This window comes from Ligilactobacillus sp. Marseille-Q7487 (genome assembly GCF_949152225.1).
Classification (GTDB): Bacteria; Bacillota; Bacilli; order Lactobacillales; family Lactobacillaceae; genus Ligilactobacillus.
On sequence record NZ_CASCJC010000001.1, the window covers coordinates 1,287,672 to 1,345,342 of the forward strand.

Consider the following 57,671-nt stretch of genomic DNA (forward strand, 5'->3'; position numbering starts at 1 on the left):
CAACATCATAACTTGCTTGTAATTGTTCGATTTTATATGGTTCAAAATAAAATTTGTCCGCCACCTTAATAACCTCATTTTCATCATTATTAGTTTTATTTTAACATATCTTAAAGCTAACAAAAAAACACGGTTTACCCGTGCTTTTTTATACCTTACTTTGTTCGCAAATAATTTCTGCTGTTTGCTTTAAAACACGCTTAAAAATAGCTAAATCTTTAGCAGATACTGCATCTTCAAGCTGTTCTTGCAATCCATCCCAAAAATCAACATCTGATTCAATCAAACGTCTATACTTATCCGTCACATAAAGATGCGTTACACGTCGATCAATATCATCTATTCTCTTTTCAATTAACCCCAAATTAATCAATTTCTTAATATGGTAGTTAGTGTTAGGTGTAGATTGATCTAATAACTTGGAAATTGTTCCAATTGTAGGTTCTTTTAACTGATAAACAGCTTCAAGATAATAAATATCGATTGCACCTAATTTTTCGAAATCTTCTATCGAATTCCTATGTCCGTGCAAACGCAATACCTGTGTTAAATCTGTCATTAATCTTTGTAAGGAACTCATAATAATCCACCTCAATCCGTTATCCGGCTAACAAATAATCTATCCGAAATAACCTCTCTATTTTTAAATGTTATATATATTTTACACCGTTTAATCGTTAAGGTAAATTTTTCTTTGCATTTTTAAGCTGATTTTTTGAATATTTTAAAAAATAAATTTTAATTCCTTCAAATTTCTAATATAGCTATTTGAAAAAATAATACATAAAAATTCTTAAATCGCCTTTTAGATATTATGAATAAATTCGATAAGTTCTTCTGGTTCCATTTGATAATTCGATGAACCCCATTCAAAAAATAATGTTAATAACGCACCAGCAGTCATATGAATTGCTAACTTGGGATACTTGGAACGTCGAAATGTTTGGTCAATCCACTTAGCATCTTTTAACATTCCTTGGCGCTCACATTCTAGCAACTGTTCACTCCACATCTTCAATAAAATCCAATAAGATGAATTGTTTTCATTATTGATTGAGATGTTACGAAAAACATCTTTATTTTGTGCAATTAATCTAACAGTTGAACCTAATACATCTTTTTCATCAATTTTTTCAAACCAAAAACTGTCTAAGGCATGATGTAACAAGTCATATTTATCTTGAAAATGGCGATAAAACGTACTGCGATGAATCTGAGCTTTACGACAAATCTGATCGACTGTAATTTTTTCAATTGCGTTATGTTTCAGCAGATCCAATAATCCATATGCCAAATCTAATTTGCGCTTTTCTTGTTGATCCATACTTTTCTTCCCTTCGGCTAGTTTCTTCATTATTAAATGATATCATGAACAATCAAATTGCGGAAAATTTTTTCAAAAAAAAAATCCCATCGTCTTTTTTAATAAACGATGGAATTCTAAATTAACGAACAACTAAAACCGAAATTGGTGCATATTTGGCCATATAGGCAGCTTGTGAACCAAAAAATTTCTTAATACCTTGCTTAGACAAAGCACCAATAATCAACAAATCTGGTTTTACCTTTGGAATCACATTTTTTACAATTTCTTCGCCAGCATTTCCTTCAGCCACAACAACTTCTACATCTTTAATACCTGCATCTAGGGCGACTTTACGATATTTTTCTAGATGTTCTTCCAAATCTTTGCGCTTACCATGAACATAACTTGCGCTTAAAGCTTGATATACATTCATTTCATGTGACTCAAGTACAGAAACAATACTCAATGTAGCTTTTAAGTCTAAAGCACGTCTCATCGCTACTCGAAAAGCTAATTGTGCATCTTCTGAATCATCGACTCCGACCAAAATCTTTTTAATATTTTTAATTTTTTCAGTTTCCATAAATATCCCCCTTACTTTTTGCATTTTATATTATACCTTAATTTTTAATCAGTGGGCATCTTTTCTTGGCAATGGCAAGCAACTACACAGTTACATTCTAATGTAGTCGGAGCATTTGCCTCTTTTTGCTTTAAAACCTCTTTTAACAATGCTATATCTTGCTTACTTAAAGGTATATCAGCTAACACTTGTGCTAAATTTTGACCACGACAGCGTTGGCAAATCTTTTCTAAGCTCATATTTAGCAATTCACTTACTGCTTTTTGTTCAGTAACTAAAGGATAATAAAGATAAGCGCGTCCATTTTTTTTAGCAGCAATAACTTTTTTAGTAACTAAACGCCCTAATAACGTCTTAGTCGTAGCCATTTTCCAGCCAAATTTTTGTTCTAATTGCTGATGTAACTGACTACTAGTTGCTTGCTGCAAACTCCACAACAAACGCATTACTTCCCATTCAGATGCACTAATCTCATTTCTTTTGGTCACTATCTCACCACCCTCAAAGTGTTATCGATTTAAGTATAGCACGAAACGCCTTTCATTGATTGATCTTTGTTAAATTTTCAAAAAAAGTTGTTTCTCCAAGTCTTCATTGTGGATATTTAATGGCGACAAGACTATAATAGTCATTGTAAGCGATATTACTTTGGAGGTGCTTTTATGATGAAAAATAAAGCAATTATGATTGGTGCTGGTCTTGCCAATATGGCTGGTGCTGTCTATCTAATTCAAGAAGGCCACTGGAGAGGAGAAAATATTACTTTTTATGCTCTTGATGATCATGGCGCTAATGATGGATCTTTAGCAAGTGTTGCTGCCGATGAATATTGGAACAAAAATCATCCGATGGCTAATACTAAGGGTTTCATTGCACGCGGTGGACGGATGCTAAATTATCGCACATATGTTGACTTAATGGATTTGTTAGAAAGAATTCCTTCAGTTACAGAACCTAATATGACAGCAGCTCAAGATACACGTGATTTCGATACTAAACATCGCACCTATGATGTCGCTCGATTACTAAAAGGTGGTGTCGGTATTGTAGATGGCCATAAATTAGGCTTAAACAATGCTGATCGCATGCTTTTAAGTAAATTAGTTTTAATGCCTGATAGCGAAGAAACTAAATTAGATAATATTACAATTGAAGAATACTTCAAGGATTCACCACATATCTTTACTACTAACTTCTGGTATATGTGGGAAACAACTTTTGCTTTTAGAACTCGTTCTTCTGCTCAAGAATTACGACGTTATATGCACCAAATGATTTATGAATTCACTCAAATTGAACATTTGGTTGGTGTTAATAGAACACGTTATAATCAATATGAAAGCATTATGTTACCATTGATTAATTACCTTAAAGAACAAGGCTGTAACTTTATCATGCCTCGCCGTGTCACTGAATTCATCTTTAAAGATACGCCAATGCGTGATGAAATTACAGTAACTGGCTTAAAAATGATCAATACAGATACTAACCAAGAAGAAATTGTCGAAGTCGATGAACAAACAGCGGTCTTCTTTACTAATGGTTCGATTACTGATTCGGCAACTTTAGGTGATTTCAACACTCCTGCTGCCGAAAACATGGATTACGGTGCTGCGGCTAGTCTATGGAAACAAGCTTGTGAACATTTCTATAATTTAGGAACACCTGATAAATTCTTTGCTGATCGTGATGCTTCAGAGTGGGTTAGCTTTACTTTGACACTTAAGAATCATCTTTTATTAAATGAAATAACACGTATTACTAAACAATTACCAGGAAATGCCTTAAACTCATTTATCTCAACTAAACCAGTTACTGAAGATGGTAAACCTGATGTTAATATGTCAATTGTGGTTCATCATCAACCACACTTTACTGAACAAAAACCTAATGAAGCTGTTATCTGGGGATATTTCTTATATCCAAGACGTGTGGGTGAATTTGTCGAAAAGCCTTATATTGAAATGACTGGTAAAGAAATGTTACAAGAGCTTCTTGGTCAACTTTCAAAAGTCGATCCAGGTCCGATTAACATCATGGAAAAAGAAGCTGAAATCATGGATAGCGTCATCAACTGTATCCCAGTTTATATGCCTTATGCTTCAGCGTTATTTAACAACCGTGCTAAGAGCGATCGTCCTGAAGTGATTCCACAACATTCAACTAACTTGGCCTTTACCGGTGAATTTGTTGAACAGCCTTATCAAATGGTCTTTACTGAACAAAGTGCCGTGCGTTCTGGTGAAGTGGCTGCCTTTCATTTTGCCGGTATTCCAGAAGATAAGTTAGTCAAAAACCCACGCTTTGATAAAGATCCACGGGTCTTATTAAAAGCAACTAAACGAATGTTTGAATAACATCATTCCCCACTATTTGATTAGTGGGGTTTTTTTAGTGCTTAAACTTCCCTTAAATCTAATATGATAGTTGTCAAATATGACTTTTTTAGCATATAATGAACAAAGTTATTATTAATATTGAAAGGAATTTTTCTCTTGATTATTGAACTTTTTAAAGCATTCTTGTTTGGGATTGTTGAAGGAATCACCGAATGGTTGCCTATCAGCAGTACTGGACACATGATTTTATTAGACGAATTTGTAAAACTCAAAGTTTCTGCTGAGTTTTACAGTATGTTCCAAGTTGTTATTCAATTAGGGGCTATCATGGCCGTGGTTGTCATTTATTGGCACCAAATCTGGCCGTTTAAAAAAGCCAAGACAACAACTTTTAATGCTCCAACCGGCATTTGGCGCTATGTTGATAAAGACATCATGATAATGTGGGTTAAAATCTTGATTGCCTGTATTCCAGCCGGTGTCATCGGAATGGCCTTTAACGATTATTTTGAAGAACATTTCTACAACGGAATCTGTGTATCTTTAGCTTTAATCGTCTTTGGGGTAGCCTTCATCTGGATTGAAAACACCAACAAGCATCGTCAACCACGTTACACTTCTTTGGCAAGTTTGACTTATCCTGTTATCGTTATGATTGGCTTTTTCCAATTAATCGCTGCTATCTTCCCAGGGACCTCTCGTTCCGGGGCAACGATTGTTGGAGCGTTACTCTTAGGTGTTTCACGTACAGTCGCTGCTGAGTTTACATTCTTCTTAGCAATTCCGGTTATGTTTGGGGCTTCATTTTTCAAACTACTCAAGTTTGGTTTTAACTTCTCAAGCCTTGAATTATGGATTTTAGTCGTTGGCTTAGTGACTGCTTTTGTTTCATCAATCATTGTTATTAAATTCTTGATGCAATATATCAAAAAACACGACTTTAAAGTCTTTGGTTGGTATCGTATTATCTTAGGAATTTTAGTGATTGCTTATTTTACGATTTTCCATTAATAAAAAAGTGCTGGCAAAATGCCTAGCACTTTTTTATTTGCTACATTTCTCCGTTCTTAACTTGGGAGAGTAACTAAAATTTTTCTTTTAACTTTTAATTTTAAAATCCGATAGACAGCTTGATTAAGTTGTTTTTGTGTTATCTTTTTTTCCTTTATCGCTTGCTTTAGTGCAGGAATGCCATTTTGATAATCTGCGCTTATCAACACATCATTTCCAGCCATAAAAGCTGCTACATCAGCATTTTGATTTGTCTGTTTGATAAAATCCTTGATTGCGCCCATCCCTAAGTCATCGGTCACAATAACGTTATTGTACTTTAATTTTTTGCGTAAATATGTATGTACCTTTTTAGACAACGAGGCTGGTTTTTGAGCGTCTAAGGCATTTACTACTAGATGTGTAATCATAATGCTATCGACGTTAGCCTTAATTCCTGCTTTAAATGGAATTAAATCTTCTTGTTTTAGTTGCTTTAAACTTTTGGTATTTTGCGCAAAGCCAGTATGTGTATCTTGACAAGATCCGTAACCTGGAAAATGTTTTAAAGTGGTTATTTCATTTTGCTTTTGCGTTTGTTTGACAGCCTTTGCAATATATTTTGCGGTCTGTTGGTAATCTAAGCCAACTGTTCTATCATACATAAAACTTTGTGAATCATCAGTAACGTCTGCTACTGGCGCAAAATTCCAATTGATCCCTAATCCCTTTAAGATTTTTGCTACCGTAACATTTTCTTGCAAAAGTCCTGACAAACCCTGACTTTGATAGATTTCTCTTGGTGAAGGAAATTTTCGATTATTGGTCAAAGCTGGATTATTGCTTAAACGCGAAACACTCCCACCTTCTTGATCGGTAGCAATAAACAACGGTAAGGTAGAGCTAGATTGCATTTGTTGGAGCTTTGCTATAAATTGTTCACGACTATTGTCTATAAAATCATTACCAAATAAAACAATACCACCTAGATGATATTTTTTGATTGCTTGATTCAGCGCATCAGCATCGCCGTTGCTTGGCACCAAATATAACTGTCCTAACTTTTCATCTAGCGTCATCTGATTTAAATAGCGTTTAAGTTGTTTATTACTGATTGTAGCTGCACCAACACTAAAAGAATTTAAAAGATTTACTACTAAGATGATTAATAAGATAACACTAAATTTACGGATTTTAATTTTCATATTTTTCTCCCCATGTTCTAAAAAAACTGCTTATCTGTAATTTTGGCTCTAGAGCTCTTTTGCGCATCTATTGGCTAATTATGTTAATATATTAACAGACAAATATTTCAACTGTAAATATGGGGTAAAACATATGATTCCTGATTTAGGTAAAATTATTCGTACCAAACGTCAACAACTCGATATGACAATCGAACAATTAGCTGAAGCTTCCAATTCCTCTGTTAGTTTTATTTCAAAACTTGAATTAGGACGCTTAGACAATTTAAAACTAAAAAAACTTGAAGAAATTCTTAATGCCTTAAACCTATCGTTTGCAGATATTTTTAGCTATCCTCCAATTACCGATAGCGAAACAATTCAGCTCATATCTTTACTTAGTAATTTACCAGAAGAAAAACGGCGGATTCTTTCAAAAGCTATCCTACAGATCGTTTTATTAAATGATTAAATATTTAAAAATATTTTGGTTAATTCTTGACCTAATCCCTCCTTTTTCGTTACAATCGAAGAAAATAATGAAAATGAGGTAAAAAATGGATACAGCAACTATGACCAATTTAATCAATGACTATGGTTATTTAGCCATTGCATTATTGATCGCATTGGAAAATATTTTTCCGCCAATTCCATCTGAGGTAATTTTAACCTTTACTGGTTTTTTAACAATTTCAACTGATTTAAATTTATTTGGAGCAATCATCGCAGCCACTGTCGGAGCCGTAGTTGGTGCTGCTGTTTTGTATGCCCTTGGACACTTTTTAGCCGTTGAAAAAATTGAGGCTATTTTAAATGGAAAACTTGGTAAAATCTTACATCTAAAACCTGAAGATGTCGATAAAGCTGCTAATTTCTTCAATCGTCATGGTGGTACTGCCGTTTTCTTTGGCCGTTTTGTTCCTGTTGTGCGTAGTTTAATCTCCATTCCAGCTGGTATGACACATTTTTCTTTTACACGTTTCTTAGTTTTTTCAACCTTTGGAACATTAATTTGGAACACCGTTTTGATTTATGTTGGACATTACGCCGGCAATGCTTGGCCACAAATTGTCGCTACTATTGATGAATACTCTCATTTAGTTTTACTAGCAGTAGTTATCTTGTGTGTTGTGGGTTTCATTTGGCACAAACGTAAAAAAGCTTAAACCACTAATTTTATCATAATAGCTTGATAGCATGACGCAAAAAATTCTCTTTGCTGTTTTTTTAGTGAAGAGGACTTTTTGTTTCGATAGAAATTTTTTTAAAAAAAGAGCAGTTTGCGCTATTTTTATTCTTAATAGTGAAACATTATTGATACAGTTAACTATAGACATATAGAAAGTTCCTTTCAAAATTACTTTAATGATTTTATTTTAACAGATATTTATATATATCTGTTTTTGTTTTTTTACAAAAAAATTAGGACCAATAGCAATTCTGTCAATCCTAAAAATTATAGAACCTATTTATATATGTATTTTTGTAAACAATAAAAAAACCCCTTTGCTAGACATCTGTAGCAAAGAGGATAAAAAGTAAAATTACGGTTGTATAATATTTAGGACTGATAATGTAAAATTTTTTTGCATTACGGTCCTTCTTTTATTTTCTCCATTTTTACGGCAAAATAAAAGAGATGGCCCACAACGCCAATCTAATTAAAGAAAGGACACCATCTCTATGGATAATAATATCAAACTTTTACTTGGAATTACAGACCCTAATTTAACTATTGACCCTAAATATCAATATACTTCGTATATTGAAGAAAAAATTATTAAAAATAGTAAGGCTTTGCTCTGTCATCTATATTTGTCTTACCCTATGTATTGCCCTAATTGTAAAGCATTGATGTTACATAACGGCACTAAAGTAGTTAATAATATTCATCTTTCTTCTGCTGGTAAAAAGCTTGTGCTTTCTATAAGAAAACAGAAGTATCTGTGTCCTGAGTGCAAAAAGACTGCGACAGCTAAATTTAAAGATACTAACTATCATGATCATTTTTCTAATGCTGTTAAAGCCAAACTTGTACGTGATTTAAGTCTATCCAGACCTATGTGTGAAATTGCTGCGGACTCTTTTACATCTTCAAACACAATTATTAGATCTTTAGAGAATGTAGAAAATAATTTTAAAGTCAATTGTAACTGGCTTCCTAGTCACTTATCCTTAGATGACTTCAAATCTGGTAAAAGATTTTCATCTAGTGGTATGAGTATGTGTTTAATCAACGCAGTCAATCATCGGATTATAGATATAATTCCTGAAAGAAATAATAAATTCCTTAGGAATTATTTCATTCAATATAGTTACAAAGCTAGATTATCAGTAATGACTATAACTGTTGACTTATATGCACCTTACCGCAGTTTGATTAAGGAGCTATTCCCTAATGCATTTATTATTGCAGATAAATTTCATGTGGTTACACAGGCATATACAGCTATGAATAAAATTAAAATTAGGGTTATGAAAGAATATGGAGCTGGAACCCATGAGTATCGAGCTTTGAAACGTTTTTGAAAACTACTTCTAAAAAATCAAGATGATGTTGATTATCATCGATATTATCCAAGGATAAATTTTAAATACGCTGAATTAAGCGATTCTGAAGTTTTAGATCGTTTATTTGATATGTCTTCTGAATTGAAAACAGCCTATGAATATTATCAGTTACTTCTACAAATGTACCGTAAAAACAGTTGTCAATTACTAAATTTATTAACTGATACAGTTTCTTGGAATCCTTCCACCAGAAATGAGACAAGCTTTAAAAACTATCAAGAAGCATAAGGCAGAAATAGAAAATAGTTTTGTTTTACCTAGACTTACCAATGGTCCTATTGAAGGCGTCAATAATCACATTAAAGTAATTAAGCGTATAGCCTATGGCTATAATAATTTTAAGCATTTTAGACTCAGGATTCTGCTTTCGCTAAAAAATAATGTAATTTTCTTCTCCACCTAAAACAAAAAAACTATTAGACTTCCATCTAATAGTTTAAATAATAATTAAAATTTTGGCATCAGTCCTTTTTGACAAAGAACCCAAAATTACTAACTTTATAAATATTTTTTCTTATAATTCTAAACTTGTAACCTTCATCTTTAGAGGCTTAACACTATTAAATTTAAGTTTAGTTTCACCTACTCCATACAAGCGTTCACTAAAGACTGGACCTTCTTCAAAGAAAATTTCAACCGAACTTGTATCACATAAAATCTTAAAATTAGTCGTTTTAAGCGTTCTTGTAAACACTCGTGGTGGATAACCGGTTTTAGTCAAAAATAGCTTGCCGTTTTGATAACTTAAGTTTAAATCACTTTCTCCATAACTTAAAGTTAAATCAAAATCACTCGCCTCTGATGCAAAAGTTTCAATTTCCAAACTACGATTAGCATAAGTCATCTGATAATTGGATAAGATTTCTTCTAAAATAACTTCTTGTTCCAGCAAAGCCAATTCTCTAACTGGTCGCATGAAAATTTGATCGTCTTTAATAATTAATTCACGCGGAAAAGTCATACAACCTGCCCACCCATCTACTTGCTCGGGCATATCTTGTTCCCACATTGCCATCCATGCAATTAAAATTCTTCTGCCATCTGGAGCTAACAAAGTTTGTGCTGCATAAAAGTCATGGCCATAATCTAATTCTTGAAAACTATCTGGTTGATAAGTTAATTTTCCATTTTCTTCTCGTCCAATAAAGTAACCACATTGAAAAAGATTATTAAAACGTTCATCTTGTTCTTTAATACCTTGAGGCGAGATTATCAAAATCTTTTGCCCATTAATTTCAAAATAATCAGGGCATTCCCACATATACCCTTCTTTTGAGGCTTCGCTTGCTTGAGCTAAAGTTTGCTTAAAGTTCCAATGATAAATGTCATCTGACTCATAAACTAATACTTGCCCCCGCTTATCTAATGTTTGGCCTCCGATTACACAATAAAATTTATGCCCATCGCTCCAAATTTTGGGATCACGAAAATCTGCGGTATTGTTTAACATCGGCGCTTTAATTACTGGGTTACCTTCATATTTAACAAAATTAATTCCATCTTCACTATATGCTAAGTTTTGTTCTTGAACTACACTTACTACTTCACCTTTTAACTCATGATGAGCTGTATACAATAAAAATAATTTTCCATCATGTTCAATAGCACTTCCTGAAAAACACCCATCTTCAGCTTCAGGGAAAAGGGCGATTGGTAAATTTTCCCAATGAATCAGATCTTTACTTCGGACATGTCCCCAATGCATTGGCCCCCACTTAGAATCATGTGGATAATGTTGAAAAAAGACATGATAATAGCCTTTAAAGTAAATCATTCCATTAGGATCGTTTATCCAACCTTGTTTCCCCATAATATGATATTTCAAACGATAACGTAAATTTTTTAAGATTTTCTCCAATTTTTAAATCCTCCTATTTGACACCAGTTCCAACATTTCCCATACCTTGCACTAGGTACTTTTGAAATACAATATATATGATAATTAATGGTATTGTTGAAATTGTTAATAACGCCATTACTTGGTTCATATAAACAGGCTGGGTATTATTTATATTAGTAATTGCCACTTGTAATGGAAATTTATTAGAGTCGGTTAAAACCATTAAAGGCCATAAATAATCATTCCAACTTCCAATAAAAGTTAATGTACCAACAGTAGCAACGGCTGGTTTAGCCATTGGCAACATAATTTGCCAATAAATTCTAAACATGCTAGCACCTTCAAGTTGGGCTGATTCAATCATATCATCTGGAATCGCTTCAAAGAAATTTTTAAACATATAAATATAAAATGGGCTAGCCAATCCTGGTAAAATTACTGCCAAAATAGTGTTTAAAATTCCTAAATTTTTAGCAATCTGAAATTGTTGAATCAAAATAGTTTCCCCTGGAATAACCAAAGTTGCCAATAATAATCCAAATAAAAATTTCTTACCTTTGAACTTGAAACACGCAAAGCCATAACCTGCTAATGAATTAATTATAACTGAACCGGCTGTAACACAGGAAGCATATAAAATACTATTACCAATATAACGAAAAATATCGAAACGTTGAAATAAATTAGCATAATTATTAAGCCAAGTTTTAAAATCTAGCGATGGTACAAAAGCGTGCCAACTAGTCATATCCTTATAGATACTAGCTTCATTTTTCAATGATGATACGATCATCCATACTAAAGGAAATAAAAAGAATAAAGCTAATAAAGTAATTAAAAAAGTTGACAAAATTAACATTGCATTTTTTTGGATTTTAGGGTTAATCTTAGTCATGACTCAAATCCTCTTTTCCTGAAAGTTTACGTTGAATAACAGTAAAAATAATAATTAACAATCCATAGATAACACTCATTGCACTAGCATATCCTAACTGCCGATCGGTGAAACCTGTCCGATAAATATAATAAACAGGTGTCATTGTTGAATTCATCGGTCCACCTTGCGTCATAACCATTGGTTGTGTAATTAACTTAAATGCACTAATAAATGTTGTTGTTAAAATCATCACAGATGTTGGCTTTAACATTGGCAAAGTAACATTAAGAAATTGTTGCCATTTATTTGCTCCATCAATCGTAGCTGCTTCATACAACTCTGCAGGAATATTTTGTAAACCCGCTAAGAAAATCAACATTTGATAACCTGCACCTTGCCAAGCTGAAAGCCCAATAATTACAAACATAGCTTGCTTTTCACTTGTTAAAAACGGCTGTGGTTTGATGTGTACTAATGATAGCAATCCATTTAACAAACCTTGCTCTGGATTAACAATGTATAACCATAAAACCGAAGTAACAACTAAAGAAACAACCACAGGTGCAAAAAATGCTACTTTAAAAAAAGTATTCCATGGACGTTTTTTATTAACAATTAATGCCAATCCTAAAGCAAGTCCAACTTGAATTGGAATAATAAAGACAACAAACAATAATACATTTTGTAAACCTTTTATAAAGACTGGATCTTTAAAAATCTGAACATAGTTTTGTAATGCTATAAACACACGATCTTGTGGTGCCAAAATATTATAGTTAGTAAATGAATAATAAATTGACATTCCTGCTGGAATAAATAAAAATAACAATAACAAAATGATTGCTGGCATTATAAAGAAATAACCAATAATTTGATTTCTATTTTTTTTCATTGTTTTATGCCACACTCCTTAATAAATTGCACTTTCATCCAAATATCCTTGAATCACTTTAGCTTGTTTTTTAAGTAATTTTTTCAAATTAGGATTTTTGTCATAATACGTAACATCTGTAATAGTTTCAGCAAATGTCCGTGTTACTTGAGGATAATTAACTAAAACAGGACGTGTTTTGCCAGTTTCTTGGTTTTGTTTTAATAACATTTTCATTGGCTCAGATAACTTAGGTTCCATCATCTTGGCTACACTTTTTCTAGCTGGTAAGCCAGTCGTTGCCATGTTACTTTTATACATCGCATCTTTAGACATCAAAAAATTAATTAATGCCCCTGCTGCTTTTTTATTAACAGCACTTGCCGTCATTGCATACTGCCATGCCCCTGTCGGAGACACTAATTTATGTGTCTTATCAGAAACTGGATAAGGCATTACACCATAATCAAGGTGTTTATATTGCGTATCTAGTTCTTGAACTGTCCAAGTTCCTGAAAGCTGCATTGCATATTTTCCCGTTTGAAATCCTTTATCTTTAGGACTAATTGGTGTGTATTCTTTTTTAACTAAATCACGAATAAATTGGAAACCTTCTTGACTAGCTTTTGAATTCAAATATTCCATAGCTTTAGTGCCAGAATCATTAGTAATACTACCGCCTGCTGACCAAAGAAAAGGTGCAAATGCATATAAGGCCCATTCTGAATGATCATTTAAATTCATGTTAAATGCACTTTTATCTCCAAATGTTTGCTTCAACTTTTGGCAAGCTGCTTCAAATTCTGAGTAAGTCCAAGGATTATCTAATGTAGCGATATCAGTAATTCCCGCTTTTTCAAACATCTTTTTATTATAATAGATTCCTACACTTGATTCGGAATATCCCAAAGAATACAACTTTCCTTGATAGGTTCCTTGTTTAATAACTGAATCTAAAATATCATCTTTATTATCGATATATTTTCCGATCGGTTTGATAATTTTTGATTTAGCATATGCAGCTGTATTTGGAGCATCTAGCGTAATTACATCAGGAAGTGTCCCTGAATTTAATGCCGCGTTTATCTTATCTTCATAACCACCACCAGAACCACTACGCGGAATATATTGCACTGTAGCTTTATAGCCTTGTTTGTTAGTCTTATTAAAGTGCTTAATATTCGCTGCTAAAGCTTTTCCTTCTGGGTCATCTTTTGAAAAATGAACCCACATAGTAATATCTTTTGAAGATGCTGATCGTTGGTTATTGCCACATCCAGTCAATATTCCAATTCCAATAATTGCAAATGTCGCCAGTAAAAATTTTTTTAATTTCATACTGAGACCTCCCTTAATATTTTTGAAACGTTTCAATTAAATTAAATTATAAAACGTTTCCAAAAAAACTGCAATAGTTTTTTGGAAACGTTTCAAAAATTATTTTGTTGTCTTACCTGCTCTAAAAGCTACTGGCAAATGGCATACTTGCCGCGATAAACTTGGATCTTTTATTTTGGCTAATATCATTTCAACAGCTTTTTGTGCCATCAATTCGATTGGTTGCGCAATTGTTGAACAATAATTAGGAACACCTTTAGCTAAATTCGTTCCATCATAACCAATAATTTGAACTTGTTTTGGAACCTTAATTCCTATCTCACATAAAATTTCGTAAACTTGCATTGCCAACATATCCGTTACACAAAATATTCCATCAATTTCAGGATGTTGAGTCATCTTATTTAGAAATTTTGTCTTAAAATTATAAAAGACATCCGCATCAAACATTTCATAATAATTGCTTCCAGATTCTAAAATAGTATCACGAAATCCTTCTCTTCTTCGGGAAGTATCATTAGGTACCTTATTTAAATCACCAATATAAAGCAAATTCTTCAAATTTTGTTTTAAAAAAACATTGGCTGCTATCTTTCCACCTACATAATTTTCACTAGAAACATAAGAGGTTTTTTCATCAAAGTAACGGTCAATACTTACAAATGGGACTTTACTAACAATGCGTTCATCAATATTGTTATATGTGATTCCAATAACACCATCGATTTTATTTTGCATAACTTTTTGCAAATATTCTTCTTCTTTTTTAGGATCATGATCAGAATTACATAAAATCATCTTATAATTATTCTGGGCTAAAGTTTGTTCAACATAAAAAGCAAACTCCGAAAAAAACATATGCCAAACAGTAGGAATCAATAAAACAACTGTTTGTGAAGAACGAACTTTCATTCCCTTAGCATATTCATCTGGAACATAATTTAATTCATCAATTGCTTTTTTCACTGCTTGTCGTGTTTTTTCTTTGATGCCGCTTGCATTATTAATGTAACGTGAAACCGTACCCACACTGACACCTGCTTTTTTTGCAACATCTTTCATCGTTGCCATATATAAATCCTTCCTTACTCAATCACATTTTAAGTTAATTTTATTATATTTTGAAATCACAAATCAAGCATAAGCCAATAAAACTCTTGCAAAAAACATTTATACTTTTGTTTATTTTAATTACCTAAAAAACGGATATTATCGTTTTTATCAACATTATTTTTCTAAAAAACAAAAATCCTTTTTACTAGACATCCCTAATAAAAAGGATTTATTAAATCAATAAATATTTTGTTTCACTTGTACTGGATGTGCAATACTTTTAAGTAAATCTTCTCTTGTCATCTTAACAAAATACAATTCACGTCTAGCGCGTGAAACTGCCGTATAGCCTAATCCACGATCATAAGCTTCAATTACATAAACGCGATCCGCCCCACTGCCTTGTGCTTTATGAATTGTCAAGGCATAGGCTAATAATAAATCTTCTTTTGCTCGCTCTAATGGAAGATGATACGTACCAGCCATCGTTTTAACACTCACCAAACCTTGTGGTAATTTTTTATTAGGCAACACTAAACGCGTTATCGTACCAAATTCACTGTTAGTGTAGCCATATTTTTGTTTTTGATCATCGTTACGATAAAAAACAACTTGTGCTCCAACAAAATATCCACCTCGTCCGTAGCCATTTTTTTCGTAAAATTCGACTTTGCATTGAACATCTTTGGTCAAGACCTCATAAAATTTCCGATTGATCGCAGCAACTGTCAAATTTTTATATGCTAAAATCATACAACGCTCGTTGTTTTGATGTTGATATTTGTAATTTAACATCGCACGCACATCACTTGTCTTAAACTCAACACGCGCTAAAGTTTGCAAATCTGCATCCCGACACGCTTGAATCAATGGTTTTAAACGTGGATTTTTGCAGCGCATATTTTCTTTAAAATAAAAACATTGACCATACTTTTGCAATAATGCCATCACGTTACCACAAATCGCCAAGGCTTCTTCATCTTGGGAAACCGGTGCTAATTGACGATCATCTCCAATCAATAAATACCGCACACTTCGACCAGTATAACGCATCAGTTCACTTAACATATCTAGCGTTATCATCGAAACTTCATCGATTAAAATGACTCGAACTGGACTATCTTTGAGCGGATCTTGCCCTTGTTTAATCTCAAACAACAATTTTTGTATCGTATCATTTTGAAAAAATCCACAACTTTGTAAGTTTAAGCGCGCCTTATGAGTTGGCGCTAACGCCAATACCTTGCTGGCATCTAAGATTTTACCTAAAGTATACGTCTTACCGCTTCCTCCGACCCCTAATAAGGCTAAAACATCTGCATTTTGATTCTTAAGCCACCTACAAAATACTTGTTGTTCTGGTGTTGGCTTGAACTTGGCATTACTTTTTAGTGGCAATTTATGTCTACTTTGTTGCTTTAATAGACTTATTAAAAAGCGCTCTTGACTACATTTTTGTTTTAAATGCAGCGTTTTTTGACAATTTTTAGGACATAAATACCCAAAATCATAAAGAGCATTCAGCTGTGCTAGTTTATCTTTTTGTGTCAGTGGTAAACTTTCACCCAGTTTTTTTAAAACCACCAAATCTTCGCAAGCTTGCAAGTGTTCTTTTTCTTTATCTTTTAACAAGTTATTTAACTTCAGCAACTCTGCGATGTTTTGACGTCTAAACTCAGGAACCGTTAATAAGGCAAAAACTTTAGATTCTTGCCAACTATGTTTGAAAAATTTGTCTTCTTCTAAGTAATCATTAAATGCCGTACGCAAATACGGATTTGGCAATTTAGGTAAGTATTTTTGATGAAATTTACGCTCATCTATCAACCAACATGTCACAAACCCTTTAAATCCACTAGGGGTTATCTTAGTGACGGTCAATTCATGCCAATGACCATCATTAAAATTTTTCTTTTGAAACTCACTCATCCCATTAATCAAAAATTTAATTCCTGTGTAACGCAAAGCACTACTTTGCGCAATTGGTGTTTTATTTTTAGCAATTCCTATGCATTTAAAATTTGCTTTAACTTGACTTTTATCCTCTTTTTTAAGCAAAATAGCACTTAGTTTATTTAAACTTTTATCTTCTAATCCATGTTTTTTTGCTTCTAGCAAATATTGCTTGGCTTGAATATAATCTTTTTGTTGTAGTGCAATTTTTGCCAGTAATTTATAGGCTTGCGCACTTTTTTTGGCATTTTTATCTTCCAGATAACGCAACGCACAGTTTTGTGCTTTTTTAGCTTGTTTAGTTTGATAATAAGTTTTCGCCAAAAAATAGCCGACCGCACGATAATATGGATTTTGTTGATAAAGTTCCAACAATAATTCTTGGGCCTTGCGATAATCTTTTTGTTTCATCAATTCAAGCGCTGTTTTGTATTTTTGTACATCTTTCATTTTCGTATCCTCTTGTCGTAATCGTTACATTATATCATCTTTGCGCTATTTTTCAAAAAAATAACCAGATTGGATTGCTTTTTAGTCTATCTTTTTGTTATAATGTAAGCGGATACAAAGAATGATTTGTATCTAAATTTGCTGATGGGAGGCTTTTATGTTAACTAAATTTTTATGGTTTTTACTATTTATCATTAGTTTAATTGGTGGGATAATCGGCATCTTATTGCCAATCATTCCGCAGGTGCCGTTTTTCTTGTTGGCCCTGTTTAGCCTCTCCAAGTTTTCGCCACGCTTTCATCGTTGGCTTTTCCAAACACGTTTGCTTAAAAGATACGTGTTGCCTTTGCTGACTGATTTAAATCATAAGCTCATTGAGCTAAAAAAAGTCAAGCAAACTTGGTATTATACATTGCTAAACAAAATTCTGGCTAGCTTACAGGCGCCAGAAAATCTATAAAACTTTCTTTTCTTGTGTTGGTGAAATCTTTTCCCAACACTTTTTTATTGGTTTAACTAAAAAAGACACCCTAACATTAGGGCATCTTTGTCATTAATCTTCTTGTTGTAAGGCAGCCTTTAAAGCTTGAGCCAAGGCACTTTCTTGTGGCTCGGAATCTTGGTTAATCTTTTTTAACAAGCGCCGTTCTTCGTGTTTAGTCATCTTCTTATTCTTAGCCTTTTTATCTAACATCTTTTCTGTTGTACCATCATATTTACACTTGAAATACATACCGTTTTTACCTTGCATAATCAACATCTTTTTATGACATTGTGGGCAGCGATGGTTGGATTCTTTGGCTTCCAAGCGTCGTTTATAAGTACAATCTTGATTAGAACAAACCAAAATCTTGCCGTCACGCGTGTTTTTCTCGCGTAAAGCTTGACCACATTCGGGACATTTCTTTTGAGTCAATGAAAAGTCTTGATATTTTTGTGAGCTGTTTTTGACTTCGTTGACTAGTTGCTTAGTATCTTGCTTGATTTCTGCTAAAAATTCTTGGCTGCTATATTCTCCTTTAGCAATTGCTTCGAGTTGTTGTTCCCATTTGGCAGTTAGCTGTGGACTAACTAGCGATGGATTAACTAATTTTAATAATTGCTTACCCTTAGGCGTCACATGTAAGTTATTATTTTGCCTTTCCATCAACTCGGCACGGACTAATTTTTCGATAATTTCCGCCCGAGTAGCTGGTGTACCTAAACTGTATTTTTCCATCTGTGTCAACAAACTACCTTCACTCAACGGCTTAGGTGGTTGTGTTAAGGCTTGACTTAGTTCAAAGGTTCCTGTGACACTTTGACCTTTAACCCACGCATTGCTTATCTTAATGGGTTTAGAAGTCTTTTGCCATCCAGCTTCTAAAACACGGGTTTGTTTAAAAACAAATTTAGCTTCACCAAACGCTACCGTTGCATTTTGGACTTCGGCACGATAAACCGGCGCAAACATCGTTAAAAAGCGTTTGGCAATCAGCGTATAGATTCTTTGTTCATCATTAGAAAACTTCGCATATTGTGGTGGCTGTTCAGTTGGAATTAAGGCATAGTGATCGCTAATTTTGGCATCGTTAAAGACCGCTTGATTGACAACTTTAGCTCCTTGTTTCAAGTAAAGTTGCGCATCATCATCAATAGCTTGCATCGCACGGAGACGTTGAGCTAAGCTGGCTTTAATATCTGAACTCAAATATTTACAATCAGTCCGTGGATAAGAAACAACCTTATGAATTTCATATAGACTTTGAACTAGACTCAATGTCTTTTTAGCCGAATAACCATACTTAGCGTTTGCATCACGTTGAAGTTCTGTTAAATCATATAACAATGGAGCTGGCTTTTTTTGTTCTTTTTGAACGACATCTACAACTTGACCAGCTGTATTTTGCAATTTAGTCAATAATTCCTGCGCTTTAGTCTTGTCTTTTAAACCGTGCGGATCTTTTTGAACCAGTGTAGCTTTTTGATTATTAGCATTTAAACTTAATACATAATAAGTTTGAGGCTTGAAGCGCTCGATTTTTTCTTCTTGTTTACGCACCAAAGCAAGCGTAGGTGTTTGAACTCGACCAGCTGACAAATTATCATCGTATTTAACGGTCAAGCTACGTGTCACGTTTAGCCCGACTAACCAATCGGCCTTAGCACGTGCTAACGCTGATTGATACAAATTATCATATTGCTTGGCGGGCTTAAGGTTTTTAAAACCTTCTTTAACCGCTTGATCGGTTTGAGATGAAATCCATAAACGTTTAACTGGTTTATTGAAACGCACATATTCCAAGATCCAACGTGCCACCAGCTCTCCTTCTCTCCCCGCATCAGTTGCTATGACTGCTTCTTTGATATCTTTTCTTTTAGCCAAAGCGCTAATTGCACGTAACTGTGCCTTAGTCTTTGGCAAAGGCTTAATTCCAATGTCTTTTGGCAGCATTGGCAAGGTTTCAAACTGCCACTTTTGCCACTTAGAATCCAAATCTTCAGGCATCTTTAAGCCTAATAAATGCCCTAAAGCCCATGTTACTACGACATCTTTACCTTCATAATAATTATTATTCTTTTTACTAGCACCTAATATTCGACTTAAGTCACGAGCAACACTAGGTTTTTCTGCTAAAATCAACTGCTTCATGTCTTACCTCATTAATTTCTAAAAATATTACTTTGCATATAAAACTGTGCATGTTCATAATTGAATGTCGTAAACGAAATATCAAATACTTCACCTGAGGTTAAATAAAAAACTTCTTTAATTTCAATTCCTGGATCACCAACAGCTACTCCCACTAGATTACAAATATCTTCATTTTTTAATTTGACTACTCGCAAATACTTGTCAGAAAATCCAATATTTAATTGCAAGCCTTCGCGCAAATAGCTAAATAAAGATTCTTTAGCTAAGCCTTCATTTAAAAATGGAACAATTTTTTTACGATAATACGACTCTTCTAAACACAAAATTTTATCTGCAACAGATTGAACCCTAACAACTTTATAAAATTGCTCATCAGCCTGACAAGCACAACTTTTTAAAACTTTATCTGGCGCTTTGACCAAGCTCACTTCAAGCACACGTGAATTCAATTTTTCTTTTTTCAAGTCAGAAGTAAAACCCTGATTTTCTAAAACATTTAAGTATCCTTCTTTTTGTGGGCGGCGCGCAAAAACACCACTCCCTTGAATCTGATAAATAACCCCTCGACTCTCCAAAATATTTAAAGCTTTTACGATTGTACTTTTGCTAACTCCAAATTGCACAATCAAATCCTCAAAACGTGGCAATTTTTGCCCTTGCTTGAGATTATTTTTTAAAATAAATTCTTCGATTTGTTGCGCTGTTTGCATGTATTTTAACACTATATTGCCCCCCTTTATCATACTCATTTACCAGTCTTTTTCATTATAACATATCTAAAAAGCCACTTTTATGAAGTGACTTTTTCGTTAATCTTATAGCTATAATAATTCAACTTGGCTAAATCTAAACTTACCCCACATCCTATAGCACAAGGTAGTTTTAACTGACCATTTATAATATCAAAATTTTCTTGAATGATGTCGTCTTTTAGATAACTTTGCGGTGGCGTTAAATCCCCAGGCAATCCTGGAGTCGTTTGTGTGGAAAAGTGCCAATTAAAGGCACGTCCAACTCCGGTTTCATACATTCCACCAACCCATGTTAATAAATTGTTTTCTTGGCAATATGCATTTAGCCTCAAAGCTTGAGTAATTCCACCAACACGACCAATCTTAAGATTAACAGCACGACAACTCCCTAAAGCTTGAGCAACTTTTAGATCATCTAGCGTTAAAATACTCTCGTCCAAACATATTGGTGTTTGCATTTTTGCTTGAAACTTGGCATGACTCAAAAAATCCGTACGCGTGAAAGGTTGTTCAATCAAACTTAGACCTATGTCATCATAATTTAACAATTTATCTTGTTGTGAACTAAAAGAGCCATTCGCATCAGCTAATAATACTACGTCACTAAATTTTTCTCTAACAGCCAAAAGCCATTGCTTAGGATATTGTGGGCTTAATTTAAATTTAAAACGCCGATAGCCTTGTTGATAAAATTCATATACGTGTTTAAGCAATTCTTCTTTGTTCGCAAACATGCCTAAACTTACACCCAATTCTAATTTATCTCTTTGTTTAGTAAACAAACAATTTAAAGCTACCTTTTGTCTTTTAGCACGCAAGTCCCACAAGCATTGGTCAAGTGTCGCCTTGGCAAAAAAATGTCCCTGTACCCAGTCAAAGTTAAAATCTTGTTTTTCTAAAACTTGATTTAAAAGATATTTTTGTAAAACATAACGTTCTTGAACTAAAAACTCCGATAAATAATCAGGATGACTTAAAGCACTAAGTTCGCCATACCCTTGATTACCCAATTCATCTGTTAAGACTAAGATATCAAAATTTTTTTGTTCAAGCCTAGCATAACTAGTCACAATCGGATTTTTAAAAGGAATTTGGGCTTGGTAGTATTTAGCTGCCACAATTTTCATCTTTTTTCTCCTGTTCTTTTAGCCACAATAACACCGTGTCAGTAAACCATTTTGGAGCTTCTAAATGCACACAATGGCCGACTTTAGGACAAATCTGCATATCAGCATTTAATACGTAAGCACAGATTTTTTGACCAATGCCACAAAATTTAAAATCTTCTTGGCCCGCCACATACAATAGCGGACAAGTCAGATTTTTAATGTATGGCCAATAGTTTGGTTGACTGCCTGTCCCCATATACTTCAAGCTTAAAGCCAAACTAAATTTATCTTGCTTAAGTCGTTGCGTCCGTAAAAGTTGTCTTTGCAAATCTGATAAGTTTTTCTTTTGACTAGCAAATAAGGTGATATCTTGCCAAAAATCAACAAATTCTTCTAATTCATTGTTCCATAAATTTGCTGCAAGTTTGGCATCACTACACTGCCTTAAAAAACGTTTTTCATAAGTGTCTAAGCCTGCCGTTGAACTTTCTAAAATCAAACTCTTAACCAGACTTGGATAGCGCAAATTAAATCCTAAAGCTACACGTCCTCCCATCGAATACCCTAATAAATGAAAATTTTTTAAGTCTAATTCTTGTAGTATTTGGTGTAAATTATCTAAAACATTCAAAAAAGCATAATCCGTTGGTTGATGTGTTTTAGTTTGGCCATGTCCTGGCAAATCTATTCCTAAAATATTAAAGTCAAAGCAATCTTTAAGTAATTCAAATGTATCTAAACAACCAGTAAATCCATGTAGACAAACTAGTGTCGGTCGTTTGGGCTGATACGTATTTAACCATTGATAATGATAATTATTCATGACTAATTTCCTTTGCAAAAAAGCTACATAATTCTTGCCAAACTTCGACTGGTTCTTTAGCTTGACTCTTTACTTCTAAAATAGTTACTCCTTTAGGATTATTACATGCTTTTTGTAACATTGCTAAATCCGTAATATGTTGGTAATTAAAATCATAAAGTTTTGCTACTTTTTGGCCACAAAGTCCTAATGGTGTTTGAAATAAAGGTTCAAAATCACTTGGAGCTAACTTGTTTTGCGGTAAGAATGAAAAAATTCCCCCACCGTCATTATTCAATAAAATAATTGTTAAGTTAGGCTGATAATGTTTAGCCAATTGCAAGCCAGTTAAATCATGAAATAACGTCAAATCTCCGGTCAATAAATATGTTGGTTTCGCTTGATTTAAGGCAACTCCAATTGCTGTTGAAATCGTACCATCAATTCCATTGACGCCACGATTGCCATAAACATCCCAATCATTTGCTAAACTCAAGCGATCAACAAAGCGAATCGCATTACTATTTGCGACAAATAAATTAGCCTTGGTTGGTAAAATGTTGGTTAGGTGATACGCCAATAAACTTTCATCGAAGTGTGTTTGTTTATCAAAATAATTTGCTAAAATCTTTTGTGTTTGAGATTGCAAGTCTTGCCAGCCACTTGACCACTCAGTTTGTGCAAATTGTTCATCTGCAATGGCCTGCCAAATTTGTTTTAAACTAGCCTGCAAGAAATAACGACTTTGATGTAAACTATCATGCCATAATGCATTTTCATCACATAAGATAAAATCAATTGGACTATCCGTTAAACTTTTAAGATAAAACATCACATTTTTTGCCACTGGTAACTTACCAAAACGTAATACAACTTCTGGTTTAGGCATATTTTTAAACTGACTAAATATCAAATCAGCTTGTTTTAAATGTATACTTTCTTGACTAGCATGCACATTACTTAATGGATCAGCAATCAAAGGCCATCCCAATTTATGCGCAATTTTTTGCAAATACCAAGCTTGTTTGCTCGTCAATGCTTCACCGCACACAATCATACCTCGTTTATGCAAAAAAGGAAGTAAACTTGTTAAATCTAATTGTTTAAATTCCAACTCAATTTCTAAACTTGCATCTAAGTCAGGCAATAAAGGTTCACGCAATGGTAAATTAGCATGGACAGGTCCACATGGTTTTTGTAATGCCTGTGTCATCAGCTGAATGGCCTGCCAAAAACTATACCGCAACATCGCCGGTGTTTTTTGCGGCAACGCCATTTCGACAAAGTGTTTGACGTGTTTACCATACAAATCTGTTTGCGCCATTGTTTGTGGTGCACCAACATTACGCACTTCAAAAGGTCGATCGGTAGTCAAAACAAGTAACGGTACTCGACTTTCATAAGCTTCACAAATTGCCGGATAATAATTAGCCGCTGCGGTGCCTGAAGTGCATACCAAAGCAACAGGCTCTTTTTTTACCTTACTTAATCCCAGCGCTAAAAAAGCAGCCGAACGTTCATCGATTGCGACATATTTTTGCAAATCAGTTTGCCGATGTAATAATAAAGCCAATGGCGTAGAACGCGATCCTGGACTGATAACAACTTCTTTTAAGCCCATTTTTTTCAATCCATTAATGAAAGCTAGTAGATATTGCGTCATTTCTTGTTGATAACTCATTTTCCTTCGATTCCTCTTTTCATCGGTGTAAATTTAGCCGCAGTTTCGGCTAATTCACTTTCTGCAACTGATGCTGCAATAATACCACACCCCGCGTATAATAACCCGTGATTTTCCTGTTGCTTACGTGTAAATACTCCTGAGCGAATCGCCACACTAAATTCACCGCTGTCGTTTTGTAAATCAAGCCAGCCAATCGGTGCACCATACATACCTCGACCCATAGGCTCAACTTTTCTAATCCATTCTAGGGCTAATTGTTTTGGTTCACCGCCCAAAGCAGGTGTTGGATGTAAGTGTTTTAGTGCTTCCAAAAATGAAGCATTAGGTTTGCGTTTACCTTTGATTGTTAAAAAAAGATGCTGTAGATTTTGGTTTTGTAAAACTTCACGATCGCTGACCTGAATGTCACTAGCCACTTGCGCTAAATCATGACAAATTCGTTCGACAACGATTTGATGTTCGACGGTATTTTTAGGATCGGCCAATAAAGCAGCTATTAAACGTTCATTTTCTTTGGGATCTGTAGCCTTCACAAACGTCCCAGCCACACTTGCTGTTTGAAAGTTTTCACCATCAGCTTTCAACAACCGTTCCGGCGTTGCTCCAATGAAAAAGCGTGTCTGTGATTCTAACATGAAACGATACGTATTAGGTTGTTGACTCAAAAGATTGATTAATAATTGTTCACTATAAAATTTTTGTGCATAAACATCTTGGCAACGCGCCAAAACAACTTTGCGCAACTTTTCTTGACTGTTTAATAATACAATCGTTTTTTTAGCCGCTAAAAGCCATTCTTCTTTATCCCGCATATTTGCTTTTAATTGACCTTGATAAGCTTTCTTTAGCTTAACAGGAATTAATGTAGCAATTAAATTTTTTACTTCATCATAAAGTTTAGCTAATTTTTCTTTAGCTTCATCAAGTTCCTTGGCTTGAACAGTCAAATAAAGCTCATATTTTGCATCAGTTTGTTTGAATAAAACCTTAGGCCAAACAAACATTCCGTGTAACATTTCTTGCCAAAATTCTTCTTTTTTAGCTAATTTATCAAAACAAAACCCACCAAATAATAAGGGTGTTGCTTGCGCATTTATTGCACACCATTCTTTTTTTAAGCGTTCTTTGACACACTCGAGCTTCAAATAATCCAAGCCTTCAAAAGTCAACAGATAACCTAGCCCTAACAATATTTCTTTGTCATCTGGTGTTTGCCAAAAAAAACGCTGTCCACTATATTTATCAGATTTTAGTAGTACTTGCGTACAATCAATCTTTGGTAATTGCCAGCTTTGTGTGTAATATTTTTTACAATTCATATTCAACTAAACTTCCTTTTTCATCAGTTAAAAAACGATATTTTTGAATCTTATTGCTAGCTGTCATTGGCATTTTTTTAACAACAAAAAATGCTTTAGGAAACTTATATTTGGCTAAACGTGATGTCAAATAATCTAAAATTTCTATTTTTGTAACACTCGTTTTAAGTGTTAAAAAAGCAACTGGTACTTGTCCCCAAGTTGGATCTTTTTGGCCAACAACTGCTACTTGTTTGATTTGAGGCAGTCTTTGTAAAAGATGTTCTATTTCAGTTGGATAAATATTTTCTCCCCCTGAAATAATCAATTCACTTTGACGACTTACCAAATACAAAAAACCATCTTGATCTAAATAACCTAAATCCCCTGTCTTCAACCAGTCTGTGGTCTTTTTTTGACCAAGATAATTGGAAATAATACTTGAACCTTTAAGCCAAATCTCACCAATACCGTCCTTTTGTGGAGCATTAATTTTTAGACAAACACCTTCCAAAGGACGCCCAGCTGAACCTAGTTTACTCAAAGCATCCTGGGCTGGTAACGCGCAAATCTGCGAACAAGTCTCGGTCATACCATAAGATTGCATCACGGCCACACCAAATTTTTGATACTTAAGCAATAAATCTTTAGCAACCGGGCCTCCTCCTAATAGGTACGTCTTAAAATTAGCCGGATATATTGCAGTAGGTAAAAGTTCGGCTAAATCTTGTAACATCTTGGTGACTACGGAAGCTAGTGTCACTTGCTTGGTGGAAATTAAAGTTTGAATCTGTTCTGCTTGGAATTTTTCTACTAGATAAACACTGCACCCACAAATAAGCATGCGCAAAATAATCGCTAATCCTCCAATATGATACAACGGTAAGACACACAACCAACAATCCTCACTGGTTAAAGCCAGACTTTTTTTAGTAGCTAATGCACTTGCTTTATGGTGCTTAAAACATTGCCCTACCCCTTTAGGATGACCTGTCGTGCCTGAAGTATACATGATTGATGCAATGTTTTCTGACCGATATCCATAATCAAAAATTTGTTGAATTGGTAATTGAGAGATTTCTAGCAAATCTAGTGCTTTGTATATTTTAAAATTAACTGACAAATCTTGCCAAACATTTTTGGTGCAAATAACATGCTCACAGCCAGCATCATTTAGTTGAAAAACTATTTCACGACTCGTTAAGCGCGGATTTAAAAACTGCACCTTTATTCCTAATTCAAATAACGCTAAGATAGTTAATACATATTCTAAGCTATTATTTCCCAACAAAGCTACCGTCGTTGGTTTGTCTGCAAGTCGCTTGTGCCAATAATTGGCATAACCTTGCACTAATAAAGCTAATTGTAAAAAAGAATAACTTTGCTCGCGATGGATTAAAGCCTTTTTTAGCGGCATTTGACTAGCTTTTTTTAATAACCAGCTGTTTGGTTTATGGGAATTTAGGAAATTGATCAAAGTTTGGTTGGCGTTTTTCTTTAAATGCATCGCGACCCTCTTTTGCTTCATCCATCGTGTAATATAACAACGTTGCATCTCCGGCTAATTGTTGAATCCCAGCTAAACCATCGGTATCAGCATTCATCGCTGCTTTAATCATTCTTAATGCTAAAGGACTCTTCTTTAAAATTTCATTAGCCCATTCAAGCGTGACTTCTTCAACTTTAGCTAACGGAACAACGGTATTAACCCAATTCATCGCTAAAGCTTCCTTTGCGCTGTATTGCTTAGTCATAAACCAGACTTCCTTAGCTTTTTTATGACCAATCACGCGCGCTAAATATCCTGAACCATAGCCTCCATCAAAACTTCCAACATTTGGGCCGGTTTGTCCGAATTTAGCATTGTCCGCTGCAATTGTTAAGTCACACACCAATTGTAAAACATTGCCACCGCCAATTGACCAACCTTTAACCATCGCAATCACAGGTTTAGGAATCACTCGAATCAAGCGTTGTAAATCTAACACATTTAAACGTGGAACTTGGTTTTCATCAATATATCCCCCATTGCCACGTACTTTTTGATCGCCGCCCGAGCAAAAAGCTAAATCGCCAGCACCCGTCAAAATAATTACACCAATATCACTACGATCACGACAAATACTAAAAGCTTCAATCATTTCTGCGACAGTTTTAGGCGTAAAAGCATTGTGTACCCACGGGCGATTGATTGTGATTTTTGCAATCTTGTCGTTTTTTTCAAATAAAATTTCATCGTATTCTTTAATCGTTGTCCAATTTACCATTTTCTTAACTCCTTTGAATTGTTCTATTCCATATTATACAAAAAAATTTTACAAAATATAATTTCTCCTCTAAAAAAACTATTATTATGCTATACTTTAACTAATCTTTAACAAAGAAGGATGCTAGCATGAATATTTTAGATTATCTTGATTATCAAACTCTTTTATTAACCGCTGATAAAGTTCACTTAAAAATTGAAGTCACACCTCGTTTATATCAACCTTTTGGCGTCTTACATGGTGGTATCAACGGCTTGTTAATCGAAACAGCTTGTTCTTTAGGGGCGATGCAAAATGTCTTATCCGATGAAGTTGCGGTCGGACTTGACTTACAAGTTAGTCATCTTAAAGCCGTCACAACTGGTAGCTTAGAAATCATCGCCACACCTGATAAAATTGGCAAAACTTTGCAAGTCTGGCAAGCTAGCATTTATCAAGGAACAACTAAGACAGCAGTCGGTCGTTGTAGCCTACTTAATACTAAAATAAAAAAAGCTGAAAATCCATAAACATGTCATAAAGCAATTAAACAAAAAAGCCTATGCAAGCTAGCTTTTATCACCAATTAAAATCCTTGAATCGACTACTTTTTAAAGCAGCAGATAAACTAAATTACACAGCATCCAAAAATTGGCTTAACTTTAAATGAAATCTCGTAGCTGAATCTGATGTCATTGATCGTTTACTTTCAATTTCTGCTAAATTCAAGGTATCTCATGAATGCTCTCAAAAACTACTTTGACCTTATCACACAAAATAATCAGAAATATTTTTCCACTTGCTTTATGAAAGTCCCAATAAAACTTCATGCCATTAAAAAAGCCCTCCTTACTGAAAAAAACAGTAAAGAGAGCTTCAAAATCAAAATTAATAACCTAAGTTTTTAGTGACTCCTCCATCAGTTCACTTTGCCAAAGAGCCTTTATTATTTAAGATTTTCATTAACAAATTGTGAAACATTGCCGACACTTTGATTAGCTATAATATTAGCCTTGAACTTAACTTGGTCACCGCTACGTAACAAGTTTGCCTTGCTAAAATCGTTAGTGTCAACTGAATAGACAATTGGACTATTTTGTAAGGTGAACATCACGGCGTTTTTGTTAGAAACAATGGCCACTCGATCAACAATTCCACTAATATTTTTGGCTTTGGATGCTTGCGTATTCATCACTTTAGCTCCACTATTAACCAAAGCTTGTCTAAAGTTATCTAAAGCACTGATTGGTGTGCTTCCCGTACCATAGATAGATTGATCTTGGGCATCTAAATAATAGTATCCTCGAATTGCGCTAGTCTTATCTAAAATCGTCATCACCCAAGTTGGCCGCCCATCGACGTTATATAAAATCGGCATATTAGCGGTCCATTGTTGGGCTTTATAATTTTGGTTAGCATTTTCTTTAGCCCCCGAACTATCCATGATGCCACTTGCTTCATAATAAATCAACTCACCTGTCCGTGCATTAATCATTGAATAGCCTAATGCTGAATCAGCCTTTGTATTTGGATTAGTGAAATCCGTAAAGTAACTAATAGTTCCATCAGCATTAAAGATTGAAGTTACACCATCTTCAGGTCCATTATTAGTTGGATTTTCCAAATCAGTCTTACCAAAATATTGATTCCAAAAACCATGTTTATAACTACCATAATTTTGGTTCATTTCATTGGCAACATCTGACGTGATCCCTTCATCGACAAATTTTGGCAAATTGCTAAGCTTGTAAGTTTGCGTTTTCCCCGTTTGTGCATTCATCACAATAACCCGCAATTTTTGATAATTGATGCGATGACTCAAAAATTCTGATTGATAGACCGTTTCAACCCAATAAGGTGTTCCATTATTATCAATTTCTAATTGGGCACCACCATCGCCTAATTTCAAATATTGTGGATTATGGCGGTATAATTGGCGTTCGGTATCTAAATTAAAATAAGCACTTGTCGTATATTTATAAGGTTTTTTGATAAATTTAGGTGTTGCATTTTGACTGGTTGCATCAATCATAAAATAACCTGGAATTTCTTTAGCCTTTAGCATCGCAATGAAGCCTTGATATTCAACTGGTACGATATAAACCGGCTTTCCTTGATAAAATTGCGCCTGTACCGTCCCTGCAATTTTAAAATATTGACTATTTGGCAGATCAGAAATTGCCTTGCGCACACGATTTAACACTGTTTTGGGTGCTAATGCGATTGGTGTTTGACCACGCTTAAAGGTTGGAGCTTGTTTTGAGCTCACCTTTTTTAAATCAAGCGAATTATAAGTTGGTTTAACCGAAAAATATGAGTGGATCTCGCCTCCCATGGCAATCACAAAAACAAGCACAATTAGGCTTAAAGCTAATTTCCCAGCTTTAAAATTAGTCTGTTGCAAGCTGCGAACCTGAATTAAGCTGGCTAAGATAAAATAAATCCCACCAAAAAGCGCATTTCCTAACAGAATCGATAAAAGATTACGTGATGGTAACATGAAATATACATATACAAATATCCCTAGTAATTCAAGTACCAATAAACTTAATAATAGGGCCACTTTACTTGTTTTACCGGCCGTAAAAAGCAACATTAATAACACAATTAAGATTGCTAAAGCTCCATAACTTAATGTCACAATTAACATAAATTTCATCCTTTTTTAATTTTTGATGTAATTGTAATCATTTTGATTTAGATTGTCAATTAATAAAAGATATTAATCGCTAAATCAACTAACTACTGAGTCCATACTAGCTTTTAAATTATTTTCATAAAAAAACACCGTGTAGCTTGAACTACACGGTGTTTTAAAAGCTTCTAAAGCAAGATTATTTAAGAGTAACCTTTGCGCCAACTTCTTCAAGTTTAGCTTGGATTTCTTCTGCTTCTTCTTTAGATACGCCTTCTTTAACAACAGAAGGAGCGCCATCAACCAATGCCTTAGCATCTTTCAATCCAAGACCTGTGATATCCTTAACAACTTTGATAACTTTAACTTTACCAGCACCTGGATCTGTTAATTCAACGTCAAATTCTGTCTTTTCTGCAGCAGCATCGCCACCAGCAGCAGCAACTGCAACAGGTGCAGCAGCGGAAACGCCGAATTCTTCTTCAATAGCTTTTACTAAGTCGTTTAATTCAAGAATAGTTGCTTCTTTTAAGTCAGCAATGATTTTTTCTGTATCTAATGCCATTTTAAAATCCTCCAATTTTTAAATAAGTTTTATTAATTAATTTAGGGTAACTATGCAACTAAATTAAGCTGCATCGCCGTCTTCTTTGCTGTCAGCAACTGCGTTAACAGCATATGCGAAGTTGCGAACTGGTGCTTGCAATACGGAAAGCAACATGGAAAGCATACCTTCGCGGTTTGGTAATTTTGCAAGAGCGTTGACTTCTTCCAAGGAAACAACCTTGCCTTCGATCATACCACCCTTGATTTGCAATGCTTCGTGATCTTCAGCAAATTTAGCTAAGATACGAGCTGGTGCTGTAGCATCTTCACTACCAAAAGCAACTGCTGTAGGACCTGTGAATACTTCATCTAAGCCTTCGTAACCAGCTTTATCAGCAGCACGTCTCAAGTAAGAGTTCTTGATAACACGCATTTCGATACCTGCTTCACGCAATTCCTTACGTAAATTAGTTACTTCTTCTACAGTCAAACCACGGTAATCGGCAACTACAACTGATGAAGCCGCATTGAATTTTTCAACAAGTTCTTCAACAATCGCAGCCTTCTTTGCGATAATTTTTTCACTCATTTGATTCACCTCCTAGTCGTTGTGCCAGAGTTTTTTAAATAAAAAAAACCCTATGTCCACCAAGACACAGAGAGAGAATTAGTATCAATACTCCTCGGCAGGATATTAAGGCGATGTGCCACCTGAGTCTTAGGTAGAATCATATAAAAAATTGACCTTTATTAATTTAACACATAAATCAATAAAGGTCAACTACTTTTTTAAAATTTAATTTTAAAGAGCGTTTGTATCAACAGTTACGCTAGGGCCAAATGTTGATGCCAAGGAAACATGTTTCATGTATGTTCCTTTAACTGCAGCAGGACGAGCCTTTGCAATTACATCGTAAACTGTTTGGAAGTTACCTAAGATAGCTTCTTGTGTAAATGATACTTTACCAAGTGGCACATGAACGTTACCGTTACGATCTGTACGGTAAGTTACCTTACCAGCTTTAGAATCGGAAACAGCTTTTGTTACGTCCATTGTAACTGTACCAGTCTTAGGGTTAGGCATTAAGCCTTTAGGTCCAAGAACACGACCTAAACGACCAACTTGAGCCATCATATCTGGTGTTGCAATCGCAACATCAAAGTCAAGCCAGCCATCTTGAATGCGTTGTACTAAGTCATCGTCACCGACAACATCTGCACCAGCTTCTAAAGCTTCTTTAGCCTTAGGACCCTTTGCAAATACAACAACTGTTTGATCTTTACCTGTACCGTTTGGTAAAACAACAGCACCACGTAATTGTTGATCAGCTTGTTTTGTATCAACGTTTAAGTTGAATGCTACTTCGATTGTTGCATCAAAGTTAGCAAAGTCGATTTCTTTAACTAAAGCAATAGCTTCGTTTGCTGTGTATGCCTTGCCTGCTTCGACTTTTTTAGCAGCTTCTAAATATTTCTTGCTTTTCTTTTTAGCCATTAGTGAATTTCCTCCTTGCAATATGTGGTCTATCGGATATACCTCCCACTTGACACATTTATTTTCATAAAGTGTCCGTCTGAGAAGCATGGCCGTAGAAAGATTAGTCTTCTACAACAAAGCCCATGCTTCGTGCAGTACCTTCAATCATGCGCATAGCAGCTTCAACGTCTGCAGCGTTTAGATCTTGCATCTTTGTTTCGGCGATTTCTTTAACTTGTGCTTTTGTAACTGTAGCAACTTTGTTTGTGTTTGGTTCGCCGGAACCTTTTTCTACACCAGCAGCTTTCTTAAGTAAAACTGCAGCAGGTGGTGTCTTTGTAACGAAGTCGAAAGTACGATCTTCGTAAACAGAGATCACAACAGGAATAATCATACCAGCTTGGTCAGCCGTACGAGCGTTAAATTCCTTTGTGAAGCCCATGATATTGATACCTGCTTGACCTAAAGCAGGACCAACTGGTGGCGCTGGAGTCGCCTTGCCAGCAGGAATTTGTAATTTAACAACGTTGATTACGTTTTTTGCCACGGTAAAAACCTCCTTAGTTCCGTGTGTGGTACGGATGGTCAGCAAAATTTGACCTCCCACGATGTATACAGTTAAGCATACTCGTATAATATAGCACGCTTATTTAGCAAATGCAAGCATTTATAGATAAATTAATTTGCGTCAAATAAAAATTTACCTATTTTCTGATCGATTTGACGATTTTCATGTAATAAGCTATGTGCAGCTTTTTTTCCTTTAATAATCATTTCTTCATAGCGTTGTTTACGTAATAAATACCGTAGTGAAGCAGCCGAATTAATTGAAACTTCCCCATCAGAATGGGTACCATTTTGCAAATCTCCCATGATATTTAAAAAATGTGTCTTAGCCGAAATGTGATCGCTGTGCTGTTTAATCTTACGATACAGAGGCGTCATCACTTTGGGCCCTTTTTTTGTCAATGGCAGGTTTTCGATTTCTTTGCTGCTTTTGCCCGTTTCATAATCATTATACGGTGCACCTAAGGAAACGACTTTAGCAACTTGCGCGACATTACTGGCACTACCATATAAACTCAAATAGCGCATCACCGTCACGCCTCCCATTGAATGAGCGACAATGTTTACTTCTTTGACACCATATTTTAAACGCAACGTAGACATTATAGTCCAAAGCCATCTAGCCTGTGTCGTCACGTTATGTGTATTATCGGTAAAAATAACTTGAATAAAGCCATCGGGTAATTTAGGATTGCCACTGACTTTGAGTTCACCATCTTTTGTTATTCGCATCACTGCACTCTTTTGGCCCCAGCCATTTTGCTCGAAGCGATGCAACATCAAACCAAATGATGCACGATTTCCCAAGTAACCATGAATAAATAAAGTCGGTATTTGTTTAGTGTTGACCGTTTTTTGCGCTCCATGCGGTGCACCTAACCTATGCCATAAATAACCAGCTAAAGTCAACATGATCAAAAAAGTTGTCGCTAAATATTTCAAACCACGTTTCATAATTCCACCTGCTTTCACAAAAAAATTCCGCAAGCTTGCTTAAACAAACTCACGGAACTCGGCTTAAACAAGCTTATCTACTTGATCAAAGTTCAATTCTGCAGAAGTTTCACGTCCAAACATATCAATATCGACATGTAATTTCATCTTTTCATTATCGATGGCAGTAATCTTTCCAACTAAGCCACTAAAGGCACCATCGATGATTGTTACGCTTTCCCCAATTTCAGCGTCGAATTTTTCATGGCGACTACTCATTCCTAATTGACGCAAAATCCCTTGGATTTCTTCATCTAACAATGGAGCAGGTTTACTACCAGCACCATGTGAACCAACAAAACCAGTTACCCCTGGGGTATTACGTACAACATACCATGAACGATCGGTCATCACCATTTCCACTAAAACATAACCCGGAAAAGTCTTTAAAAATTCAACTTTTTCCTTACCTGTCTTAGTAGTTTCAACTTTTTCTTCTTCAGGAACAACCACGCGGAAAATAAAGTCTTCCATCCCCATTGATTGTGCACGTGATTCAAGATTGGTCTTAACTTTATTTTCGTAACCAGCATAGGTGTGTAACACATACCATTTCTTTTCAAACGTTTCTGCCATCTCATTTTCTCCTTAATTCTTTTTTAATCTATCCAAAATAAAAAAACCTCGATCCCTCGAAGCTTTCTTTCGCCTAAATTATAACAAAAAAAGACTGGCTTGACCAGTCTGTTTCTTATCAGTTTACTTAGCTAAAAGTGTTAACCCTGCTTGTACCGCATAATCAACTACTGCAAAGAATACTGCAAAAGCGATTGTCATCAAGACAACGGTTGATGTATCGCGTTTGGTTTCTTTACCAGTCAACCAAGTTGTGTCCTTCATCGTTTGGACAACACTCTTGAAAAATTTCATTTGCTCTTCTCCTTTTTACGATCCGTTTGCTTATTTCGTTTCACGATGTAGCGTGTGTGTACCACAATACTTACAAAACTTTTTAACTTCTAAACGTTGCACACGATTATGATTTTCTGTAATCGTGTAATTCCGCGAGCCGCATTCCGAGCACGCTAAAGCGATTTTTTTCTTTGCTCCCATTTTGTAGCTCTCCTTACATTTAATCATTATATACTCTATCACGCTAGCCTTCAACTTGTCAAATTCACTTAGACAAATGATCACGTAAACGTGCTAGCCGATCTAATTGTTGTTCACTCCATGGACTGCGTCGTACCGAAGCTTCATCTTGATATTTGCGCGTTGCCACATGCACTTCTTTTTTAGCTTGTTTAATATCTTGATACAATTCCCAAGCAGGTTTGCGCATCGCTCCTTTTGAAAAGACAACCCATTGTTCCGCTTGATCGCTAGTAGCAACTGTGACTTGGACTAGGGGACTTTGAAGTTTAACAGCTAGCATTTCAATATAAGTATCGGCCGTTTGTCCTTCATCTGTCCAAACAACTTCTAATTCATATTGGCGATAGCTTTTTGAAAGTCCTGGCACAAACATCGCATCAAAAACGACGATAATTTCATAATTGGTTTGGCGCTTATAATTAGATAAAATACGTAACAATTCATCACGTGCATCCCCTAATAGATCGGCTTTTTTTAATTTTTCGAGTTGTGGCCAATTTCCGATCATATTATATGCATCTACAATTAAAATATTTTTACGCATCGCTAATTGCCTCGGCTACTAAAGCCTTGATAAATTAACAAACCAGTCGCTACGCTCGCATTTAAACTTTGCACATGACCAATCATTGGAATCGTCAATAACGCATCACAACTCTTCTTTAATAACGGCGAAATGCCTTTGCCTTCATTGCCAATCACCAAGGCCACTGCTCCTTTAGCATCCCACGTACGATAATCTTGTCCTTGCATATCTGTTCCAAAGATCCACACGCCACGTTTCTTTAACTCTTCTGCGGTTTGTACAAGGTTTGTGACACGCGCAACTGGAACATATTCAATCGCCCCAGTTGAAGTCTTAGCAACAGTAGCTGTTAATTGAACTGCGCGTCTTTTAGGGATGATGATGCCGTGAACGCCAGCAGCATCAGCCGTTCGCATAATCGAACCTAAATTATGTGGATCTTCAATTCCATCTAAAATCAAGAAAAACGGCTCTTCATCTTTAGCTTTAGCCCTAGCAAATAAATCATCGATTGTCGCATAAGTATAAGCAGCAACTGCCAAGATTACGCCTTGATGATTTTGCCCATCGGCTAGCAAGTCTAATTTAGTCTTAGGAACTTGCGCAACAACCACTTCTTTTTTCTTGGCAAGCATCATTAAGTCTTTAATCGCATCTGATTTTAAACCACTTTGAACAAAAAGCTTATTGCAAGCCGTATTTTGCTTGAGCGCTGCCATAACCGGATGGCGTCCAATAATAAAATCTTGTTGCTTTTCTTCCATCTATTTTTTCTCCTCTTGAACTGTCTTGATACACCAAGCAGCCAATTCCTCCAAACGTTCTTGTTGACCACTCAAATAAAGATAACCAAATAACGCCTCAAAGCCCGTTGAAACACGATAAGTCAAAACCGAAGTATTCTTGGCAGAAGTATGACTTTTAGCATTGCGTCCCCGCTTGTAAAATTCTAATTCTTCAGCACTTAATAAATCTTGTTCTTGCATTTTTTCAATCAATGCCGCCTGGGCTTTGGCAGAAACATAACGTGTTGCTGTATGATGTAACTTGGTTGGTTTAGTCATTCCGTTAGCTAATAAGTGTTGTCTGACATAAACTTCATAGATTGCATCCCCCATGTAAGCTAAGGCTATCCCATTCATTTGGCGATAATCCATCTGTGTCATATTAAATCCTCTTCCATCTAGTTCCTTGGGCAGTATCTTCTAAAATAATACCTTGTTGCTTTAATTGATCTCTGATTTCATCGCTACGTGCAAAATCTTTATTTTTTCTAGCTTCATTTCTTTCCAAAATCAACTCTTCAATAGTTTGATCCAAAAGTTCATTTTCTGTTGTAAACTCGATTCCAAAAATAGCACAAATTTTAGCAAAGTGTTCTTGTAAGAAAACAAGAGTCGCTTTAGTCACAATAGTTTCATTAGCATAAATATTTAATAGTTTAGCCATTTCATAAACGACCGTAATTCCATTTTGTGCATTAAAATCATCGTCCATCGCAGCTATAAAATCCTCTTCTAAGGCTTCAAATTTAGCAACAATTTCTTTGTTTAATTCATCTTGTTTAGCATCATTTAACCGATATGCTAAATTTTGCCAAGCCGTGGTTAATTTAGCTAGATTCGTCTTTGCTTCTGTCAAACTTGTTTCATTGTAGCGAATTGGATGACGATATTGTGTCGTAGCCATCAAAAAACGCACGATTTGTGGATCAATTTGTTTGACTAATTCATGGACGGTTACAAAATTACCTAACGATTTACTCATCTTTTCATCGTCTTTTCCAACCGTCACAAAACCATTGTGTAGCCAATAACGTGCAAATTGTTTTCCCGTCTTAGCCTCACTTTGGGCAATTTCATTTTCATGATGTGGAAATTCTAAATCTTGACCACCTGCATGAATATCGATGGTTTCACCTAAAAATTTAGTCGCCATTACAGAACACTCGATATGCCAGCCCGGACGCCCCAAGCCCCATGGTGATTGCCAACTGATTTCTTCTGGCTTAGCTGCCTTCCATAAAGCAAAATCAAGCGGATCTTCTTTTTTATCTTGATCACTACTGTTGACACGCGCACTTGCACCTTGCTCTAATTCATCGATTGCTTGGCTCGATAACTTGCCGTAATCTTTAAACTTACGTGTCCGATAATAAACATCACCTTTAGCTTCATAGGCATAACCTTTTTCAATTAAGACCGCAATAAAATCGATGATATCATCCATTGTTTCCATTACTCTAGGATTAAGTGTTGCTTGTTTAACATTTAAGGCTTTTGTATCTTCATAAAAGGCCGCAATATATTTTTGTGTTAATTCTTGCACACTAATTTTTTCTTCTTTGGCTGCATTGATAATCTTATCATCCACATCAGTAAAATTAGAAACATATTGCACTTGGTAGCCTCTAAATTCTAAATAGCGCCGAACTGTATCAAAAGCAATCGCACTACGCGCATTACCAATATGAATATAATTATAAACAGTCGGGCCACAGACATACATTTTAACTTTGCCTTTTTCTAATTCTTTAAATTCTTCTTTTTGCTTAGTCAAAGTATTGTAAATTTGAATCACTGTTATTCACTTCCTATCCTTCAAATTATCCAAAAGGCCCGGCCAAAACCATCAAATGGCTTTGCACCGGACCTTTTTTCTTCTATCAGTTATTATCTGCTCATTTCGGATAATGTTTGTTCCAAATGTTGTAAGACTTTGGCACGACCGAGCAGTTCGATTGAAGGAGCCAAATCAGGCCCGTGCATTTCGCGGGTCGTTGCGATACGGATTGGCATGTATAACTTACGCCCTTTAATCTTTGTTTCTTGTTGAATGCTGCGAATCGCATTTTGAATCTTATAAGTATCAAAAACAGGTAATTCCTTAACTTTTTGCGCAAAAGCATTCAAAACAACTGCGGCTGATTCATCAGCTAATTCGTTTTTAGCATCTTCGCTTAAGACCGGTGGTTCGTTAAAGAAGATTTCAGATAATTCAACGATTTGTCCGGTATAAGACATTTGTTGCTTATACAAACTAATCATTTTGCGGGCCCATTCGATTTGCCAAACATCTGGATCTTGTGGTAATCGATTAGCAGCAATTAATTGTTCTAAAGCGGAGTCTACAATTCGATCTTCGTCAGCCGCTTTAACATATTGATTGTTAATCCATTCTAGCTTTTTGTTATCAAAAGCTGCTGGCGATTTGCTGAGACGTTTTTCATCAAACATCTTGACAAAATCTTTTTGACTAAAGATTTCTGATTCGCCTACAGGAGACCAGCCTAATAAAGTGATGAAGTTAAACATTGCATCTGGCAAATATCCTAATGAACGATATTGTTCGATAAATTGTAAGATTGTTTCATCACGCTTACTTAATTTCTTACCCGTTTCAGAATTGATAATCAATGACATATGTCCAAAAACAGGTGCTTGCCATCCAAATGCCGCATAAACAGCTAATTGCTTAGGTGTATTTGCAACATGATCATCACCACGTAAAACATGACTAATCTTCATCAAGTGATCATCAACCACTACAGCAAAATTGTAAGTTGGCATGCCATCACGTTTTTTGATAACAAAATCGCCTCCGATAGTATCGGATTTGAAGCTAACATGACCTTTTACAATATCATCCCATTCATAAACAACATCATGTGGCACCCGAATACGCACAACTGGCTTTAATCCTTTAGCCTTAGCTTCTTCTTGACTAGCCTTGATTTCTTCTTTAGTCATGCCTTCGTATTCATAAACATAGCGTGGAGCTTCTCCACGTGCTTTTTGCTCTTCACGTTGAGCTGCAAGCTCTTCTTCTGTCATATACGATTCGTATGCCAAATCTTTTGCAAGTAATTCTTGAATCAATGGTTCATAGATATCTTTACGTTCTGATTGACGATATGGTCCGTATTCACCTGGTTTATCAGGACCTTCATCCCAATCGATTCCTAACCAAGTTAAGTTATCCATTTGACTCTTTTCACCGTCTGCGATATTCCGCTTTGTATCAGTGTCTTCAATTCGTAAGACAAAAGTTCCTTTATTGTGTCTTGCAAATAAATAATTGAATAAAGCTGTTCGTGCATTTCCAATATGCAAATGTCCAGTTGGACTTGGTGCATAACGCACACGAATTTCTTGTTTAGCCAATTTCAACGCCTCTTTCATCACTTTTTATATCCACTATTTGTACCACACTTGGCACATACCTTGTTAATTTTACACTGAATATCTTAAAAAATAAACCCGTTTTAAACTAGTTTTTCTCTTTGATTTCTCGTTTAGAGTGTGCTGGCTTTGCAAAGATCATGCGCCCTGCATCAGTTTGCAATGCACTAGTCACTTCAACTTCAATCGTTTGATTCATGAAGTAACGGCCATCTTCTACGACAATCATCGTACCATCGTCTAAATACGCTACACCTTGTTGTCTTTCAGTCCCGTTTTTAATGACCATAACCTCAAGTTTTTCTCCTGGGATTACCCGTGGCTTAAGTGACTTAGCCAAGGCATTAACATTTAAAACTTGGACATTTTGAAACTCAGATACCTTATTTAAATTGTAATCGTTGGTAATAATGACTGCATCTAACATCTTAGCTAGTTTAATCAATTTACTATCAACTTCTTGAATGTCTTCAAAATCACCATCATACATTTCAACCGGTAAAATATGTTCAGAACGAAGCCGATTTAAAATATCTAGTCCACGTCTTCCTCTAACACGTTTAATACTGTCACCAGAATCAGCAATGTATTGTAACTCATACAATACAAAATTAGGCACAACCAATGTTCCTTCTAAAAAACCAGTCTTAGCTAAATCATAAATGCGCCCATCAATCAAAATATTAGTGTCTAATAACTTATATTTGTGGAAATTATCTCCCACTTTACGTTCTAAAATATCTGCTGTTTGCTCTTCAACTTCAACTTTCTTTTTCTTGGTAAAAAGTTTGCGCAAATCGCCAAAACGATCTTTTCCAACGACCAAACCCATATAAGCAAAAATAATCATCAAAACAATCGGCAAAATAGTATTTAAAAAGAATGATTGCGCACGGTAAAAAATCGTCGAAATTAAAACGGCGATCAATAAACCAACAATAATAAAAATTCCTTCTGTAATGATGACTTCTGGTTTTTGCTTGGTTAATAGGTTTTCACAATTTTTAATGACACGTTCAAGCGGCCCAGCTAAGAGCAAACCTAAAACAGACATTATGACCAAACCTAATACCATATTGACTGCTGAATTATTCAATAAAAAATTATCTTCTAGACCACAAATTTGCCAAAAAGTCGGAATAAAAGAAAATCCTGCACCTATCCCCAAAACGGCAAAGATTAACTGTATCATTCGTTTTCGCATCTAATCAATCACTTCCTAATCATATTAGCTAAATACCAGCTTTAATGCTTGTTTTAGCGTTTTCACCCCTACAACTTCGATATTTCCTGGGAAATTCCAGCCATCGCCTAAATTATTTTGCGGGACAAATACCCGTTTAAATCCAAGCTTAGCAGCCTCACTTACTCGCTGTTCAATATGTGTGACTCGCCTAATTTCACCGGTTAATCCCAATTCGCCAATAAAACAATCACTTGGATCAGTCTCAAAATCACGATAACTTGAAACTAAACTAATAGCCAAAGCCAAATCAATTGCCGGTTCATCTAATTTAACGCCACCAGCTGCTTTAAGATAAGCATCTTGATTTTGTAATAATAGTCCGGCCCGTTTTTCCAGTACAGCCATGATTAAAGAAACACGGTTATGGTCAAGCCCTGTTGTTGTCCGTTTGGCATTTCCAAAAGCCGTTGGTGTTACTAAAGCTTGAACTTCAACCAAAATCGGTCGTGTTCCTTCCAACGAAGCTACAACAGCTGAGCCCGTTGCTCCTTTGAGCCTTTCTTCTAAAAAAACTTGCGAAGGATTGGCTACTTCTACCAAACCGCCTTCACGCATCTCAAAGATTCCAATTTCATTTGTTGACCCAAAGCGATTTTTTACTGCTCGCAAAATTCGATAAGTCCGATGCTGATCACCTTCAAAATAAAGCACAGTATCCACCATATGCTCTAAAATTTTAGGCCCAGCAATGGCCCCACCTTTAGTCACATGCCCAACCACAAAAATCGTAATACCATTAGTTTTTGCAATCTGCATCAAATCTGCTGTAACTTCTCTAATCTGAGCTACACTCCCAACCGCCGAATCCATTTCTGGTTCTTGCATGGTTTGTACCGAATCAATCACCACGTACTCTGGTTTTAAATCAGCGATGCTTTGTTTAATACTATTCATATCAGTTTCTGGATATAAGTAAAATTCGGTTCCTTCTAAAGCTAAACGTTGTGCACGTAACTTAATTTGTGTCGCACTTTCTTCCCCTGAAACATATAAGACACGCCGTTTTTCTTGGGCAAGCTGACCAGATACTTGTAATAATAGCGTTGATTTACCAATCCCTGGATCACCGCCAATCAACACCAAAGACCCTGGAACAATCCCACCGCCTAAAACACGATTTAGCTCAGCTAACTTGGTTTCAACTCGAATTGTTTGTTTAGCACTAATTTCACTGATTAACTGTGGCTTAACCGTACTTCCAGCCAAGCTTTTACGCGGTTGTGCTTTTGCTTTTGACGCAGAAGTCGCCTGAATTTCTTCTAACATACTATTCCATGCCCCACAATTAGGACATTTCCCTAAATAACGTGGTGAAGTATAACCACAACTTTGACAAGTATATTGCGTTTTAACTTTCGCCATATATTTTCCTCCTTTCATTTTAGATATCATATATCCTTATTTTATCATCTTTTACTCACTAAACCACATTTAAGCCTTGATTTTTTTACAATCCCGAAGAGCCAAAACCACCTTGGCGTGTTTGCTTAGGTTGTTTTTCTTGGTCAGCCAATAAATAAGGCATAAAAATTCCTTGTCCGATACGTTCACCTTTTTTCAAATGAATATCTTTGATTCCAAAGTTAATCATCTGAAAGAAAATAGCTCCTTCATTTGCTTCATTATTATAATAATCCGCATCAACTATCCCCACACCATTTGGTAAAATCATATTACGTTTCAACGGGTTACTTGAACGATTAGCCAACATTAGAAATTCATCAGGCTGCATATAAGCCTTAATTCCGGTTGGTATTAAATAAGGTTTTAACACCGCACTTGCATCCAAGTACTCTTGATTGGTAATTTCTTTTTGTTTTCGTAATGCACGTAAAACCTTTAAGAAATTTAATTTCCAGATACTAGGCAACACAAAATCTTCGGCACAAAAGAAATCATACCCTGCCGCTTGTTTAGTTGCACGTACTGGCAATTGAATATTTTTATCTTGATATTTTGAAACAATTTCAAATCCTCGTTGCATTTTTTACCTCGTATTAACTATTTTTCATCACTTATATAATATACCACTAAACCTAGTAATAATGGTATCTCTTGGGCTAAAGTTTCGTGAAAATATGTTATAATATTTCTGTGAAATGGAGGAGATTTTTTTATGAATTATCATTGGCAAAAAGATTCATTAGCAATCCTTGATGACGAACAAAAAATCATTGCCGAAATCGGTTTTAAGATGATTAACGATGAACAAACTTATGTAGTCGAAAGAACGTGGGTCGACCCTAATACACGTGGCCAAGGTTTGGCAGGTAAGATTACTGTTTACTTCTTAAAAGAAGTCAAAAAGCAAGCTAAAACTGTTTTACCTTTATGCCCATATACGCAAGCTTTCTTTGAAAAACACGCTGAATATACTACACTTTTATTCAAACAACCTTAGTTGCAGGAGGAATTTTTTAGATGGATCAAAATCAATTAAAACAACTCGTTGGTGAAAAATCAGTCGATTGGATTAAAGATGGTATGATTGTTGGTTTAGGAACTGGCTCAACTGTTAAATTCATGGTAGACGCATTAGGACAAAAAATTCAAGCAGGCGAGCTTAAAAACATCATTGGAGTTACAACTTCCAAAGTTACCGCCAAACAAGCCCAACAACTCGGAATCACACTTAAATCAGTTGATGAAGTCGATCATATCGATTTAACTATCGATGGTGCCGATGAAATCAGTGCAGCCTTTCACGGAATCAAGGGTGGCGGTGCTGCTTTACTTTTCGAAAAAATTGTTGCAACAAACTCTTCCAAAAATATTTGGATTGTCGATCAAAGCAAGATGGTACAAGATTTAGGTGCTTTCCCTTTGCCAGTTGAAGTCATTCCTTATGGTAGTCAAAAAGTTTTTGAGCGTTTCGAAGCTAAAGGATTTAAACCAACTTTTCGTAAAAAAGAAGATGGTGGTTTATTATTGACCGATTCAGATAACTACATTATCGATTTACACCTTGAAAAAATCACCAATCCTCATGAATTAGCCACATATTTAGATCAACAAGTCGGCATAGTTGAACATGGCTTATTCTTAGATCTTGTCAACACTGTGATTGTCGGTGAACAAGATGGTCCTAAAGTCTTAGAAGCACGTTAATACATGAGCTTAATTTCAATAAAAACATCAAGGCTGCATTGCTTTGATGTTTTTTATTATTCTCCAAGTTAAAAATTTATAAAGCGAATAATCCTAACCATAATCTTTTTCATCATATTTTAATTTTTAAAGAAAGTCTTACTCAAAAAATTAATTATTTTCAATCTCTAAGAGTTGAATAATTACTGTTTTTGCCTTACAATATGGTTAATTTGTTAAAGGAGAGTGACTCTAATGACCAACGCAATTACTACTGATCAACTTAATAATTTTAAAACTGCATTAGATGAACATCCAGCTCATGCTGTGATTGAACGGGCCGTTACTAAAAACGGCATCTTTGCTGCTAGCGAAGATTACCGCTCCTACGTTAACATGGATCCGGTCTTTTCGATTGATATCGATACCGGTAAAGTTGCTAACCAAAAACAATCCGGCCGTTGTTGGATGTTTGCCGCATTAAACACAATGCGTCATTTTATGAAAGATAAATTCAAGGTAGCACCTGATTTTGAATTATCTCAAAGCTACACTTTCTTTTGGGATAAACTAGAAAAAGCTAACTACTTCTATGAAAATGTCTTAAAGACCGCTAGCTTACCAACAAGTGATCGTAAGGTAGCTTGGTTGATGCAAACACCTCAACAAGACGGTGGTCAATGGGATATGATCGTAGCAATCATCGAAAAATACGGCGTTGTTCCTAAGTCCGTTATGCCTGAAACCTTCAGTTCTTCTGCATCTAGCCAATTTAATAAGACATTAAACCTTAAATTACGCAAAGATGCTGTTACATTACGTGAATTAGTTGCAGCCGGCGCAAGCCAAGAAGAAATTACGGCTCGCAAAGAAAAAATGTTAAGCGAAGTTTATCGCCTTGCAGCGTTTAGTTTCGGCCAACCACCTGTTAAGTTTGACTTTGAATATCGTGATACAGATAACAACTATCACATTGACAAAAACTTAACACCACAAGAATTTTATCAAAAATATATCGGTTGGGATTTAAACGACTATGTTTCTATCATTAATGGTCCTACCGCTGATAAGCCATACAATCACATTTATACCATCGAAATGTTAGGTAACGTGGTTGGTGGACGTGAAGTGCGCCACTTAAATGTTGACATGGATACTTTCCGTAAAGTTACCATCAAACAATTAGAATCCGGCGAAAGTGTTTGGTTTGGTTGTGATGTTGGTCAATCTTCTGATCGTCAAAAAGGAATCATGGATACTGAACTTTATCATAAAGATGAACTACTCGGCATCGATTTAGCAATGTCTAAAGCAGAACGCCTTGATTACGGTGAAAGTTTAATGACCCATGCCATGGTCTTGACAGGTGTCGATTTGGTCGATGGTCAACCAACTAAATGGAAAGTCGAAAATTCTTGGGGCGACAAGGTCGGTACTAATGGTTTCTTTGTAATGAGTGATGATTGGATGGAAGAATATTGCTATCAAATCGTCGTTAATAAAAAATTCTTGCCAGAAGAATTACAAGAAGTCTTAAAAGAAGAAGCACGTATCTTAGCACCTTGGGATCCAATGGGTTCTTTAGCTTAATAAATGCTTAAAAAGTCTCATGCTTACAATCCAAAGTAAGCATGAGACTTTTTAGTTTTTAAAGAATAATTTTATTTAAAACACGTAACTTATCATCTAAATCATAAATAATCGGTTCTGCATTAGCAACTTCTAAGCCATCTACATCATCTGGGGCTATTTTTTCAAGATATTTAATCAATGCCCGCAATGAACTACCGTGAGCCACAATCAATTGATTATTTCCTTTTAACAACTCTGGAGCAATCACATCTTGCCAATAAGGTAACAGACGTTTTTCCGTCATCTCTAAACTTTCAGCCAGCGGTAAAATGCTTGCAGGATAATTTTTATAGCGCCTATCTCCCTCAAAACTAACTAATTGAGGTGGGAGCGCAAAATATGAACGACGCCATAAAGCAACTTGCTTAGAGCCATAAACTTTTCTGGTCTCATCTTTATTTAAACCACGCAATGCTCCATAATGGCGCTCATTTAAACGCCACGTTTTATGTAGTGGTACCCATAATTGACCAATTTGTTCAGCTACAATATTTGCAGTACTAATTGCTCTAACTAAAACAGAAGTATGGATCGCTGTAAATTGTATTTGTTGATTAGCTAGTAAAATTCCTGCATTCTTAGCTTGTTGTCGTCCCAACTCTGTCAGCGTCACATCAGACCAGCCCGTATAAGTATTAGTTTGATTAGCGGTACTTTGACCATGTCGTATTAAAACTAGTTTAACCATTTATTTACCTTCTTATCATAAATTATCTTCAATCATACCAAAAAATACTGGTTAAAACAAAAGAGGATGACACGCCGTTGGCATCATCCTCTTTTGATTATATAACTTTTAAGAATTTAATTGTTAAATTAATTCAAGCGAACAGCAAATGATGGTGTGAAGTATGCTGTGCTACCAATTGTAACTGTTTGACCAGGAGCAGGTGCATGAATGTAGCTACCGCCACCTAAAGAAATCGCAACATGGTATGTTGAACCTTTAGAACCCCAGAATAATAAGTCACCAGGTTGAGCTGAACCTACAGGAATCACTGTACCGCAATTTTCTTGTGCAGTTGTTACACGTGGTAAAGACTTACCAAATGCTGCATAAACATATTGTACAAAACCAGAGCAATCAAAACCAGCTGGTGTAGAGCCGCCCCAAACATAAGGAACACCGATAAATGACTTAGCATAGTCAATTACATTGCTATAGTTGCTTGATGATGGTGCACTTGTTTGGCTACCAGAAACTTGTTCCACTGCCTTAGTTGCATCTGATGCAGCTTGAGCAGCTTGGGAAGCTGTTGTTGCTTGAGCAGCTATTTGTGCAGCTTCTTGCGCTTGACGTTGTGCTTCTTCAGCAGCCTTCTTTGCTTCATCTTCTGTTGCTTTCTTAACTTCTAATTCAGCACGATGTACCGCTAATTGAGCAACATCTTGTTGTAATTGTTTAATTGTTTCTTCTTGTTTATCAGCTGCTTGATCCAATATTTTCTTGTCTGCAGCAACTTTTTCTTTATCAGCTTTTTGATCTGCTAAAGTTTGATTATTAGCACGAACAACTGTTGCTACTGCAATCGTACGATCAATTGCATCAGTGATACTCTTAGAATTAGTAATAAATTCTAACATTGAACCCGCGTTATTTAATTGTGCCGAACGTGCTTGATTTTTTAATTGTTTGTTACGGATTGCAATATTTTTTTGTAAGGCTTCAATTTCTTTGGCTTTTTGATATTGCTTTGTTTGTAATTCAGCCAATTGTTTTTGACCTTCATTAACTTTTTTAGTTGTTTCTTCAATCTTAGCATTAACATCTGCTAAGTCTGATGCTGTATCAGCAGAAACGTTTGTTGTTACAATTCCCATTGCTGTAAAAGCTGTTGCAGCAAATAACACTGCCTTTCCAAATTTCTTTTTCACTTTCTTGACACCTCTAAAAATCTAATTCTTAAAATAGTTATTTAATAACGTTCTTAACCACGAGAATTATCTTACCATTTTCTCATCTAATTAACCATTACAGTCAATTTACAAAATGTTATAAATGATAGTCTCAAAATTTCAAATGTTACAAAAACATTGCAGATAATTGTTACAGTTAATCATTTAATCACAGAATCGTTGATTTATAAGCAAGTTAAACACTTTTACAATTAACTTTACATCGTTTGCAATGTTTCAAATTTGTAATATAACTTTTTTTATTTAGTCAAAAATAAGCTTTATTAACTAAATAATTACCAAATATTTTTTGCTAATGTTACAACCCTTGTACAAGAAACATCAAGATAGGAACGACAATCAATGATAGTAAGGTTGTTTCCGTTACCATGATCGCTGCATAATCGGAATCTGCTCCATATAATTTAGCAACTACCGGAGCATTTGTCATAACAGGCATTGCTGCTTGTAACACAAAAACTTGCTTCATTAAAGTTGGCATCATTACATTATGTAATAAAAGCATCATCAATAACGGTGCACAAACAAAACGCCCTATAATTACAAGCAAATTTTCGCGCTGGAATGTTAAGTGATTTAAACCAGCTTGTTTGACTGAAATTCCAATAAAGATCATTGATAATGGTACGGTCAAATTTCCTAAATACATTAAATCTTTACTAATAAAACTTGGTAAAGAAACATCTGTTAAGACTAAAACTACTCCTAACATAAACCCAAGTAAAGGTGGCGAGAAAATCTTTTTTAATGTATTTGTAATACTAAATTGTTGTCTTAAGTTAGCATCCCTTTGAATAAAGTATGTACCCCACGTCCAAAATAGTGTCGTATTAGCCATATAGTAAATTAAAACATATGGGATACTCTTATCACCAAATAAAGCTTGATTAATTGGTAAGCCTACAAAAACCGTATTGGAGTTAAAAAACATTGATACAAATAGTCCCCGCTTATTTTGTGAAATACGACATACACGTACTAACACCAAAGCAACTCCTAATAAAATTACCATTGATAATACTGGATAGCCTAAGTCTGGAATTATTCTTATTAAAGAATGTGCATCAAATTTTTGCATGATTGTATCTACCATGTAACATGGCAACGAAATCTGAGTAACCAAACGTGCCAATAGCTTAGTTTGTTTTTCATCAAACCAACTTGCTAAAAAATAACCAACACAAATCAATCCTAAAATAATCAAAACACCCGCAATACTTTCAACAAATACTGCCATCTTTAACCCTTCTTTCAATTCACTATTGGCTAGTATAACATATAACTTGACACTTACTTAAAAAGGTTTTTACTTCTCATTTAATTCACCCAAATTTTTCATTTTATTTAAAAAAAAACTTTGACTATTTCAAAATACCATTTATCAGTGTATAATCTTGAAATAGAATGCAAAATATTTCGAAATTACTTAAGGAGATTTTTAATGAGCAAGGACTACGAAAAAGGCTATGTCGATACCCCTTTACGCCGTGAAAACCAACATTCCCATCGCAACAAATCTAATATTTTACGTAAGCGCATCTGCTTTGGATTACTCTTAGTTGCATTAATTGGTGTTTATAGTACCTGTGCATATGCCTACCATATTTTAGGTAAAGCCAAAGTCACCATTGAAAAAACATATACAAAATCTCATGCACCCAAGCTTCGTAATGTTTCTTCGGTGCTTAAAGATAAAAAGCCAATCTCCGTCTTACTCTTAGGTACAGATACCGGTGACTTAGGACGTTCAGATACCGGTCGAACAGATACACTTATCGTTGCTACGGTTAATCCACAAACAAAACGGGTATCTTTAACAAGTATTCCACGAGATACACAAGTTAAGATTCTTGGCTCTAAAAATAGTTACGATAAAATTAATAGTGCCTATACGATTGGCGGTGTTTCAACAGCTGTTGAAACAGTCCAAGATATGTTAGATATTCCAATCGATTATTATATTTTAATAAACATGGGTGGGCTTAAAAAGATTGTTGATGCTTTAGGCGGTGTTGAAATTACTCCGTTATTAACATTCCACTATGAAAATGCCAACGTAGTTAAAGATCAAACGGTTGTTTTAAATGGTGCTCAAGCGCTCGATTATTCACGCATGCGTTATGATGATCCAGAAGGTGACTACGGTCGACAAAAACGCCAAAAGCAAGTTATTGAAGCTATCATCAATAAAGCAATGTCAATTACTTCTATCAGCCGTTATGAAAAAATACTTAAAACAATCGAAGACAATATGCAAACGGATTTGAGCTTTGACGATATGGTCGAAATCGAAACGACTTATAAAGAAGCTGGTAATCATGTTGAATCCTATGTTTTACAAGGCGAAGGCGCCATGATTGACGGCTTGTCTTACCAAGTAGCTTCAGCTGACGAAAAGAAAAAGATTTCTGATCAAATTCGACATGAACTAGGTCTAGAACCATCAACAAAAGAATTTACTGGCCGGATTTACTCTGGTTATTCTAGCTATTCTAATTATTCAGTCTATTCAAACTCAGACAATTTGGATTACTCTTCTAGCTCTAATTATTAAAACCATATAAAAAGGGAATTCTCACATCATGAGAATTCCCTTTTTTAATTATTACTAAGATCTAATAATAAACTTCCGTATGCCAAGCCTGCACCAAAACCCGTTAACATCACTTTAGCCGGGCGTTTTTGAGCCTGCCACGCTTGACTTAAAGCTAAAGGAATGCCTACAGATGAGGTATTCCCCGCATGTGTAACATTAATAACAAACTTATCAAGACTAACATTTAATTGCTTGGCTAATTGTTCAATCAAGCGCAGGTTAGCTTGATGCACGATGAATAAATCGATTTGTTGTGCTGTTAAATTATTTTGAGCTAAAAAGTCTTTCATGTGCTGACTAACTTGTGTTGTCACAAATTCATAAACAGAACGTCCATCTTGATAAAAAGCCGTCGTTTGTGGATAATTTGTCGCTACTACTTCACTTAGCGGAGCAATCTTTCCACTATGAATCACATCCGCATTACCTTTAGTGCACAACATTTCTGCTTTAAAACAATCTTTTTTTAAATCACCTTGACAGCTTTCAAGTAAGACGCCTGCAGCTCCATCACCAAAAAAGACCGCTGAGGTACGATCGGTGAAATCAAGCATCTTAGAATTACTCTCCGCACAGATTACCAATGCCTTATGATAGACTCCTCGTAAAAATTTTTCGGCGGTACTCAATGCAAAAATAAAGCCTGCGCAAGCAGCTGAAATATCAAAAGCAAAAGCATTTTGCGCTTGAATTTGTTCTTGAACCAACGCTGCAGTCGCTGGTGTGATTGCATCACCTGAAATCGTTGCAACAATGATTAAGTCGATCTCACTTGCATTAACCTTAGCTTGTTTTAATAACTCCTGAGCTACTTTACTTGCCATTTGTGATGTTTGTTCATTTAAAGCATAATGTCTAGTCTTTATACCGGTATGTTTTTGAATCCATTCATCAGATGTTGGCATTAATTCAGCCAATTCTTCATTAGTCACCACACGTGATGGTAAGTAGCCAGCACTTGCTTTGATCTTAATAATTTTAGCCATTTAGCTTTCACCTCATTTATGAGAATAAAAAAAGCCACAGGGTACTTCCTGTAGCTAATTGATGCGGGTAAATGGATTCGAACCATCACGAGCGCAATGCTCACCAGATCCTTAGTCTGACGCGTCTGCCAATTCCGCCATACCCGCGACAACACAAAATATTATATCAGACTAATTTAATTTTGACAAGCATTTACAGAATTTTTTTTACATATCCTTAACTATAGCACTGACTTAACATATATAATCTGTCAGACACTCACGTTATTTCTTCGTGATCCGTTCACTTATGATAACAATTGGAAAATATAGACAGCCTGCAAGTGGCCAAACAAGCCAAGAATCATGCCAAGAATTAAAAAAATAATCCCTAAGTATAAAGCCGTCACTACAGGCCAATAAATTACTGCAATCATATTATAAGACTTGTTATCCTCTTGATATTCCTTATAATCATCTTCTTGATAAAGAATGGCAAAATTAGCATGATAGGTATAAGCATATATTATTAAGAAAATTCCAATCGAAATAATGCTAATTGTAAAACTTAGGCCAAATCCTTCAAATTATGGAGTGAAAATAGCCAGAAAAACAAATAAAGGAATAAAAGCAAATAAAATTAAAACAACTTCCAAGATAATAAACAACTGATATTTACACTGAAATGTCTTTTTTTCTTTTTGTAAGTACCCGTCCACTCCATATTAAAATATTAATTCTCGTTGGTGGTAAGTTTGTTCATAAGGTGCTAAACGTAAATGTGTCAATATAAATAAACCAACACCATAGCCCACCGAAATAGATAAAAAAGATAGCCCCTAGCGTATCATGGACTGCAAATGAATCTAATACTATTAAAGGGGCAATCGCTATAATACATAATAGCACCCCTAATCCTATCCAAAAAGCCGACTTTTTACGTAATTGGATATTAAGTCACTACCTCTTCTAAAGAAAGTGAATAACGCTGTAGATTTCCTTGTTCTTGTTCATCTTCGATAATAGCGATACTTTTATCTTTTAACAAGTAATCACACGACACATCAAAAATCTGAGGTAATTTTATTATTTTATCTAAATCAGGCATTGAAGTACCCGTTTCCCTTAGTTAAAGATATTGTTGGGTATCTCAAGATGTGTCATTCGATTTTGCCGATAAAGCGGTAGAAGATTTCCACTTCCTGTTCCCGGCTTCCGTCCTCACTTTTGACCGCTTCATGGACAAGGATTTTTTCAATCAGCGTATTCAAAAGTTCGGCGGTCAGTTCTGTTGGATTGACATACTGTTTCATCAGACCTATCCACTTTTCAGCGTCAACCGCTGTCTGGGCGGCGGCCTCCATCGCTTCGTGAAGCCGTTCAATTTTTGCGTCCAATTCTCGCTGTTCGCCCTGATACTTTTCGGACAGCATATTGAAATTGTATTCTGTAATGCGTCCGGCAGACCAGTCCTCATACATTTTTGCAAACAGAGTGTCTACTTCTGCTTTGCGCTTTTCCGCCTTTTTCAATTCGGCTGTCTGCCGCTTCCTTGCGGTATTGCGTTCCTTGTCGCTGGCGTTAAGTAGCCGTTTCAGAAGTTTGTCCCCATCCTGCTGTGCCAGCACAGACCAGTATTGCAGACGGGAAAGGACATAGGCGTAAAGCACATCATAGCGGATATAGTGCATGGAACACTGGTGCAATCCTTGCCCGTACTTGCTACAATGGTAGTGTGCATAGGGATTTTTGTTCTGGCTGTTCACACCGTAGGCCAGCGACCAGCCGCAGTCCGCACATTTTACCAGCCCGGAAAATATCTGCGTTGTGCCATTCTTCTGCCGTCTGCGCCTGTTGCAAATCTGCTCCTGTACTTGACGGAACACATCTTCGGAAATAATCGCTTCGTGGGTGTTCTCCACACGATACCATTCCTCTTTTGGCTTGCGTACTTTCTTCTTGTTTTTGAATGAAATGTTGGTCTGCTTATTGTGGACGCTGTGTCCGATATAGGTTTCCTCTTTCAGAATACTTTTTACCTGCGCTATCGTCCACGCATAGGCTTTTTCCTCCGGCGCTCCGGCATAGATATTTGCGAAAGTGCCGTATCTCTGGAAATTTAGCCAGCCGGGAGTAGGCACTTTTTCTTCGACCAAAATCCGTGTAATGCTGGCGGCTCCCCGGCCATGAACGGCAAGGTCAAAAATCTTTTCGATAATCCACCTTGTTTCCGGGTCAATCAGAAGATGGCCTTTCTTATCTGGGTCTTTGACATAGCCAAGCGGAGCATAGGCTCCATAGTGTGCGCCATTTGCGAACCGTGTCCGCATGGCCGCCTTTACCTTTTTGCTGGTCTGGCGGGCGTGCATTTCATTCAGAATGTTGAGGAATGGGGCAAGCTCATTCTCTCCGTTGATGGTGTCCACATTGTCATTGACAGCGATATAGCGGACGCCTTTGCTGGGAAAGTAGATTTCCGTGTACTGGCCGGTCAGAATGTAGTTTCTGCCTAAGCGGGATAAATCCTTCGTAACAACGCAGTTGATTTTCCCGTCCTCAATGTCATCAATCATTCTCTGAAAATCCGGCCTGTCAAAGTTCGTTCCAGACCATCCATCGTCGATATATTCATCTATGACATTCAGGCCATGCTCGGCGGCATATTGCCGGAGCATCATGCGTTGTGTCTGAATACTCCCGCTTTCTCCTTGCAGTTCATCGTCCCGGCTCAATCTCATATAAAGCGCCGTGTTGTAAATCGTAGTATTGTAAGGTTGTTTCACCGTAAAAATCCTCCTTCTAAAGAAACAACCCACGCTTACAATACTTTTGCTCTATGGCAATTATATCATAAGCGTGGGCGTGTTATCAATGATGGGCTATCAGGTTGAAGCGGCTTTTTCTGCGGTATGCCGCACCACATCTACAATCAGATCACCGAGGGGCTTCCCGCCTGCGGCGAAGTGTTCGGAGATTTTTATACGGTTGTTCCCACATACAAAATACTGCGTGCCGTTCTCTGCTTGTATAACCTGCCCTGTTCGGGGTGTAAAAATATCGCTTTCACTTTTTGCCATCCAGTGTCCTCCATATTCAGTTTTCAAGGTACAATGCCGCACAAAGGCGGCGAAAATTTCTGCTTATATCTATCACCTTTCCTTTACCGTGTGCCGCTGCTGACGTTTCAGTTCCGCCAGTATATCCGGCGGGATACGGTCAACCAGCCGCTGTAAATTGTCCAGTTCGCTTTTCAGCTTTGCCCGTTCCATCGTATCTTTCATCTTTCCTTTTTCGCTGGCTTTTGCCCTTGCTTCCAACTTCTCATTCTCCGCCAGCAGGTCATTGATTGTGACCTTGTACTTTTTCAACTGCCTGGAGAAATTCTCCATCTGCGGGAACCACTTTTTCAGCATGGAGAGGGCTTCCTCTTTTTTCTTTCCGGCGTTCAGCGGGTTAATGCCGTCCAGTGTGGCTTCAATGGCTCTTGCCTGCCGGGAGAGGGAAACCGCCTGTTTGAAAAGCCGGGTGGGGATATGCTTCCGGCCTGTCCTGCTGGCGCTCTCCCCACGCTCCAAGTCAGGATATTTCTCCACCATATAGGCGTGAAAATCGTCCTGCCACTTCGTCAGGTTTGCCCGGTTGCCGATAATCTCCTTTGCACACAGGCGGTTGTCCTTTGTCAGCGGAACAAAGGTCAAATGCAGGTGGGGCGTTTTCTCGTCCATGTGTACCACCGCCGACACGATATTTTCCCGTCCTACCCGGCCAATGAGGAAGTCCGCCGCCCTCTGGAAAAACGCCTGTATCTCCTTTGGGGATTTCCCCTTGAAAAACTCCGGGCTGGCAGTTACCAGCGTATCGACAAACCGTGTGCTGTCCTTGCGGGTTCGGCACCCGGCCTGCTCAATCCGGCTCTGAATGAAGTGGTAATAGCGTCCCTCCGGCTTGACGATATGGAAGTTGTATTTGCTCCGGCTTGTGTCAATGTCGGGATTGCTGGCATACTGTTCTTTCTGTCTTTCGTGATGGGCTTCCAGCGGCCTTGCCGGGTTGCCCTTGTGCTTCTCAAACCGTAAAATTGCGTGTTGTGCCATTCTGCTCCTTTCCCCATTCCTTTCCTATCCGGGGTTTTCCACAGGGAAAATCCCGCAGAAAATAGCTCGGATAGGATTGGAATGGATAGAATATAAATCAATCTTTTTATCTTTGTATTTCTATATACCGTCCGGTTTTCGTACGTCTCAGGAGTGATTTCCGTACTTCATGGGTACGGTTTTCAGTCCTCCGGTGTACCAGAACGGGATTTCTTAAAGTCGGTGTTTGGAACCGCTTCATAGGATTTTGGGAAAATGCGGTTGGGTTTTCCACAGCCCTGCTTCTGGATCTCCACCAGTCCGGCGTATTGCAGTTCCCGCAGGGTATTCACCGCTTTCTGCCGCCCACAATGGAGCAGTGTGACCACTTCACAGATAGGGTAATACAGGAAAATCCGTCCGCAGTCATCCGCCCACCCATTCTTGCGGGATAACTCTGTCCGGCGCAGGATAAAGGCGTACAACACCTTTGCCTCGTTGGACAGGGGCTTGAATGTGGGGGCTTCAAAGAGAAAATTCGGGAGCCGGGTGAAGCTGAACGCCTTTTCCGGCTGGTGGATATAGATGGTATTTGTCATAGTTCGTTTTGTGGACGGTTAGAAGCCCGTTTTCCGGGGCGGGCGATACTTTATACCACCTGCCCCGGTTTGGGGCTTGCAAAGCCTGATAAATCAAGGCTTTTTTCGCTCCTAACTGTCCACAGCAGACCTCCTTTTCCGTTCACTTTCTGTTTTCTGCCGCCTGTGAACTCTGGCGGCACAGCCGGGGCAGTATTTTGCCCGGTTGGATTTGGGGACGAACACGCCACCGCAGACCGCACAGCGTTTCAAGTCCTTATCCCGGAAAATTTCCGCTTCCAGCGTCCCGTCCAGCGGCAAGACCGCCCAGCGGAACCACTTACAGCAGACCGAGAAAGAAATCGTCTGCGGGCAGGTGCAGGTGTCCCCATCATCAAGGACAATGCAGTTGCCGTCCTCACAGCAACAACACTCCCGGCGTATCAGGCTGGCCGCCTGTTTTCTCTGCGCCGGTGTCATGCGGTAAAGGGAACCGTCCGGCCTGCGTTCCAGTGGCGGCAAGTCTTTATAGGGGTTATCTCTCATGCGTTCCCTCCATTTTGCTTTCCGTTGCCGTTCTCCCCGAAAAGGTTTCCTGCCCCATTCCTGCGGCGTGTTCCGGCGTTGGCACGCTCCCCGCAGCTTCGGGACATTTTGTCTCGAAGTCCGGTTCCTTGCGGTGCTTCCCCAGCCGGGGTATTCCTTTTCGGACGGTCATTCTGTTTTCAAGGTGCTGTCCATCGATGAACTACCCTAAGTCTACACGAAAAAAATGCAATCCCCGGAATTTTGCGAGAATTGCATTTTGATGAAGTTTACACTTTGGATATTGCATTTTTGCAATCATTCTGTATAATGGAAGTATGCGGAGGAGGTGCGTATCTATGGCTTTACCCGGAACACCCGGACAGCGGATTTCCGATTTATGCAACGGGAACCACATCACACAAAAGGAACTTGCGGAGAAGATAGGGGTTTCCGCTTCCCAGTTGAGCCGCATTGTCAGCGGCGAAACGAGAACGGTCAGCAGTGATATTCTCATAGGCGTGGCAAAGGAATTTAAGGTATCGACAGACTACATACTGGGCTTATCCACCGTGAGCGTCCGTAAAAGCTACGATATTTCTGAATTAGGCTTGTCCGAGGGAGCCGTGAGGGGGCTCGTGACGGGTGCTGTTGATGTGCAAATCCTCAACCGCCTGTTGGAACACAGGAATTTTCCTAAGCTGATAGATTTGATACGGATTTATTTTCAGGACACAGCGGCAAAAGGCATAACAGCAAGAAACCAGCTTATCGAGATAGCAACGGCTTCCCTGTCCGACCTGATGAAAGAACACCCGGAACACCGGGCGGAAGCAAAGCAGGATTTACAGCTTTTGAACGCCCAGAAGATGGGGGAACATGAGGCGGAGATTGAGAAAATCAAAAATGTGTTCCTTGCTATCCTGCGGGATATTAAGAAAGACATTGACAACGGGGAACAGCCGGGAGAAGCTGTGACCGCCGCGATGTTCCAAGCCATGCGGGACGCATTGGCGGAACAGAAGCAAAACCCGCTTTCCATTGACGATGTAGCGGCGATGGTTGCCGGACAGATCGGACAGCTTACGCCGATGGATGAAGAAACTGCCGACCTGTTCAAGCAGTTGGCAAAAAAGATGATGAAAGGAATA

Annotated in this window: 59 protein-coding genes, 1 tRNA gene, 1 pseudogene and 1 other annotated feature (2 of these 62 cut by a window edge); of the genes and pseudogenes, 13 read left to right on the forward strand and 48 right to left on the reverse strand. The window is 36.6% G+C overall.

Annotated features, from left to right (window positions below; translation table 11 throughout):
- The 5 genes from QM017_RS06415 to QM017_RS06435 all read right to left on the reverse strand — a co-directional run.
- Positions 1 to 64 carry the 5' end (the start) of a flavocytochrome c gene (locus tag QM017_RS06415; RefSeq protein ID WP_178196086.1) on the reverse strand. It extends 1,334 nt beyond the left edge of the window, so only the first 64 of its 1,398 coding nucleotides appear in the window; the start codon lies at positions 62 to 64; its stop codon lies beyond the left edge, outside the window.
- Positions 65 to 148: 84 nt separating this feature from the next.
- Positions 149 to 580, reverse strand: coding sequence for a MarR family winged helix-turn-helix transcriptional regulator (locus QM017_RS06420; RefSeq protein ID WP_282709179.1), 432 nt, complete (start codon positions 578 to 580; stop codon positions 149 to 151).
- A gap of 225 nt (positions 581 to 805) precedes the next feature.
- A complete protein-coding gene (locus tag QM017_RS06425) occupies positions 806 to 1,324 on the reverse strand; it encodes a TetR family transcriptional regulator (RefSeq protein ID WP_282709180.1) in 519 nt (172 codons plus the stop codon).
- Positions 1,325 to 1,445: 121 nt separating this feature from the next.
- Positions 1,446 to 1,889 (reverse strand): universal stress protein, encoded by a 444-nt coding sequence (locus QM017_RS06430; protein ID WP_178196093.1) that lies wholly within the window; start codon positions 1,887 to 1,889, stop codon positions 1,446 to 1,448.
- A 44-nt stretch (positions 1,890 to 1,933) separates the two neighbouring features.
- Entirely contained in the window at positions 1,934 to 2,377 is a 444-nt protein-coding gene (locus QM017_RS06435) for a CopY/TcrY family copper transport repressor (RefSeq protein ID WP_282709181.1), read from the reverse strand.
- A gap of 174 nt (positions 2,378 to 2,551) precedes the next feature.
- On the opposite strand from QM017_RS06435, the gene QM017_RS06440 reads away from it, so the two are divergent.
- Positions 2,552 to 4,246 (forward strand): oleate hydratase, encoded by a 1,695-nt coding sequence (locus QM017_RS06440; protein WP_282709182.1) that lies wholly within the window; start codon positions 2,552 to 2,554, stop codon positions 4,244 to 4,246.
- A gap of 138 nt (positions 4,247 to 4,384) precedes the next feature.
- Positions 4,385 to 5,239: an undecaprenyl-diphosphate phosphatase gene (locus QM017_RS06445; RefSeq protein ID WP_282709183.1), complete on the forward strand. Its 855-nt coding sequence runs from the start codon at positions 4,385 to 4,387 to the stop codon at positions 5,237 to 5,239.
- A gap of 56 nt (positions 5,240 to 5,295) precedes the next feature.
- Here the strand turns inward: QM017_RS06445 and QM017_RS06450 are convergent, their stop codons facing one another.
- On the reverse strand, positions 5,296 to 6,423 hold the full coding sequence (locus QM017_RS06450) for a glycoside hydrolase family 3 N-terminal domain-containing protein (RefSeq protein WP_282709184.1): 1,128 nt from the start codon (positions 6,421 to 6,423) through the stop codon (positions 5,296 to 5,298).
- 133 nt (positions 6,424 to 6,556) lie between these two features.
- On the opposite strand from QM017_RS06450, the gene QM017_RS06455 reads away from it, so the two are divergent.
- From QM017_RS06455 to QM017_RS06470, 4 genes and pseudogenes are all read left to right on the forward strand, one after another.
- On the forward strand, positions 6,557 to 6,874 hold the full coding sequence (locus QM017_RS06455; RefSeq protein ID WP_282709185.1) for a helix-turn-helix transcriptional regulator: 318 nt from the start codon (positions 6,557 to 6,559) through the stop codon (positions 6,872 to 6,874).
- Between the two features lie 85 nt (positions 6,875 to 6,959).
- Complete coding sequence (locus tag QM017_RS06460; RefSeq protein WP_282709186.1) at positions 6,960 to 7,568, forward strand: DedA family protein; 609 nt, start codon at positions 6,960 to 6,962, stop codon at positions 7,566 to 7,568.
- A 688-nt stretch (positions 7,569 to 8,256) separates the two neighbouring features.
- Positions 8,257 to 9,201 (forward strand): annotated as a pseudogene (locus tag QM017_RS06465) (transposase).
- Positions 9,167 to 9,376, forward strand: a complete 210-nt coding sequence (locus QM017_RS06470) for a transposase (RefSeq protein ID WP_282709187.1) — start codon at positions 9,167 to 9,169, stop codon at positions 9,374 to 9,376. The pseudogene QM017_RS06465 and the gene QM017_RS06470 overlap by 35 nt, the downstream one beginning before the upstream one ends.
- 111 nt (positions 9,377 to 9,487) lie before the next feature.
- Here the strand turns inward: QM017_RS06470 and QM017_RS06475 are convergent, their stop codons facing one another.
- From QM017_RS06475 to QM017_RS06500, 6 genes are all read right to left on the reverse strand, one after another.
- The gene (locus tag QM017_RS06475; protein ID WP_282709188.1) at positions 9,488 to 10,831 is read right to left on the reverse strand and encodes a glycoside hydrolase family 32 protein; all 1,344 of its coding nucleotides are present in this window, start codon (positions 10,829 to 10,831) and stop codon (positions 9,488 to 9,490) included.
- Between the two features lie 13 nt (positions 10,832 to 10,844).
- Positions 10,845 to 11,708, reverse strand: a complete 864-nt coding sequence (locus tag QM017_RS06480; RefSeq protein WP_282709189.1) for a carbohydrate ABC transporter permease — start codon at positions 11,706 to 11,708, stop codon at positions 10,845 to 10,847.
- Entirely contained in the window at positions 11,701 to 12,582 is an 882-nt protein-coding gene (locus QM017_RS06485; protein WP_282709190.1) for a sugar ABC transporter permease, read from the reverse strand. The genes QM017_RS06480 and QM017_RS06485 overlap by 8 nt, the downstream gene beginning before the upstream one ends.
- 18 nt (positions 12,583 to 12,600) lie before the next feature.
- The gene (locus tag QM017_RS06490; RefSeq protein ID WP_282709191.1) at positions 12,601 to 13,899 is read right to left on the reverse strand and encodes a sugar ABC transporter substrate-binding protein; all 1,299 of its coding nucleotides are present in this window, start codon (positions 13,897 to 13,899) and stop codon (positions 12,601 to 12,603) included.
- A 99-nt stretch (positions 13,900 to 13,998) separates the two neighbouring features.
- Positions 13,999 to 14,970, reverse strand: a complete 972-nt coding sequence (locus tag QM017_RS06495) for a LacI family DNA-binding transcriptional regulator (RefSeq protein ID WP_282709192.1) — start codon at positions 14,968 to 14,970, stop codon at positions 13,999 to 14,001.
- Positions 14,971 to 15,189: 219 nt separating this feature from the next.
- Positions 15,190 to 17,355: an AAA family ATPase gene (locus tag QM017_RS06500; RefSeq protein WP_282709193.1), complete on the reverse strand. Its 2,166-nt coding sequence runs from the start codon at positions 17,353 to 17,355 to the stop codon at positions 15,190 to 15,192.
- Positions 17,356 to 17,512: 157 nt separating this feature from the next.
- Here QM017_RS06500 and QM017_RS06505 point away from each other — a divergent pair, with 157 nt between their 5' ends.
- Entirely contained in the window at positions 17,513 to 17,815 is a 303-nt protein-coding gene (locus QM017_RS06505) for a DUF454 family protein (RefSeq protein WP_282709195.1), read from the forward strand.
- 93 nt (positions 17,816 to 17,908) lie between these two features.
- Here QM017_RS06505 and QM017_RS06510 read toward each other — a convergent pair whose 3' ends face one another.
- The 8 genes from QM017_RS06510 to menB form a co-directional block, all read right to left on the reverse strand.
- On the reverse strand, positions 17,909 to 19,987 hold the full coding sequence (locus tag QM017_RS06510) for a DNA topoisomerase 3 (RefSeq protein ID WP_282709196.1): 2,079 nt from the start codon (positions 19,985 to 19,987) through the stop codon (positions 17,909 to 17,911).
- 11 nt (positions 19,988 to 19,998) lie between these two features.
- Positions 19,999 to 20,712, reverse strand: coding sequence for a GntR family transcriptional regulator (locus QM017_RS06515; RefSeq protein ID WP_178197867.1), 714 nt, complete (start codon positions 20,710 to 20,712; stop codon positions 19,999 to 20,001).
- Positions 20,713 to 20,780: 68 nt separating this feature from the next.
- Positions 20,781 to 21,869, reverse strand: coding sequence for an o-succinylbenzoate synthase (gene menC, locus QM017_RS06520; RefSeq protein ID WP_282709197.1), 1,089 nt, complete (start codon positions 21,867 to 21,869; stop codon positions 20,781 to 20,783).
- The gene (menH, locus tag QM017_RS06525) at positions 21,850 to 22,674 is read right to left on the reverse strand and encodes a 2-succinyl-6-hydroxy-2,4-cyclohexadiene-1-carboxylate synthase (protein WP_178197870.1); all 825 of its coding nucleotides are present in this window, start codon (positions 22,672 to 22,674) and stop codon (positions 21,850 to 21,852) included. The genes menC and menH overlap by 20 nt, the downstream gene beginning before the upstream one ends.
- Positions 22,667 to 24,334 (reverse strand): 2-succinyl-5-enolpyruvyl-6-hydroxy-3-cyclohexene-1-carboxylic-acid synthase, encoded by a 1,668-nt coding sequence (gene menD / locus QM017_RS06530; protein ID WP_282709198.1) that lies wholly within the window; start codon positions 24,332 to 24,334, stop codon positions 22,667 to 22,669. The genes menH and menD overlap by 8 nt, the downstream gene beginning before the upstream one ends.
- Complete coding sequence (locus QM017_RS06535) at positions 24,331 to 25,656, reverse strand: isochorismate synthase (RefSeq protein ID WP_282709199.1); 1,326 nt, start codon at positions 25,654 to 25,656, stop codon at positions 24,331 to 24,333. Before QM017_RS06535 ends, menD begins: the two co-directional genes overlap by 4 nt.
- Entirely contained in the window at positions 25,646 to 27,142 is a 1,497-nt protein-coding gene (gene menE / locus QM017_RS06540) for an o-succinylbenzoate--CoA ligase (protein WP_282709201.1), read from the reverse strand. Before menE ends, QM017_RS06535 begins: the two co-directional genes overlap by 11 nt.
- Positions 27,087 to 27,902, reverse strand: a complete 816-nt coding sequence (gene menB, locus QM017_RS06545) for a 1,4-dihydroxy-2-naphthoyl-CoA synthase (protein WP_178197878.1) — start codon at positions 27,900 to 27,902, stop codon at positions 27,087 to 27,089. Before menB ends, menE begins: the two co-directional genes overlap by 56 nt.
- A 128-nt stretch (positions 27,903 to 28,030) precedes the next feature.
- Here menB and QM017_RS06550 point away from each other — a divergent pair, with 128 nt between their 5' ends.
- Positions 28,031 to 28,411 (forward strand): PaaI family thioesterase, encoded by a 381-nt coding sequence (locus QM017_RS06550; RefSeq protein WP_282709202.1) that lies wholly within the window; start codon positions 28,031 to 28,033, stop codon positions 28,409 to 28,411.
- Between the two features lie 416 nt (positions 28,412 to 28,827).
- Here the strand turns inward: QM017_RS06550 and QM017_RS06555 are convergent, their stop codons facing one another.
- The 17 genes from QM017_RS06555 to QM017_RS06635 all read right to left on the reverse strand — a co-directional run bounded on the left by QM017_RS06555 (position 28,828) and on the right by QM017_RS06635 (position 43,131).
- On the reverse strand, positions 28,828 to 30,531 hold the full coding sequence (locus QM017_RS06555) for a hypothetical protein (RefSeq protein WP_282709203.1): 1,704 nt from the start codon (positions 30,529 to 30,531) through the stop codon (positions 28,828 to 28,830).
- Positions 30,532 to 30,715: 184 nt separating this feature from the next.
- Complete coding sequence (rplL, locus tag QM017_RS06560) at positions 30,716 to 31,081, reverse strand: 50S ribosomal protein L7/L12 (protein WP_178197884.1); 366 nt, start codon at positions 31,079 to 31,081, stop codon at positions 30,716 to 30,718.
- A 63-nt stretch (positions 31,082 to 31,144) separates the two neighbouring features.
- The gene (gene rplJ / locus QM017_RS06565; protein WP_178197886.1) at positions 31,145 to 31,651 is read right to left on the reverse strand and encodes a 50S ribosomal protein L10; all 507 of its coding nucleotides are present in this window, start codon (positions 31,649 to 31,651) and stop codon (positions 31,145 to 31,147) included.
- A gap of 32 nt (positions 31,652 to 31,683) precedes the next feature.
- Positions 31,684 to 31,803: a sequence feature (ribosomal protein L10 leader region), on the reverse strand.
- A 61-nt stretch (positions 31,804 to 31,864) separates the two neighbouring features.
- Positions 31,865 to 32,557 (reverse strand): 50S ribosomal protein L1, encoded by a 693-nt coding sequence (gene rplA, locus QM017_RS06570; protein WP_178197888.1) that lies wholly within the window; start codon positions 32,555 to 32,557, stop codon positions 31,865 to 31,867.
- A 103-nt stretch (positions 32,558 to 32,660) separates the two neighbouring features.
- Positions 32,661 to 33,086, reverse strand: coding sequence for a 50S ribosomal protein L11 (gene rplK / locus QM017_RS06575; protein ID WP_178197890.1), 426 nt, complete (start codon positions 33,084 to 33,086; stop codon positions 32,661 to 32,663).
- Between the two features lie 131 nt (positions 33,087 to 33,217).
- Positions 33,218 to 34,060 carry an alpha/beta fold hydrolase gene (locus QM017_RS06580; protein WP_178197892.1) on the reverse strand — a complete coding sequence of 281 codons (843 nt, stop codon included), beginning with the start codon at positions 34,058 to 34,060 and terminating at the stop codon, positions 33,218 to 33,220.
- Between the two features lie 63 nt (positions 34,061 to 34,123).
- The gene (gene nusG / locus QM017_RS06585; protein WP_282709204.1) at positions 34,124 to 34,675 is read right to left on the reverse strand and encodes a transcription termination/antitermination protein NusG; all 552 of its coding nucleotides are present in this window, start codon (positions 34,673 to 34,675) and stop codon (positions 34,124 to 34,126) included.
- A 123-nt stretch (positions 34,676 to 34,798) separates the two neighbouring features.
- On the reverse strand, positions 34,799 to 34,969 hold the full coding sequence (gene secE / locus QM017_RS06590; protein WP_178197896.1) for a preprotein translocase subunit SecE: 171 nt from the start codon (positions 34,967 to 34,969) through the stop codon (positions 34,799 to 34,801).
- A 30-nt stretch (positions 34,970 to 34,999) separates the two neighbouring features.
- Positions 35,000 to 35,152, reverse strand: a complete 153-nt coding sequence (gene rpmG / locus QM017_RS06595; protein ID WP_178197898.1) for a 50S ribosomal protein L33 — start codon at positions 35,150 to 35,152, stop codon at positions 35,000 to 35,002.
- A gap of 64 nt (positions 35,153 to 35,216) precedes the next feature.
- Positions 35,217 to 35,738: an NYN domain-containing protein gene (locus tag QM017_RS06600; RefSeq protein WP_178197899.1), complete on the reverse strand. Its 522-nt coding sequence runs from the start codon at positions 35,736 to 35,738 to the stop codon at positions 35,217 to 35,219.
- Positions 35,739 to 35,740: 2 nt separating this feature from the next.
- Complete coding sequence (rlmB, locus tag QM017_RS06605; protein ID WP_282709205.1) at positions 35,741 to 36,484, reverse strand: 23S rRNA (guanosine(2251)-2'-O)-methyltransferase RlmB; 744 nt, start codon at positions 36,482 to 36,484, stop codon at positions 35,741 to 35,743.
- Positions 36,485 to 36,886 carry a Mini-ribonuclease 3 gene (locus tag QM017_RS06610; protein WP_178197903.1) on the reverse strand — a complete coding sequence of 134 codons (402 nt, stop codon included), beginning with the start codon at positions 36,884 to 36,886 and terminating at the stop codon, positions 36,485 to 36,487.
- A gap of 1 nt (position 36,887) precedes the next feature.
- Positions 36,888 to 38,300 carry a cysteine--tRNA ligase gene (gene cysS / locus QM017_RS06615; protein ID WP_178197905.1) on the reverse strand — a complete coding sequence of 471 codons (1,413 nt, stop codon included), beginning with the start codon at positions 38,298 to 38,300 and terminating at the stop codon, positions 36,888 to 36,890.
- A gap of 92 nt (positions 38,301 to 38,392) precedes the next feature.
- Positions 38,393 to 39,883 (reverse strand): glutamate--tRNA ligase, encoded by a 1,491-nt coding sequence (gltX, locus tag QM017_RS06620; RefSeq protein WP_178197907.1) that lies wholly within the window; start codon positions 39,881 to 39,883, stop codon positions 38,393 to 38,395.
- Between the two features lie 106 nt (positions 39,884 to 39,989).
- Entirely contained in the window at positions 39,990 to 41,105 is a 1,116-nt protein-coding gene (locus tag QM017_RS06625) for a PIN/TRAM domain-containing protein (protein ID WP_178197909.1), read from the reverse strand.
- Between the two features lie 24 nt (positions 41,106 to 41,129).
- The gene (gene radA / locus QM017_RS06630; RefSeq protein WP_282709206.1) at positions 41,130 to 42,509 is read right to left on the reverse strand and encodes a DNA repair protein RadA; all 1,380 of its coding nucleotides are present in this window, start codon (positions 42,507 to 42,509) and stop codon (positions 41,130 to 41,132) included.
- An 85-nt stretch (positions 42,510 to 42,594) separates the two neighbouring features.
- Positions 42,595 to 43,131: a dUTP diphosphatase gene (locus tag QM017_RS06635; protein ID WP_178197913.1), complete on the reverse strand. Its 537-nt coding sequence runs from the start codon at positions 43,129 to 43,131 to the stop codon at positions 42,595 to 42,597.
- A 132-nt stretch (positions 43,132 to 43,263) separates the two neighbouring features.
- Here QM017_RS06635 and QM017_RS06640 point away from each other — a divergent pair, with 132 nt between their 5' ends.
- From QM017_RS06640 to QM017_RS06650, 3 genes are all read left to right on the forward strand, one after another.
- A complete protein-coding gene (locus tag QM017_RS06640) occupies positions 43,264 to 43,548 on the forward strand; it encodes a GNAT family N-acetyltransferase (protein ID WP_282709207.1) in 285 nt (94 codons plus the stop codon).
- Between the two features lie 20 nt (positions 43,549 to 43,568).
- Positions 43,569 to 44,255 (forward strand): ribose-5-phosphate isomerase RpiA, encoded by a 687-nt coding sequence (rpiA, locus tag QM017_RS06645; protein ID WP_282709208.1) that lies wholly within the window; start codon positions 43,569 to 43,571, stop codon positions 44,253 to 44,255.
- A 234-nt stretch (positions 44,256 to 44,489) separates the two neighbouring features.
- A complete protein-coding gene (locus QM017_RS06650; RefSeq protein ID WP_282709209.1) occupies positions 44,490 to 45,824 on the forward strand; it encodes a C1 family peptidase in 1,335 nt (444 codons plus the stop codon).
- Positions 45,825 to 45,882: 58 nt separating this feature from the next.
- On the opposite strand, the gene QM017_RS06655 is transcribed toward QM017_RS06650, so the two are convergent.
- The 3 genes from QM017_RS06655 to QM017_RS06665 form a co-directional block, all read right to left on the reverse strand.
- A complete protein-coding gene (locus QM017_RS06655; RefSeq protein ID WP_282709210.1) occupies positions 45,883 to 46,554 on the reverse strand; it encodes a 2,3-bisphosphoglycerate-dependent phosphoglycerate mutase in 672 nt (223 codons plus the stop codon).
- 128 nt (positions 46,555 to 46,682) lie between these two features.
- Positions 46,683 to 47,741 carry a C40 family peptidase gene (locus QM017_RS06660; protein WP_178197923.1) on the reverse strand — a complete coding sequence of 353 codons (1,059 nt, stop codon included), beginning with the start codon at positions 47,739 to 47,741 and terminating at the stop codon, positions 46,683 to 46,685.
- Between the two features lie 340 nt (positions 47,742 to 48,081).
- Entirely contained in the window at positions 48,082 to 49,020 is a 939-nt protein-coding gene (locus tag QM017_RS06665; RefSeq protein WP_282709211.1) for an AEC family transporter, read from the reverse strand.
- A 204-nt stretch (positions 49,021 to 49,224) separates the two neighbouring features.
- Here QM017_RS06665 and QM017_RS06670 point away from each other — a divergent pair, with 204 nt between their 5' ends.
- Positions 49,225 to 50,337 (forward strand): LCP family protein, encoded by a 1,113-nt coding sequence (locus QM017_RS06670; RefSeq protein WP_282709212.1) that lies wholly within the window; start codon positions 49,225 to 49,227, stop codon positions 50,335 to 50,337.
- Positions 50,338 to 50,381: 44 nt separating this feature from the next.
- Here the strand turns inward: QM017_RS06670 and QM017_RS06675 are convergent, their stop codons facing one another.
- The 8 genes from QM017_RS06675 to QM017_RS06710 all read right to left on the reverse strand — a co-directional run bounded on the left by QM017_RS06675 (position 50,382) and on the right by QM017_RS06710 (position 56,541).
- The gene (locus QM017_RS06675; RefSeq protein ID WP_282709213.1) at positions 50,382 to 51,365 is read right to left on the reverse strand and encodes a beta-ketoacyl-ACP synthase III; all 984 of its coding nucleotides are present in this window, start codon (positions 51,363 to 51,365) and stop codon (positions 50,382 to 50,384) included.
- Between the two features lie 62 nt (positions 51,366 to 51,427).
- Positions 51,428 to 51,512, reverse strand: a tRNA-Leu gene (locus QM017_RS06680).
- Positions 51,513 to 52,296: 784 nt separating this feature from the next.
- Complete coding sequence (locus QM017_RS06685; protein WP_282709214.1) at positions 52,297 to 52,452, reverse strand: hypothetical protein; 156 nt, start codon at positions 52,450 to 52,452, stop codon at positions 52,297 to 52,299.
- A 52-nt stretch (positions 52,453 to 52,504) separates the two neighbouring features.
- Positions 52,505 to 54,127: a recombinase family protein gene (locus tag QM017_RS06690; protein ID WP_087304109.1), complete on the reverse strand. Its 1,623-nt coding sequence runs from the start codon at positions 54,125 to 54,127 to the stop codon at positions 52,505 to 52,507.
- A 99-nt stretch (positions 54,128 to 54,226) separates the two neighbouring features.
- Positions 54,227 to 54,421, reverse strand: a complete 195-nt coding sequence (locus QM017_RS06695) for a hypothetical protein (protein WP_002334813.1) — start codon at positions 54,419 to 54,421, stop codon at positions 54,227 to 54,229.
- A 72-nt stretch (positions 54,422 to 54,493) separates the two neighbouring features.
- Positions 54,494 to 55,438, reverse strand: a complete 945-nt coding sequence (gene mobV / locus QM017_RS06700; protein WP_071429281.1) for a MobV family relaxase — start codon at positions 55,436 to 55,438, stop codon at positions 54,494 to 54,496.
- Positions 55,439 to 55,620: 182 nt separating this feature from the next.
- Positions 55,621 to 56,016 carry a replication initiator protein A gene (locus tag QM017_RS06705; RefSeq protein WP_008666017.1) on the reverse strand — a complete coding sequence of 132 codons (396 nt, stop codon included), beginning with the start codon at positions 56,014 to 56,016 and terminating at the stop codon, positions 55,621 to 55,623.
- A gap of 111 nt (positions 56,017 to 56,127) precedes the next feature.
- The gene (locus QM017_RS06710) at positions 56,128 to 56,541 is read right to left on the reverse strand and encodes a cysteine-rich VLP domain-containing protein (protein ID WP_058722955.1); all 414 of its coding nucleotides are present in this window, start codon (positions 56,539 to 56,541) and stop codon (positions 56,128 to 56,130) included.
- Between the two features lie 338 nt (positions 56,542 to 56,879).
- On the opposite strand from QM017_RS06710, the gene QM017_RS06715 reads away from it, so the two are divergent.
- Positions 56,880 to 57,671 carry the 5' portion of a helix-turn-helix transcriptional regulator gene (locus QM017_RS06715; RefSeq protein ID WP_002578724.1) on the forward strand. The gene runs 6 nt beyond the window's last position, so only the first 792 of its 798 coding nucleotides appear in the window; its start codon is at positions 56,880 to 56,882; its stop codon lies off the right edge, out of view.

Excerpts from the sequence above, each read along its gene's own strand:
- QM017_RS06420 (WP_282709179.1), bottom strand. The coding sequence starts at position 580 with ATGAGTTCCTTACAAAGATTAATGACAGATTTAACACAGGTATTGCGT.
- menB (WP_178197878.1), bottom strand. The coding sequence starts at position 27,902 with ATGGTAAATTGGACAACGATTAAAGAATACGATGAAATTTTATTTGAA.
- QM017_RS06450 (WP_282709184.1), bottom strand. The coding sequence starts at position 6,423 with ATGAAAATTAAAATCCGTAAATTTAGTGTTATCTTATTAATCATCTTA.
- rplA (WP_178197888.1), bottom strand. The coding sequence starts at position 32,557 with ATGGCTAAAAAGAAAAGCAAGAAATATTTAGAAGCTGCTAAAAAAGTC.
- menE (WP_282709201.1), bottom strand. The coding sequence starts at position 27,142 with ATGCATTTAAAGAAAAACGCCAACCAAACTTTGATCAATTTCCTAAAT.
- QM017_RS06640 (WP_282709207.1), top strand. The coding sequence starts at position 43,264 with ATGAATTATCATTGGCAAAAAGATTCATTAGCAATCCTTGATGACGAA.
- QM017_RS06625 (WP_178197909.1), bottom strand. The coding sequence starts at position 41,105 with ATGCGAAAACGAATGATACAGTTAATCTTTGCCGTTTTGGGGATAGGT.
- QM017_RS06695 (WP_002334813.1), bottom strand. The coding sequence starts at position 54,421 with ATGGCAAAAAGTGAAAGCGATATTTTTACACCCCGAACAGGGCAGGTT.
- QM017_RS06460 (WP_282709186.1), top strand. The coding sequence starts at position 6,960 with ATGGATACAGCAACTATGACCAATTTAATCAATGACTATGGTTATTTA.
- QM017_RS06535 (WP_282709199.1), bottom strand. The coding sequence starts at position 25,656 with ATGAATTGTAAAAAATATTACACACAAAGCTGGCAATTACCAAAGATT.
- QM017_RS06555 (WP_282709203.1), bottom strand. The coding sequence starts at position 30,531 with ATGTTAATTGTGACATTAAGTTATGGAGCTTTAGCAATCTTAATTGTG.
- QM017_RS06710 (WP_058722955.1), bottom strand. The coding sequence starts at position 56,541 with ATGAGAGATAACCCCTATAAAGACTTGCCGCCACTGGAACGCAGGCCG.
- nusG (WP_282709204.1), bottom strand. The coding sequence starts at position 34,675 with ATGGCAGAAACGTTTGAAAAGAAATGGTATGTGTTACACACCTATGCT.
- QM017_RS06430 (WP_178196093.1), bottom strand. The coding sequence starts at position 1,889 with ATGGAAACTGAAAAAATTAAAAATATTAAAAAGATTTTGGTCGGAGTC.
- QM017_RS06635 (WP_178197913.1), bottom strand. The coding sequence starts at position 43,131 with ATGCAACGAGGATTTGAAATTGTTTCAAAATATCAAGATAAAAATATT.
- rpiA (WP_282709208.1), top strand. The coding sequence starts at position 43,569 with ATGGATCAAAATCAATTAAAACAACTCGTTGGTGAAAAATCAGTCGAT.
- QM017_RS06505 (WP_282709195.1), top strand. The coding sequence starts at position 17,513 with ATGTTAACTAAATTTTTATGGTTTTTACTATTTATCATTAGTTTAATT.
- menC (WP_282709197.1), bottom strand. The coding sequence starts at position 21,869 with ATGAAAATTGTGGCAGCTAAATACTACCAAGCCCAAATTCCTTTTAAA.
- QM017_RS06485 (WP_282709190.1), bottom strand. The coding sequence starts at position 12,582 with ATGAAAAAAAATAGAAATCAAATTATTGGTTATTTCTTTATAATGCCA.
- QM017_RS06580 (WP_178197892.1), bottom strand. The coding sequence starts at position 34,060 with ATGAAACGTGGTTTGAAATATTTAGCGACAACTTTTTTGATCATGTTG.
- radA (WP_282709206.1), bottom strand. The coding sequence starts at position 42,509 with ATGGCGAAAGTTAAAACGCAATATACTTGTCAAAGTTGTGGTTATACT.
- QM017_RS06480 (WP_282709189.1), bottom strand. The coding sequence starts at position 11,708 with ATGACTAAGATTAACCCTAAAATCCAAAAAAATGCAATGTTAATTTTG.
- QM017_RS06550 (WP_282709202.1), top strand. The coding sequence starts at position 28,031 with ATGAATATTTTAGATTATCTTGATTATCAAACTCTTTTATTAACCGCT.
- mobV (WP_071429281.1), bottom strand. The coding sequence starts at position 55,438 with ATGGCACAACACGCAATTTTACGGTTTGAGAAGCACAAGGGCAACCCG.
- QM017_RS06470 (WP_282709187.1), top strand. The coding sequence starts at position 9,167 with ATGAGACAAGCTTTAAAAACTATCAAGAAGCATAAGGCAGAAATAGAA.
- QM017_RS06675 (WP_282709213.1), bottom strand. The coding sequence starts at position 51,365 with ATGGCTAAAATTATTAAGATCAAAGCAAGTGCTGGCTACTTACCATCA.
- QM017_RS06510 (WP_282709196.1), bottom strand. The coding sequence starts at position 19,987 with ATGAAGCAGTTGATTTTAGCAGAAAAACCTAGTGTTGCTCGTGACTTA.
- QM017_RS06425 (WP_282709180.1), bottom strand. The coding sequence starts at position 1,324 with ATGGATCAACAAGAAAAGCGCAAATTAGATTTGGCATATGGATTATTG.
- menH (WP_178197870.1), bottom strand. The coding sequence starts at position 22,674 with ATGAATAATTATCATTATCAATGGTTAAATACGTATCAGCCCAAACGA.
- rplJ (WP_178197886.1), bottom strand. The coding sequence starts at position 31,651 with ATGAGTGAAAAAATTATCGCAAAGAAGGCTGCGATTGTTGAAGAACTT.
- QM017_RS06600 (WP_178197899.1), bottom strand. The coding sequence starts at position 35,738 with ATGCGTAAAAATATTTTAATTGTAGATGCATATAATATGATCGGAAAT.
- QM017_RS06670 (WP_282709212.1), top strand. The coding sequence starts at position 49,225 with ATGAGCAAGGACTACGAAAAAGGCTATGTCGATACCCCTTTACGCCGT.
- QM017_RS06440 (WP_282709182.1), top strand. The coding sequence starts at position 2,552 with ATGATGAAAAATAAAGCAATTATGATTGGTGCTGGTCTTGCCAATATG.
- QM017_RS06685 (WP_282709214.1), bottom strand. The coding sequence starts at position 52,452 with ATGCCTGATTTAGATAAAATAATAAAATTACCTCAGATTTTTGATGTG.
- QM017_RS06665 (WP_282709211.1), bottom strand. The coding sequence starts at position 49,020 with ATGGCAGTATTTGTTGAAAGTATTGCGGGTGTTTTGATTATTTTAGGA.
- secE (WP_178197896.1), bottom strand. The coding sequence starts at position 34,969 with ATGAAATTTTTCAAGAGTGTTGTCCAAACGATGAAGGACACAACTTGG.
- menD (WP_282709198.1), bottom strand. The coding sequence starts at position 24,334 with ATGAGTTATCAACAAGAAATGACGCAATATCTACTAGCTTTCATTAAT.
- rlmB (WP_282709205.1), bottom strand. The coding sequence starts at position 36,484 with ATGGAAGAAAAGCAACAAGATTTTATTATTGGACGCCATCCGGTTATG.
- QM017_RS06500 (WP_282709193.1), bottom strand. The coding sequence starts at position 17,355 with ATGAAAGATGTACAAAAATACAAAACAGCGCTTGAATTGATGAAACAA.
- rpmG (WP_178197898.1), bottom strand. The coding sequence starts at position 35,152 with ATGGGAGCAAAGAAAAAAATCGCTTTAGCGTGCTCGGAATGCGGCTCG.
- QM017_RS06455 (WP_282709185.1), top strand. The coding sequence starts at position 6,557 with ATGATTCCTGATTTAGGTAAAATTATTCGTACCAAACGTCAACAACTC.
- QM017_RS06655 (WP_282709210.1), bottom strand. The coding sequence starts at position 46,554 with ATGGTTAAACTAGTTTTAATACGACATGGTCAAAGTACCGCTAATCAA.
- QM017_RS06650 (WP_282709209.1), top strand. The coding sequence starts at position 44,490 with ATGACCAACGCAATTACTACTGATCAACTTAATAATTTTAAAACTGCA.
- QM017_RS06705 (WP_008666017.1), bottom strand. The coding sequence starts at position 56,016 with ATGACAAATACCATCTATATCCACCAGCCGGAAAAGGCGTTCAGCTTC.
- QM017_RS06495 (WP_282709192.1), bottom strand. The coding sequence starts at position 14,970 with ATGGCAACGATGAAAGATGTTGCAAAAAAAGCAGGTGTCAGTGTGGGT.
- rplL (WP_178197884.1), bottom strand. The coding sequence starts at position 31,081 with ATGGCATTAGATACAGAAAAAATCATTGCTGACTTAAAAGAAGCAACT.
- QM017_RS06610 (WP_178197903.1), bottom strand. The coding sequence starts at position 36,886 with ATGACACAGATGGATTATCGCCAAATGAATGGGATAGCCTTAGCTTAC.
- QM017_RS06490 (WP_282709191.1), bottom strand. The coding sequence starts at position 13,899 with ATGAAATTAAAAAAATTTTTACTGGCGACATTTGCAATTATTGGAATT.